Source organism: Methanohalophilus levihalophilus, from assembly GCF_017874375.1.
Lineage (GTDB): Archaea > Halobacteriota > Methanosarcinia > Methanosarcinales > Methanosarcinaceae > Methanohalophilus > Methanohalophilus levihalophilus.
The window spans coordinates 1-57,671 of sequence record NZ_JAGGLK010000002.1 but is presented as its reverse complement, the minus strand read 5'-3'; the positions used below and the strand labels follow the sequence as shown (position 1 = coordinate 57,671).

Sequence of the window (57,671 nt, the reverse complement as noted above, 5' to 3'; positions counted from 1 at the left end):
AGTTGACTTTCGTCAATGGACGTATTGTCCTTTGATGAAGGATGATTGGACATCTATTGGTTATGTTCACTCTAATAATCGCTTATTACCTTGACCTACTATAAATTAGAACGGAGGAAAATAATGAAGAAATTACTGACATTCGCAGTAGCCGCTTTAATGGTTTTGGCAAGTGTTGGCGCAGTAAGCGCAACAGATTCTGTCGAAATCCGCGGTGAAGTTGTCGAAATTACTGCAGGTACCATGACCTGGGATGCAACTAATTTTGCCGGCTTCTGGCTTGACCTTGACACTGGTGATGCATCAGAAAACCTGACTGTAATATTTGACACAGATGGTGCAATTGATGGTAACAACCTTACCTACAATGCTACCATGATAACCGGCCAGACTACTGAGTTCGGATTCACAGCAAACACAACTACCACTGCAGATTATGAATTCGCTAAGATTGGATTCATGGCAGAGGAATATTTCGTAGTTGACGATGATGTTGCACAGCTTTCCAAGATTCTCATGGATGATGATGAGAGTTACACCCTGAGAACTGGTGAGACACTGGAACTCGGTGAGGGCTACGCAATCACTCCACAGCAGATTGATGTTGATGGTAACAAGGTATGGCTTGAGCTTACCAAAGATGGTGATTTCCTTGATGACAAGATTATCTCCACCGCTGATGCAACTCAGGCAAACAAGACTTGGTTCTACGAGCAGGATATTCTTGACTCTGAAGATATTGTTACTCTGATGGTACACGTTGATGAAGTGTTCCAGGGTCAGGTTGACAGTCTTTGTGTTGTCGAAGGTATCTTCCAGATTTCTGACGATGGTCTGATTATCGAAACAGACGATGAATACGGAGAGCTCGTTGTCGACTCCCTTACTGGTGGCGTCATTGAAATGTCCACAGACGAAGACAATGACCTTGATGTACCCGATGATGACACTCTCGAAATCATGGACGGAATCTTCTTCAAAGGTTCAGAAGGTCCTGACAGGTTCTATTTGATGCAGTTAATCACTGAGCCAGGTACCCATGAAATCCGCGGTGAAGTTGTCGAAATTACTGCAGGTACCATGACCTGGGATGCAACTAGTTTTGCCGGCTTCTGGCTTGACCTTGACACTGGTGATGCATCAGAAAACCTGACAGCTATATTTGACACAGATGGTGCTATTGATGGTAACAACCTTACCTACAATGCTACCATGATAACCGGCCAGACTACTGAGTTCGGATTCACAGCAAACACAACTACCACTGCAGATTATGAATTCGCTAAGATTGGATTCATGGCAGAGGAATATTTCGTAGTTGACGATGATGTTGCACAGCTTTCCAAGATTCTCATGGATGATGATGAGAGTTACACCCTGAGAACTGGTGAGACACTGGAACTCGGTGAGGGCTACGCAATCACTCCACAGCAGATTGATGTTGATGGTAACAAGGTATGGCTTGAGCTTACCAAAGATGGTGATTTCCTTGATGACAAGATTATCTCCACCGCTGATGCAACTCAGGCAAACAAGACTTGGTTCTACGAGCAGGATATTCTTGACTCTGAAGATATTGTTACTCTGATGGTACACGTTGATGAAGTGTTCCAGGGTCAGGTTGACAGTCTTTGTGTTGTCGAAGGTATCTTCCAGATTTCTGACGATGGTCTGATTATCGAAACAGACGATGAATACGGAGAGCTCGTTGTCGACTCCCTTACTGGTGGCGTCATTGAAATGTCCACAGACGAAGACAATGATATCGATGTACCAGATGACGATACACTCGAAATCATGGACGGAATCTTCTTCAAAGGTTCAGAAGGTCCTGACAGGTTCTACTTGATGCAGGAAGTAACCATCGAAGGCGACGAAGCTGACGAAGAAGACGACGAAGAAGACATGCCTGAAGAAGACATGCCTGAAGAAGACATGCCTGAAGACAACGTAACTGAGGACATGCCTGAAGAAGACATGCCTGAAGAAGACATGCCTGAAGAAGAAGAACCAGTTGACGAGCCAGATGCTGACACACCAGGCTTTGAAGCAGTTCTTGCAATCGGTGGACTTCTCGCAGTTGCATACCTCGTGAGGAGAAACTAAGCGTAACTTAATTAGAAGGGAATAATCCCTTCTAACTCTTTTCTTTTTTGGCTTGCTTTTCTGATTAAATTTAAATACGATTTTGAATACTTCCTTTCTTGAGGCAATTCCATGAAATCAAAAATTATTGCACTATTGTTATCGTTTACACTTGTGATGCTGGCAATATCCGGATGTACTGATCCGAATGCTGGTGAAGATGAAACTGGTGAGATGACCGTTTCGGACATGGTTGTACTTGAAGAAATTCCTGCAGGATTTGAATACCTTGGTGCAAGGGAACTTTCAGCAGACAAAGTCCTTGATGGTTGCTGCAATGAATCTCATTTCGTTGAAGCCCATCAGGGGATTTATGAAAGTGAAGAATTTGATGTGCTGATAACTGTGATTGAAGCTTCTTCAGAAAATGAAGCTGAAAACCTTGTAAACACTTACAAGGCGACTTTTCCACCTATGACAATGGGGAACAGGTTCATTGAACAATCAATAAATAATCACTTTGTAACTCGTATTGTCTGGTATGTAACAGAAAATGGAGCAGATGCGGAACGTTACGCCTACGTGTGGAACAGTGACAATTTTGTTTTCCACATAAGAGGGGCAACTTCAGATCCTTCCACGCTCAAAGAATTTGCAGAAGCTACCGGATACTGACCGAAGCTTCTCCCCATTCTTTTTTTAACCGATATGCTTTAATAGGAAAATGTACTTTCTAGATGCTACCTGCCCGGGTAGCCTAGTTGGTTGGGGCGCCAGACTCATAGGGTAATAACTGAATGGGTGCTCCCATGTCTCCTGAGACATCTGGAGGTCGCGTGTTCGAGTCACGCTCCGGGCATTTTCCTATTCCTTTTTCCATTTAAGGTATTCTTTGCACAATTATGAGCTTTGCCACTTTTTTGGGAAATGGACATATATACAAGTAAAAACATAGGAAAGGTGGCCTTACTGAGCGGTGGTTTCAGATAAAAGTGGGTTGTGCTATGTCCAGGACATCAATTGAAGACAGACGTTTCCAGTTAATAGATGCAGATTATTTCCGGCAGGATTCCGGTCCTGTAATCAGGCTTTTTGGGAGAACAGAAGAAGGGAAGAGTATCTGTTGTCATGTCCCCGGAATTGAACCTTATTTCTACGTTAATACTGAAAATGATCTGGAGCTTTTTTCACATGAATTGCAGGACAGTTTTTCCCAGGTGAAAAGAGTAGAAGTAGTGCAACGATTTGAACCGGTTGGCTACCAGAAAACGATGAAACCAATGCTCAAGGTGTTCACCCATGAGCCGGGAAATGTTCCTGAAATCAGGGATGATATTGCCAATATGAACGGTGTAAAGGCGGTTTATGAAGCGGATATTCTGTTCAGGACAAGATACCTTATCGATAATGATTTTCACGGAATGCGCTGGCTTCAGGGAAAGGGAAAGAAAATTAACTTATCAGGTTATGCATGTGATGAGATTCTGGAACTCTCGGAAGTGGAGGAAACCGACCGCAAGGCACCATCGGATCTAAGGTATTTTGCTTTTGACATCGAATGTCTCCCCGAAGATGGTAATATGCCGACTCCGGACAGATCTCCGGTCATCATGGTAAGCATGTCTTTTAATCCGGTTTTTAAGGGAAAAGAAACAATTGTTCTGATGGCAAAACCTGCGGATGGGATGGACGATGATGTGGAGGCATGTGCTGATGAGCCAACTCTTCTCAAACGTTTTTTTGAAATATTAAGGGAATATGATCCCGACATCGTTACCGGATACAACTGTAATGGATTTGATGTACCCTATATAGTTGACAGAGTGAAGGTTCTGAACAACAGTGGACACAACATCGACTCTGCAGTAGGCAGGGATCGCAGATATCTTTCCTATCGCAAAATCGGGACACAAACCATGGTTTCCATCCCAGGTCGTGTGGTTGTGGACGCATTGCCCATCATAAGACAGCAATTCAGCCTAAAACGCTACACATTGCGTAATGTTTCGCAGGAATTGCTCGGAAGGGAAAAACTGGATGTTTCTGCAGGTGAGATGGAAGAACACTGGAACGACGACGGGGAAAAGTTAAGGAAATTTGTGGATTATGCAAGACGTGATTCAGAGCTGGCACTCGAACTCGTTCTTGAATTGAAGCTTCTTGACAAATATATTGCATTGTCACAGGTTAGTGGTACCATTATACAGGATGTTGTCAGTGGCGGCCAGACCAATATGGTTGAGCAGTTGCTACTCACGGAATTCGGTAAACAGGGAAGGGTGATGTCTTCCAAGCCCGATGACAGGACTTCAGCGGATCGGCGCCGTTTGAATGAAAACCTGAAAGGTGGGGCTGTACTGGAACCCAAAAAAGGTCTCCATGAAAATGTCCTTGTTCTTGATTACAAGTCCCTTTATCCAACTATCATCATGGCGCACAATTTGTGCTATACTACTGTACTTGAGGATGGAGAATACAATGATGGGGATGTAATTTCTTCTCCCACAGGTGCACGCTTTGTAAAACCGAATATTTACAAGGGAATCGTACCTGCAGTTCTGGAAAATCTGCTGGATCAGAGAAGTGAGACTAAAAGGCAGATGAAAAAAGCCACGGATGATAATGAATACCGTGTGCTGGATGCTACCCAGCTTGCTCTGAAGATCTTACTTAACAGTTTTTACGGTTATTCAGGATATGCAAGGGCAAGGCTCTATAGTCTGGAAATGGCAGGTTCAGTTACTGCAATAGGCAGGGAAAATATTTCCAGAACTGAGAAAATCGTATGCGATAAAATAGGGACAGTAATTTTGAGGGATGGACAAGCTTTTCTGAAAGATGAAGTTTCAATCACTCCTACCGACAGACTTGTTGATCTATCCGTAGTTTATGGTGATACAGATAGTGTATTTGTCCATTGTATGTCTTCTGAAGGTAGGGAATTCACCGAAGAGGAATTCAGCCGGGAGGATTCCGAGCTTGTGGGTAAAAAAGTGGCAGCAATAGTGACTGATTCACTCCCTGATCCTATGGAGCTTGAGTTTGAAGCCCTTGCCAGACGTGTGCTCCTTGTTGCCAAGAAACGCTATGCACAATGGCTTTTTGAGCCCGCTCCACAAGGTTGGAAAGATAAAATCAAAGTAAAGGGACTTGAGACTGTCAGGAGGGATTGGTGTGAGCTTACTTCACATATGCTCAATCAGGTCTTGGAATATGTGCTTAAGGAAGGTGACATACAGAAAGCGGTGGAACACGTCCGGAAAACTGTTGACAGGGTTAGGAATGTTGATGTTCAGCATGATGCGGAAATCATGGACGAACTGGTTTTAACGAAAACATTTTCCAAGAGTCCTTCCAGTTACAAGAACAGGCAGCCACATCTTACTGTTGTTGAAAAGCTTGAGCGTCGCACGGGCATACGGCCCACAATTGGAGAAAGAATTCCTTTTGTAATTATTGCAGGAAAAGGTCTCTTTGTGGAGCGGGCTGAAGATCCTGAATACGTTAAAGAAAATAATATCCCACTGGATGTTGATTACTACATCCAGAAGCAGATGCTTCCTCCTGTGGAGCGTATTCTGGGAGTATTCGGAGTGGATATTGCAACCCTTGATCACGATTCAAAACAGAAAGGTCTCTTTGATTTTACAAATACTCCGGAAGCAAGTGACAATTTCATAACTAAAAACCATGAGCGTGAGGATAAATCCCAACCCGATGCATCCAGGAACCAGAGTTCCCTTTTTGACTTCTAATTAAATTCCCTCGATTGCTTCTACGGGATCAAGATTTGATGCTTTCCGTGCAGGATATATGCCTGCAAGAAGATTGATGACAAATGCAAATGATGTAGCGTAAACAAAGTTACGCAAATCAACTTTTAACGGCAAAGTTTCCAGACCAAAATAGAATTCCGATTCCGGCAAAACAATTTCGTATGATCCGATTAGAAGTATGGACAGGTATCCCAGAAGTATTCCTAGGATTAGGCCAACTCCCCCAAGGATAGAAGATTCGATAACAAATATCAAGGTAATACTTCTTTTTGAAGCTCCCATTGCCATTAGCATTCCAATTTCACTTTTCTTTTCCATGACAATGTTGATGAGTGCATTGGCAATACCGAAACCGGCTGTCATGTAAATCAGCAAATAGTATATCCATGTAACAGCAAGTTGTGTGTTGAGAAGCTCAAGCAATTCACTGTTGTTTTCAATCCAGCTTGTTGCTTCAAGACCAATCTCGTTTTCAATATTTTTTGCAACATCATCGGCGATATATGGATCAGACACTCGCACGGAAATTCCACTTACAACACCGTCTGCATCAGCTAGATCCTGAAGTAGGGGTAGTTTCGTATACGCCAGACTTTCATCCAGAGCAGTTCCTGTGTTGATTATACCAATAACCTGCAGAGATGCATCAATATATCCGGGAACAGTAATATCCACTCGATCTCCTGTGGAAGCTCCAAGTTTTGCTGCCAGATTGTCCCCCAGCACTACGCCGGAATTTGTTCTGGATAGCGCAAGAAAGCTCCCTTCGACCATGTCCTCTTCAAGATTCAGGACTTCGTTTTCAGCTTCCGGAATCACTCCATAAATATTCGCCCCGGCTGAATCATCCCTGTATGTAATGGCAACCTGTCCTGAAAGAAAAGGGGATGCTACAACCACTTTGGGAAAATCCTCTATGGTTTTTGTATAGTGATTGTATAAGTGGACAAAATCCTCGTCTTCTTCAGGAGAAATAGTAATGTGGGGAGAATTTTCAACGGTTTTGTCAATAAGATCTGCCTGAAACCCGGACATAAGTGACATCAGGACTACTATTACTGTTATTGCAAGTGCTACTGCAATAACCGAAAAGGCAGCATTTCTCCTTTTAGAGAAAATATGCCGCCTAGCTATCCTGAATTCATACATTAGTTTTCTCTTTTTCAGAGGTGTACGTATCTTGCAGCGTCGCCGAGATCTTCCTCTATTCTGAGCAGTTGGTTGTACTTAGCAGTTCTTTCTCCTCTTGCAGGAGCTCCGGTCTTGATAAGATCGGCGCCAAGCGCAACTGAAATGTCGGCAATGGTGTCGTCTTCGGTCTCTGCCGACCTGTGACTTACTACTACACTGTAACCACTTCGACTTGCAAGGTTTGCAGCATCGAAAGCCTCCGAAAGCGTTCCGATCTGGTTGACTTTCAGGAGAAGGGCATTTGCAGCTTCCATTTCGATTCCCTTTGCAAGACGTGAGACGTTGGTTACGAAAAGGTCATCTCCCACAATAATGGTGTCCCATGCCTCATTTGTGAGGTTAGCAAAATCCTCAAAAGATTCCTCATGGAAAGGATCCTCGATTGAAAGAATAGGATAGGTTTCAATAAGTTCGACATAGAAATCGGTAAGCTCTTCTGGCGTCAGGAGATTCCCGTCGATTGCATAGTTTTCACCATCAAAGAACTCTGATGCAGCAGCGTCAAGTCCGATGGTAATTTCCGACTCTGTGTAACCGGCTTCCTCAATTGCACTAACAAGTGCATCAAGTGCATCAGTTGTCTGATCAATAGGTGGTGCATAGCCGCCTTCATACCCAACATTTGTAGCGGAAGCGCCGTATTTATCTTCAAGAATTTTTCCCAGAGCCTGATATGTTTCGCTTCCCATACGAACCGCATTGGAGTAGGTATCTGCTTCTTTTGGCTGGATCATAAATTCCTGAATTGCAAGTTCATTGCCAGCATGCTTTCCACCATTGAGGACATTCATTGTGGGAACAGGGAGCGTAAATGCATTTGTTCCACCAAGATATCGGTATAAAGGCACATTCAGTGAATCAGCTGCTGCCCTCGCAACGGCCATGGATACTCCGAGAATTGCATTTGCTCCAAATGTCATCTTGTTTTCCGTACCATCAAGAGCTATCATCAAACCATCAATTTCTCGCTGGTTTCTGATGTCCATGCCCATCAGTTCGCTGGCAATGGTGGTATTGACATTATCAACAGCATCAAGAACACCTTTTCCGTTGTAACGATCATCTTCCTTGTCCCTTAATTCAAGGGCTTCGTTACTTCCGGTAGACGCACCGGATGGCACACTTGCTCTCCCAAAACCTGAGTTTGTGTACACATCTACTTCCACAGTCGGATTACCCCGAGAATCCAGGATTTCCCTGGCGTGGATTTTCTCGATCCTGAATCTGCTTTCCTCTCCGATGTAGCTCATGTTATTCACCCTATGGGATATATGAGAATGAATAGGATTTCTCTGTATAATATATTTCCCTTTAGCAAAGGAATCGGAAGCAAATACTATCAAAAGAACAATATAATAATAAATTATATAAAGCACAAAGTATAATGATTGGATTATGGCAAGTGCTTCAACCACCTTTACCTGCGGCAACACGGATGAAATTGCCTCACTTCTTCAGACATTAGGAATCTCGAGGATTGAATCACTTTCTATTGTTAGTTTACTTGACGGTGAACCTCGTACTTCACGGGAGATTGAAAAAGTGGCTGGCCTCCACCAACCTGAAGTGAGTGTAGCAATGCGTCCTTTGAATGAGTAGGGAATAATTGACAGCTGGGATGAGAAGAGTACGCGTGAGCGCGGCCGCCCGGCTAAATTTTATCGTCTTTCTGTCCCACTGAGGAAATACATAGAGTGCCATGAAAATAAACTAACAAATGATTTCCGTGAGAAAAAAAGGACAATAAAAAGACTAAAGGAAATGCAGTAACCTTGTGTCTTTTCTTATTTTCTAAAGCAAATTGGTGAGAATCCGCGCTCTTCATCATGGACACGTTCAGCTTCCAATCCATCAACTTCAAGAACCAGGATTTCAGTAACCATGAACGCTTCGTTCTTCTCTCGTATGCAGCCGGTATTGGTATTTCCGTCTCTTCCAAGAGCAGCATGAAGATGAATTCTTGGTTTCCCATTTTCTTTGAAAATATTTCCCACTCCGATTATTTCATGCGCGTCGCTAAATCGGAACCACATGGGAGTTGGAGGCATCTGGTTTTTCTCGGGCCCAACAACAACATTTCCTTCTGAAAGGGCACCCAGCATGAATATAAAAGCAGAAGTGATGCTTTCCGCATTGGCAAAAGTTTCGATTTCATCAAGTATGTTATCGCCATGATCCATTTTCAATACAAAAACCCGTCCAATATTTCCGCCTTGATAATCCATAATCCACCTCAGGAATCAACAATTTTTCCATCAACAATCCTTATTATACGATCTGTCTTTTTTGCCATATTTTCGTCATGTGTAACCAGAATAAACGTTTGGCCCATTTCCCGATTAAGTTTTCGGAGCAACTCATAGACCATATCGCTTGAATGACTATCCAGATTTCCTGTGGGTTCGTCCCCAATAATAATTCTGGGTCTGTTTGCCAGCGCCCTTGCCACTGCAACTCGCTGGTTCTGGCCACCAGAAAGCTGGTTTGGATAATGGTGGAGACGATCGCTAAGATTTACCTGGCCCAGGAGGGAGATAGCTTCTTTTTCAGCTTCATCTCTCCTTTTGCCTGCAATCAGAATGGGCATCATCACATTCTCAAGAGCAGTAAAATCAGGAAGCAGATGGTGGTACTGAAAAATAAATCCAAGGAGACGATTTCTCGCCTGTGACCTTTGCATTTCAGTCATCTGTGTGACGTCCTGGCCATCTATAACAACGGTTCCGCTGGTGGGGGTGTCCAGAATACCAATCATATGCAGCAACGTGCTTTTCCCGGATCCGGATGGTCCTACAATAGCGAGGAATTCCCCACTGGCAACATTCATGTCGAGGCCATCAAGTGCACGTACTTCTACACCGTCACTGTAGATCTTTGTAAGTCCGCGTATTGTTATTATCTGGTCAGTATCCATGTACTTTCAACTTTTAATAATGAGGTTCAAGTCCATCGATCTGTGAAAATGCACGGTCGAGTTCCTTCTCTTCAGCAACACGCTCTTTTTTAGCTTTTTCTTCCTGGATGGCATCCACAGCTATTGCATAAAGATTCTCAAGCTCTGCCGCGGATTCAAGGGTGAGTACGGCAAGTACACGTGGATGTTCTCCCTTGCGCACAACAATGCCCTTAAAGACATGGCCAACCGCAGAAGAGAGCTTTTCGACTTCCGCTGAAATTTCCTCGATGCTCAAAGAGGTCTTATCTCCCCGAATTATCACCATGGAACGACTGGCTTCGTTGTACACATCGGTATTAAACAGCAATCCTGATGGAGCAATGGCTTTCTGGATAACTGACTTTATGGGCATTTCGTGATCTGCTTCATAGTAACCAATTGTTGCAATGCCTGCCCCACCGCTCATTACGGTCTTGAAGTCACCAAGATCGGTAACCATCATCATTTCACTGTCCAGTGAATCAAGAAGGAACAATAATCTTCTTGCAATCATGGTGTTAATAGCGTCGTAAGCGGATTGTACATCCCCTCCAAGCTGTTTCAGGTACTGATTATCTGCAAGGATTATCCCGTCAACCCCGCTTTCCCTGATGTCACGGAGACAAAAAGCAGCGTTTTGGAGATAAAGGGTTCCTTCTTCACGGAATGGTAATACAACAACAGCATAGATAGGGAAATCATGCTCTTTTTTGAGCTCTTTTACCAATGAAGGGGTGAAAGAAGATCCTGTTCCGCCGGATGCTGATGTTACAACAAATCCAACGTCAAAACTACCTCTTTCATCGACATTGCGCATAATCTGGGCTTTGTTTTCCTCGAAAACTTTTTTCCCAACATTTCGGTTGGCTCCAACACCATGCAAGTGAGGAATATGGATACGATCTTTTGCTTTTGTGTATTTCATCTCTTTGAGATCATTGACAGCTGTGTTAATTGCAAGTGTTTGCACATTACTTTTGTAATTCTGTTTTGAGTAGAATTTTGCGAGTTTGCCGCTGCCACCAAATGCCTCTTTATTGACAGCATCCAGAATACGATTGCCACACTGGCCATTTCCGATGATGAGTATATTAAGCAAACCATTCCTCCAAATTTATTATCAGAAGCGATATTGACGGTGCCTGTATGCAACCCAGGCGCCGATTCCTATTATTACAAGAACAGGTATGACATAAACGTAGATAGGCAATTCGAGAATTGCGTCAAACCTGCCTTTATCAACAGTGATTGTACCGGATGTGAAATCGCCAGTTACTTCTTCATCCTCCAACCCGTTATCATAAAGGTATGAATAGTCTCCGGTAATTGTATAACTTCCGATACTTTCAGCTTTTGCGGTAAATGTAATCTCTTTTTCCTGCTGGACTCCAAAAGATTGTAGGTAGATGGTTGGGACTCCTGATATTACTTCGATTTCGGAATCTCCATCTTCATATTTCAGTCCGTCCGGAAGCAATAATTCGACAGAAACAGCATCTGCAGACCCTTCCCCGATATTCTCAATGTTGATTGTGAATTCAATGTTTTCATTTCTGGGAACAACATTTTGTCCTGCAGTAGCTGAAAATTGTAGTTCCGGGGTTTTCACAGCTTCTCCTTCAACTGTGACTGTTACAACATTAGATGATGCCTGTGGGAAATCCTGCCCGGCTTCATTTGAAAAAGTCGCAGTTGTTGGTTTAATAACATATTCTCCAGCGGCAGTAGCTTTAATCCGATATACGAAGATTTGCTGGGACTGTCCTACATCAAGGGTTAATTCCCCTGTCTGGCTTACAAATGTCTCCTCAATAATAAATTTCTCAGGCGGTATATCTGAAAAGCGTATTTCTGTGGCAGTGTCATCTCCCCGGTTTTCTACAGAAACCGTCACCGTGATTATGTCTCCGACACTAATAGTCTCACTGCTGATAGATTTGGTTATGTCCAGCTCAGGTGTACCGGAGAATTCAGCATCTTCGTGTCCGCCTTCTACAACACCGTCAACATAGACAACATCATCATCATCTATCGTAATTGCAATTTTTGCTTTGTTCAGAACCCCGGACGCTGTATTCAGTAATTTTACTTCCACATCTTCTCCGTCGACTTCAAATGTGAAAGTGTCATTAATATCCAGTCCCTTGTCCAGAACTTCTTCATCTTTTTCATAGACATAAAATGCAGCATATTCGGATGAAGGGAATACATCAGTAACATCAATAACGAAATTGTTGATCTGGTATCCGTCGCCTTCATTAATATAGTCCTCATAAAGAACTGTTTTTGCAGCAGCCATTCCGGTGAATGCTGTGAACAGTATCATCGTAAGAAGAAAAATCGTTGTAATCCGTTTTGGGCTGTACATAGTTCCCTCATCTAATCCTTCAAGGATTCCTTTTCGTTAGCCTATAGCCTAAATACAAGATTGGAATTTAATATAAAGCTTATGACATCACTCTTTTACTTCCAGGCTGATATCTATCCAGCGGGACTTGTGAATCAGGGATCCCATTGAAATAATATCGGCACCGGTATCAGCGAAAATGTTTAGGTTTGCAGGTGATATCCCACCTGATATCTCAATTATTACATGTTCACGTAATCCTTCAGCCTGAAGTGCTGAAATTGTGTCACTGATTTCTGAGGGCTCCATATTGTCAAGCATGATTATGTCAACATTCATTTTTGCAGCAATAAGGGCATCAGAAACAGATTCAACTTCCACTTCTATTTTCTGAGTAAAGCTGGCTCTTTTTTGTGCTTCAAGGATGGCATTTTCAAGCCCCATCATATTTCGGTGATTATCCTTGATCATAATAGAGTCTGAAAGATTGAAGCGGTGGGGGTCCCCTCCTCCTGCTATTACTGCAAGTTTTTCATATCTGCGAAGTCCGGGAGTTGTTTTCCTTGTAGCGGCAATCCTTGTTTTGGATTGTCTTGATACAAGATCCACACATTTGCGTGTGAGGGTTGCAATTCCACTCAAATGCCCAAGGAAGTTTAATGTGAGGCGTTCAGCTCTCAGTATGGATATGGCACTTCCTTCAAGTTCAAAAATGGTGTTTCCTGCAACCAGGAAGTCCCCGTCGTCAAAAAGCTGCTCATATTTAATTCCAAAATAATCCAGTATTTCTTTTGCAACCCCGGTTCCTGCGAGGATGCAGTTTTCCTTTGCAAAAATAACTGCCTTTTGGGTTTTGTCAGGCACAATTGTACAGGAAATGTCATTGTAACCAAGATCTTCTTCAATAAATTCTTCCAGATGCGACGTGAACATCATTTTACCACAGAAATGATTTATGTTTCAAGAGATTTATATGCTTTCAACAGAGAATCAATAAACAGTAGATTAATGCCAGAAATCCAGTAAAAGGCCAAAAAGGAAGTTGCTGATGATAAGGATTGGAGTAGTTGGTTGCGGTGCCATTGGTACCGAGATTTGCAAAGCAGTGGATACCTCAATTCCGGGAATGAAGCTTTATGCGATATATGACAAGCACGAAGATTCAGTAAAACAGGCATTAGCATCCCTTGTTAATTCTCATCCGAGGGTTTTAGATGTGCCGGAAATGGTCCTGGAGGTTGATCTGGTTGTAGAATGCGCATCACAAAAGGCAGTTCCCGAGGTTGTTCCCACAGCCCTGAAGGCAAAGTGCGACGTCCTTGTTGCAAGCATTGGCGCATTTGTGGATTCCGAACTTTTTGATGAAGTCCTGTCTATTGCAAAGGAAAACGGTTGTAATATCTATCTCCCATCAGGCGCTATATGTGGAATAGATGGACTCAGATCGGCGTCAATTGCAGGAATTGATTCAGTGTCAATAACTACCGAAAAAGCACCAAAAGGCCTTGAAGGAGCTCCTTACATTCTTGAAAATGATATTGATCTTGATTCCATCACAGATAAAACACTAATTTTTGAAGGAACGGCAGCAGAAGCTGTTAAGGCTTTCCCGGCAAACGTTAATGTTGCAGCAACGCTCAGTATCGCAGGGATAGGGTTTGAAAAGACACAGGTCAGGGTTATTGCCAATCCGGAGATTACCCGCAATATCCACGAGATAACAGTAAAGGGGGATTTCGGGTCTTTCACCAACCGTATTGAGAATGTACCGTCCCCGATAAATCCGAAGACAAGTTACCTGGCTCCTCTTTCCCTGATAGCCACATTGAAAAAGATATCAAACCCCCTGCAACTGGGAACCTGATTGGGGATATTTTGTTACTTTTCGGAAGGAGTTGACAGAGCAATGTATCCTTACCTACAACTAATGCGCATAGGCAATTGCGGGATGGGAGCATTTGCTTCTGCGATTGCTGTTTTTATTGCTTTTGGAATCCTCACTAATGGAGAAGCTAGCTTGTTTCCAGTTCTGGATTCATTACTTGTGATGGCGACAGTTGTGCTTGTAACAGGTGCAGGCAACACCATAAATGATTATTTTGATATTCATATTGACTCCATAAACCGGCCCAACAGGCCAATTCCTTCGGGAAATGTTTCTGCAAGAAGCGCTCTTAATTTTGCTATCTTGCTTTTTGCAGTCGGAATTTTCCTTGCCCTTTGGATTAACTACGTCTGTGCAGCAATTGCAATTTTCAACTCTTTCCTGCTGATTCTGTATGCAAGAAACCTGAAAGGTATGCCCTTGATAGGCAATTTTTCAGTTGGATATCTCACGGGCTCCACATTCCTTTTCGGAGGAGCGGTCTTTGGTATCCCGGGACTTAGCGCTCTGGCAATTTTGTTCCTTCTGGCTACATTTGCAACCATCTCCCGGGAAATTGTAAAGGACATAGAGGATATGGAGGGCGATCTTCGGGATGGCGCCAGGACACTTCCAATAGTCGCAGGAGAAAAAGCTTCAGTGATGCTGGCTTCATCGCTGGGGGTCATTGGAATTATTGCAAGCCCTTATCCATATATCACCGGTCTTCTCGGGGAAGGTTACCTGTACCTTGTAATTCTTGCAGATGCAGTTTTTGCTTTTGCAATTCTTACGATCCTTCGCGGGAACCCGGCAAAATCGTCAAAACTGTTTAAGTACGCCATGTTCCTGGCGCTATTTGCATTTGTAGCAGGTTCACTGTAAGTTACTTTTTGTTTCCTTATGACTGAGGTATTCTTTGAGCATCATGGGAAATGTATCTGCAGGTACAAAACGTACACCAAGCTGCTCAGCCCATTTCTGGATTCCGTAATCCTTGGCAACTACAGCTGCATCAAGTTCCTTGGCAAGAAGTAATACATCGATGTCGGGAGCACTGTCTAGAATACCATAACGCAATGCAGATCTGTACTTATTTCGGAATTTCCCGACTATGGAGCCAATGACTTCCCTTTCTATTTCGGTCTCGACCTGCTTTCGATTCTCGGCTTCAGATGTTAGGAACAGGCATTCGTAGGATGCTTCTCGGATTGCTTCCTCGGCGACGTTCATGCCCTTGTCAATCCTCTCCCTCATGTAGGCCACATACTCATGGAAAATGCGGGAAGGAATCTTGACTTCATACCTGTCAGGTGTTTTTTTCACAAGCCAGGTATCTATTTTGGCAAAAACTTCGCTATCACAATTGTTGTTTGATGCAAATTCCCGTAATTCGTTGTAAACGGAAGGAAAAGGTACATAGCAACTGATCTGAAGATCAAGTCTTGCCTGCGCTATCAATTCAAGAATCTCTTTCATACCGTCGCAGACATTGTCTGCCCCCACACTATCCCTTGCCTGCAGGTCCGTAAGTCCGGTAGTATCCAGCACAAATCTTTGTCTTAGCATTGAGTAACCCCTACACTTTTTATTTAGGGTACTTCAGCTAAAGTATTTTTGCATCATTCCATCTTCTTCGTTGGAAGAATCCTTTGAAGGTTTTACTTTTTTAATTGCTTCCAGAAAATGGCTTTCATGAATTTGTATTGAGCTGGCAGATGCACGTATTTCCTCACGGGACTTTCCCTGTTCAACGGTCTCTCGAATTGCAAGCATTGAAGCTTCCCTGCAAATTGCATCTATATCCGCGCCGCCATACCCTTCGGTCATCTCAGCAAGGCTTTTCAGGTCCACGTCTTCTGCAAGGGGTTTACCCTTCGAGTGTATCCGGAAAATTTGCTCCCTTCCAGCTTTGTCAGGAATGTTTATGTGAATAAGCCTGTCCAGTCTTCCGGGGCGTAATAGTGCCGGATCTACCCTGTCAGGGCGGTTTGTAGCTGCGATAATCACGATATCTTTCAAATCTTCAATACCATCAATTTCAGTTAGGATCTGGCTTACAACCCTTTCGCTGCCACCCGAATCGTCCGTATTTCCTCTTAAGGGTGCTATGGAATCGATTTCATCAAAAAAGATAATCGTAGGTGCAGCTTGCTTGGCTTTCCTGAATGTTTCACGGACTGCTTTTTCTGAGTCACCCACATAGCGACTTAAAAGTTCAGGTCCCTTAATGCTAATAATATTCACACCACTTTCACAGGCAGCAGCTTTTGCAAGAAGTGTTTTCCCGGTTCCGGGAGGACCAAAAAGCAAGATTCCCTTCGGAGGTCGTGTCGCAGTAGCTTCAAACAGCTCCGGGTATTGCAAGGGCCATTCTACAGCTTCCTTGAGTTCCTGTTTCTCAGCTTCAAGTCCGCCGATATCATCCCAGTGGACAGTAGCCATTTCAATGAATACTTCCCTGAGTGCGGATGGTTCCACATTTTTCAGGGCTTCATCAAAGTCCTCTTCAGCTACGATTAATTCGTCAAGCAGTTCCGGAGGAATTTCTTCATCAATAGCCATTTTTGGAAGAATGCGCCTCAGGGCATGCATTGCGGCTTCCTTGCAAAGAGAAGAGAGATCCGCTCCTACAAAACCGTAGGTAACATCCGCAATCCTCTCAAGATTAACGTTTTCAGCTAAAGGCATACCTCTTGTATGAACGTATAAAACCTGCAGCCTCCCTTCCCTATCAGGGATCCCTATTTCCATTTCCCTGTCAAAACGCCCTCCTCTGCGAAGTGCCGGATCGATTGAATTCGGACGGTTGGTGGCGGCAATTACAATTACTCTACCTCTTTCACGCAGACCGTCCAGAAGGGAGAGAAGCTGGGCAACTACTCTTTGTTCCACTTCCCCAAACACCTCATCTCTCTTTGGGGCAATGGAATCCACTTCGTCAATGAAAATTATTGAAGGAGCTTCCTTTTGAGCTTGTTCGAAAATTTCCCTGAGTTTTTGCTCGCTTTCGCCGTAATACTTTGAGACTATCTCAGGGCCGCTGATTGAAAAGAAACTTGCTTCGGTTTCACTGGCTACCGCTTTAGCAATCATGGTTTTCCCGGTGCCAGGGGGGCCGAAAAGAAGAACTCCTGCAGGGGGTTCGATTCCCAGTTTCTGGAAAAGCTCGGGATGCCTCAACGGAAGTTCAATCATCTCCCGCATAAGACTGATTTCACGCTTCAGCCCACCAATGTCCTCATATGAAATCTGCTCGGAAGAAGATCCTGCATCTTCAGGTTTTTCTTTCACCTCTATCTTTGTGCTTCGCCCGACAATAACCGGGCCGGTGGGCTGGGTAGAAGTAACCACAAAAGACATCGGGTTGTTGACAGCTGCAACCTTGATACGCTGTCCGCGATCCAGAGGCCTCCCCTCAAGAACACGATGCAAAAAACGAGAGTAATTTCCAAGATGAATAGGTTGTGTAGTGGTTAGCAGGATACGTTGGGCTTCACGGGGATTGGATTTTTTTATGGAGACATTGTCATCGATTCCGATTCCTGCATTCCCACGAATGTTTCCGTCAATTCTGATGATATCTTTACCGGAATCGTCAGGATAACCGGGCCAGACAATTGCATATGTATTTTTTTTACCCTTTATTTCGACAATGTCGCCGCTTACAGCTCCTATCTTCTGCATCAGCAACTTGTCGAGTCTCGCAATACCTCTCCCTGCATCACGATGTAAGGCTTCCGCAACACATACTTCAATTGTCTCGCTCATTGTACTCCCGCTAAGGGGATCCGGAATTACTTCTCCGAATCAGGACATCTTTGCCTTGAGTTCTTCCACAAGCTCTTTCTTAATTGTGGAGGTTCTGTCTCCACCGCAAACCATTCCCCTGACGCCAATAATGTCAGGATCGATCCGCTGGAGCATAGGTATGTCTTCAAATTTCAGACTGCCTGCAATAGCTGTTTCAAGTCCCACTTCACGTGCTTTGTTTACAAAATCTGTGAGCTCTTCCTCTGACATAAATTCAAAAGTTGAAGCACCATCTTTTACACCTGTATCCACCATCACAAGGTCAACCCCTGCACGAGCACCGACTGCAGGCAGCAGTTCCGGAGCAATTGAGTTAATTCTTTTGTAGTCGGAGTATGCACAGGCGACGACTTTTGGTGGTTTATCCATCATTGCGGCTGTTTTTGCAATTCCGGAAAGAACTTCAAAAGCCTGTTCTTCAGTCTGAATGTCATAAAGGCCGATTTTTACATAACTTGCTCCTGAGGTTGCAGCACCACAGGCAGCAAGGGCAGCGGTTCCCGGTTTAAAATTAAAGTCACCAAGGGTTGCACTGACAGGTTTTTTGGATTGGATTGCATCCTTGACTTCTTTAATGACCCAGGGGAAATTTGCGCCAAGAGATCCCTCTTTTGGGTTCTTGACATCGATAATGTCAGCACCGCCGTGTAAAGCAGCGATTGCTTCTTCAGTGTTGATGGGGCTTATGAGCAATTTCATGTACTTGCCTCTTTTTATATGATAAGATTAAGTAGTCCGTTTGAATATGTTTCGAATTGTCTTTGTATTAGACATATATAATGCTACCGTTGTCCATGCCCAAGGAGGCGAACGTCGAAATTACATGCCTGTGCATATCAACAGCAAGGTATGTGACACTTCCGGGGTTATGGATGTCGTCCGGACACTAAATCCTCAGGAGATCTACGTCGCTGATCTTAATGTTCTCCAGGGCGAAATGCAACCCGAAGCAAACAGGGAAGCAATAGAAAAAATCGCTTCAATGGCTCCCACAATGCTTGATACAGGCATTCGGGAACTTGAGGACATGGATCCGTGGAAAGACTTTGCAGGAAACTTAATACTGGGTACGGAGACATGTTCCATGGAAACAATAAGTCGGATTTGTGAAACATATCCGGGCAAATCCATTGTGAGCATTGACAGGAAGGGAGGAAAAGTGCTTTCCTCTTCTGACGATATCCCTGAAGACACGTTGGCAGTGCTGGAGGTTCTCAACACACTTGATTTGAAGGATATTGTTTATCTGGATCTGGATCGTGTTGGTACCGGGAAAGGTGTAGATGCACACCTGCTCGGAAAAATGAACTCCCTTTCAACCCATAATCTATTGTTGGGTGGGGGAGTGAAAAATATGGAAGATATAAGAATTCTGGATGATATCGGGCTTGCCGGGGCACTTGTTGCAACAGCAGTCCATAACGGGAATATTCCCTTAAACATAGTACAGGAAGGTATTTTTAATGGCAGATGAAAAGCTTGAAATCGACCCTGAAAATGCATTTACCGAAATTAAAATGGGAGGCGGCTGGTATCTCACCATCTCCATTGAGACAAGCGAGCGTTTTGAAAAGGAGTATGTTGAGATTGCCAAGGAACGTGCCGGGCAAAAAAGAGGCAGGTTCAACCTAAATCCCAAATATGTCAGGGAATTAGGTGAGGCTCTGGTAGAGTTTGCAGACAAGAACAAACTGAGTTCAGAATAATCCTGTAAGGGCTTCTGTGATCTGTTTTTTGACGTCTTCAACATCTTGCGAGGCGTCAATTACACAGAACCTTTCAGGCTGTTTTTCAGCCAAATCAAGGAAATTTCTCCTGACTTTATTCAGGAAATCTATTTTTTCAAATTTAGTCTGGACTTCACGGGTATTGCATCTGGATACGGCCACAGCAGGGTCAAGATCAAGCAGCAGCGTAAGATCAGGTTCAATTGTCCATCCCTGATGAAGCTTTTGAATCCACTCTGCCGGGTCATCCAGAACTCCCTGAAGCGTGACAGTCTGGTATGCTATCCTGCTGTCATAATACCTATCGGAGATTACATTTTTTCCTTCCAGTATTGATGGACGGATGACTCGTGCAATGTGATCAGCATGGTCTGCTGTAAAAAGAAGTAATTCAGCCATTGGATCGGTATCCGAGTTAATAGCACGTTCCACCGCCTCACCGGTCCAGTTAGTTGTTGGCTCCCGCGTGAAAACAGCTTTCCCGAAAACGGGATGATTTTTGAGGAAATCCAGTACGGTACTTTTGCCGGCTCCGTCAATCCCTTCCAGCGTAATGAGTTTTCCCTTCATCAATCATTTCCTCAGGTACGTTCGGTTTCTTCGCTTCCGCACTGGGGACAGATTATGGGAAAGAAGTTAGGGTCATCCTGAAAAACAAAGTCACAGACTGTACACCTGTAATATACCTTGGATTGATCAATTTCTTCCATAGAATATCTCCCTCTCTTGCCTATATGTGGGAAATAATATATTAAATAGTTCCATCCAAAACATTACCTATGGCAAGTATTGGTGTTATAATGAGGGGAAAATACGGGGAAAGACTTGTGGAGACTATTCGACAATACTCTTCGCTGGACATTGTTGTAACGGAAATTCCTTCAAACTTGCCGGACTTCATAGATGAGCCGGATGAATATTTTTCAACCCTGGAGATTGATCCGGAGGTATTCAATACTGATATTCTTATTACATACTCCCTTCACCCGGATCTCACGCCGGAGATTGTGCGTGAAGCCGCAAAACATGGTGTAAAATCCGTGATCGTACCCGGTGGCGTGCAAAAAGCCCCGTTATCGGAATTGAAACAAATTGCATCCGAGTACGGTATTCATGTTGAAGTGGATGAAATCTGCTGTACCATAGGAGAAAGCCCGGACAATCTGGCATTTACTTCAAGATTTGGAATTCCTGAATTTGAAGTATCAGTTTCAGACGGGAAAATCTCAGATGTAAAAGTTACTAAGGGAGCTCCCTGTGGAAGCACATGGCAGATGGCAAATAACATAATCGGGACTGCTGTGGAGGATGCTCCTGCAAAAGCAGGTTTGCTAATCCAGCAGTATCCCTGCAGGGCTGTGCGGGGTCAGGAAGGTGGCATCCACAAGTCTGCGGAAATCCACAAAAAAGCAATGGAAGATGCCCTTAAAAAATTGAAAAAGGACTAAATCACTTATTCTGGAGTTTAATCCTCTGGCCCAGTATACACTTGCCTCCGGTATGTCCTCCAAGAGGGTTGAACGTTGTCCCGAGGGAGTTCATGCAACGTGCCATTACGGCCGCTCCCCTTGCAAGACCATCATCGATAAATGCAACTCTTTCATCGATGTTGCCTGGAATAAGAGGATCAAGCTTTTCAAGGATCAAATTTGGTTTGTTTCCTGTAATTCCTGCTCTTCCCGTAACCCCAAAAGTCGTATCCGGGAAGACAAGTCCTTCGTCATTTGCAACTTTAACGAGCCTGTAAACGACATCAGACATCACTTCATCGATAACTGCGAAAAGGATTTTCAGTCCGTCCTGATTGTAAATTTCCCTGCCGATTTCTGACAGTTTATCCATATCGGAACCATTCCTCCCGACATCACAGCCTATCAAAACGACCCCAATTTCCTTTGCAGCCTTTGGGTTTACAGGGACACTGCCATATCTTTCAACATCTTCGGGAACCGGCTCGATTATTATGTAATCCTGTATCCGCTTTGCGTATTCCTTCACTTTGTTGCCTTTAAAGAGCATTGTAAGCTTTCCGGCAGGCTTTTCGTCAAAAACGTCAAGGGCAGTTCCCAGTTCGACATCCACAAGCCCGGTTCCCCGTATAATAGTGTCAGGAATGGCTCCTGCATAGCCGCAGAAGTTACCTATTGTACGGGCATAAGGCTGATCTTCGCTGATTATCCTGCCATCAAGGGTTGTCCCGAAATCCATTGAAGCGCAGGGGTTACGGAAGTCCACATCGACCCATTTGGACCCTTCCTTGATGCCGGCGGTTGCGAGTTCTCCTTCCATTTCGTTTGCAACAATTTCAACACCGCTTGAGCCGGTTGGGGGCAAAACACTTGCAACTGCTCCGTCAAAAATGACACTCTGGAGCTTGGTAAATTTCTGGAATTTAGGAGGCATGTTGTCAATAGACAGGGGTGGGGTCATGTTTTTAGGAGGCACTCCCGCAAGCAGGCAGCCATCTGCAAGAGCCTTGATAAACTCCCCTACCTCTTCGGGTTTATCAAAGCCGGCTACTACACCGGTGGAGCGGACTACAAAATGAATGTCATTTTTAATGTCGAGGTTGGCTTTTTTGACTGCTGCAAGCAAAGTGTCCCGAACAAGTTCGGCAACGGATTCCCTTGTAAGCTCGACTTTCGTGAGTGTTCTTCCGAAAACTGTCTCATTTGGTTTTGGTTTTCGGACATCACGAGTCATTTTAACCATTTTTACAACATGGTATGTTTTTCCCTCTTCAAGGTTTGTTGCAGTGAGAATGCACTTTGTAGTGGTATTTCCGACTTCAACAGATGCCACGATAAAGTATGGTTTCGACTTGAGATCAAGCAGCCTTACAGATGGAGTGTGTGCAATTCGGGGTTTATGTGACATGTTTTAACCTTGGATTAGTGGAGTGATTTTTTCGACGATTTGCTCTTTTGGAAGGGCACCAACGATGCGTTCAGAGAGTTTTCCGTTCTGGAAAACAAGGAGTGTAGGGATCGCTGAGATCTGGTATTCCATGGAGGTTACCCGATTGAGATCCGTGTTGAGCTTACCGAAGACAACCTTTCCCTGCATGGATGCAGCAAGCTCTTCAATAACCGGTGCTATTCGGCGGCATGGGCCGCACCACGGAGCCCAGCAATCAATCACCGCCACAGGATATTTTTCTATAAAATAGCCGAATTCCGCATCGGTTATTTCTACAGGTGTAGAAGGAAAATTGCTTCGTTCGACATCTTTCTTAAGCTCTTCAATTCGCTTTTTCCTGATCTCTTCGAGTTCATCCATTCCAATACACCAATCCTGTAAATAATTCACAAGTTATATCTGTTAATATTGAGTTATCCCTTCATATCTACGAAATAAAAGCATTTAAACATTTGCATGGTTGTCCGCAAATTACACACAACCCACATTTGGATGCGTAAAAGGGAGCTTAATTGGAGGAAATGCCTTGGAAGGTCAGGATGAAAAAACTGTTCCAAACCGTACGGTATTTGATCAGAAATGTGTTACATGCGGCACATGGATGCAAAGATCAGCAACTGCTACAAAAAAAGGGGTAAAGCTGGTAACCTATTCCTGTCCGGAGTGTGGACTTTCTTACACAGCTGAAGAATGATTTCATGTGGGATCTTAGTTATCTGCGTCAGCTTAATCCAACAGATTTTGAAAATCTGGTATCCCATCTCTTTCAGGCTATGGGTTACAGAACCCGATTAACTCCTGTTTCAAAAGATGGCGGGGTGGACATTGAAGCTTCCATTGATCACGTGGGTCTATCCCATGTGTGGCTGATCCAGGCAAAACGCTACAGTGGAAACGTGGGTGTAAAGGAAGTCCGGGAATATTGCAGCCTCAAATACCGCGAACATGTTGACGGGGTTATTATCGTAACAACTTCCGGCTTTACAAGGGAAGCCCATGAGGAAGCAGCAAAACACAATGTAAAACTCATAGAAGGCTCCTTGCTGGTTACAATGCTTGATCATTACTGTCCTGAGCAATATCCCGATTCAAAGCAGTCTGCGCCAGAAACTGAAATCTCTGTTAATGGCGAAACGGTTATTGGACGACATCATGTGATGTTTGAAGGGTCAAAGGTAAACCTGACTCTTACTCCTGAACACATTTTTCTTGAAAAACAATCCACTTCTCTCTTCTCCCGAAAACCTGAGCTTTTAAAGAGGCTTAAGGTGAAGGATATTGTAGGATTCCATCAGGAAGCAAACGATATTATCCTGGTTTTTGGAGGCAGCAGTTTTGAAATTATGAAATTTACTCCGCTTAAGCTTCAGGCCTTCATATCCATGCTAGAGAGCCTTCGTCCCTCGTACCTTCGGGGCGAGACTCTCATGAAGCTGGAGAGTTCCGGCAGAGAATTCGTTATCCTTACCTCCCGCAGGTTTGAAGTTATCGGGAAAAAGAATGAATTATTGCTTTCTATTAACCTGAAAGATATCGCCGGGTGTGAGGGAGGAAGCGCGGGAGCTTTCCGGCGGAAAAAGCTTGTGATTCTTGAATCTAAAGATGGAATAATTCGCCATGAAGTTGAAGTAAAGGATGCTGGCGACTGGCTAAATTCAGTAAGGAATGCTATTCAGGGATATTGAATTACATATCCTTGAATTGTTTGTAATAGCGCTGGTATGCGATAACCTTGGTAATGAGAATGGCTACTATACCAATTGATATACCAAGCAACAGAACAAGGACAAAATTTCCTTCATCCGCATACCTGAGAAGGAAAGAAAAAAGAGTTGCGCTGATGATAATACCGATTGCAATGACATATCCAATATGGATTTCATATAATTTTTCAATCATGTCTGCCTTTCATAGGGAAGTAGATTATTAATACTTTTCCAGAATTTTGAGCATTATTTTTCATATCCCCTTTCTATTGAACCACGGTACAATTTGCCATCCTTCATCTTTATTATCCTTATATTTTCCACTTGCATGAACAGGATTATTTCCTCGATATCAGGATGATAAGATGAATTATCGTAAAGAGGTGTCATTGGTTCATTGTCTTCCTGCATCACGTAAAAATGTCGCATTCCAAAGTCAATGATAGCAATAATCTCGTTTTTGCTGAAAATCCCCTTTATGAATTCAAGGGATAATGGAGGTTTCGTAAAATCAAAATCAGATTCCTGCATTTCAGTGGATGCATCCAGGACTTCTTCCATGGTATTCTTGGATTCCAGTAGCTTTTATTCCAGATCGTAGTAGGGACTCAGATCACAACCTGTACAGGGAAGACACATTGTCTTAAAGGCTCCGGGATCAAGATCAGCTTTCTCTAGCTCCTCCCGGAGGAATTTTGTCAGTCGAAGCAATCGATCACCGGTTGGACGATCGATAAACACTTCACCTTCACGCAGGGGATGCATACTTGCAGGACGGAGAATGGGCACAACTCCCATGGTAATCAGTTCCTTGATGCCCTTTTCAACGGTCTCATCGGACTCTCCCAGTCCAATTATGAAGTTTGAACAAACGTGATTCCTTCCGAAGATCTCCACGGCTTCATGCAGCGCATTAAGAGTTTCTTCAAGAGGCTGTTCCGGGCATAATTTATCATGGAGTTCCCTATCCATGGTTTCCACGTTGTACTTGATTTCCTCGGCACCTGCATCCCTGAGTCTTTTTGTGGATCCTTCTGTTGGATAAATGCCGACACCTATAGGGACTCCGTATTTCTTTGTTCCCTCAATGACATTGATTGCCCTCTCAACTTCTTTTTCGGCTGTCGTGTCCACTCCTGAAGTTATGGAAATGCCTTTCAGCTTGCCGCTGGCATTTGCTTCTTCAATCATCTGAAGCACTTCTTCCACGGATTTCACTTTCCCGGAAAGCTTTGGGACAGGGCAGAATTTGCAATCAAAAGTGCACTTTTCCGTGAGGTTGACGTAAGCCTGATCCGGACAATGGATAAGCTCTTCTTCAATCTCTCCCCGCACGATTTCCTGTCCATTTTCTCGGATTACAATTTTCCCGTCTTCTTCTGTCGCGAGAAACGGAGAGTTTTCATTGATTCCCAGCCTTACCCGCTGGTCGCCTGAACGGAAGAAAAATGCCAGTTTCCCGGCACCAGGTCCGGCTGTGGGGATTGTAACTTTCTTCAAAAGGGCCGGGTCCATTCGGACTTTTCCAATTTCCAGAAGCCTGGCTTTTGTTTTGGCATCCATCAATTCACGAATGTGAACTTTTGCTTTTATAGCTTTTGCCCGGTAAGATTGGTGTATGCCTGAGATTTAAAAATAAGGATATCTTGAATTTCCAATAGGAAAGGAATAGACACATGTATCTGGGTAATGCCATTCAAAAAAGTTGATATTCAGGGAAGGACATAATTTAATAGGATGAAAAGTGGAAACAATGCCACGTTCAGATCTATTTTCAATAAAGCTCCATTTGTTATGGTTATTGTCAACGAGGAAGGGAGAGTTGAAGACATTAACCATACCGGAACCATTGCTGTTGGTAAGGATTGGGAACATTCATTAAATCTTCTTGGCGGGGATTTATTCAATTGTGTTAATGCGTTCAAGGGCGAAGGGTGCGGAAAAAACAGGGAGTGTTCTTCTTGTTCGGTTCGCAATTGTGTAACGCACACTTTTCAGACAGGCGATGACATTTATAAGAAAAACGGGCAATTGACAGTGATAGCTGAAGGTGAAAAGTCTACAAGAGAACTTGTAATCTCAACTTCTTTGCTAAGCAGCTCTGGTGCCCCTAAAGTTTTACTCACGGTTGACGATATAACAAAACTCAAAGAGACGGAACAAGCATTGATTCAGAGCAAAGAAATGCTTTTAAAAGCCAAACTGGAGGCTGAACACGCCAATCGTTCCAAATCGTCTTTCTTGGCCACCATGAGCCATGAGCTGCGCACTCCATTGAATTCAATAATAGGTTTCTCCCAGTTGCTTGGTGACAAAAAAAGAGGAGAACTCACCGAGAAGCAGCAAGGATATGTGGAAAACGTTTTGAAAAGCGGTACGCATCTCCTGCATCTGATCAACGATATTCTTGATCTTTCAAAAATAGACGCAAACAAGCATGAGCTTTGCCCTGAAGAGTTTGATTTTGCAGAGCTAGCTGAAGATACATTGCAGATGATTCATCCCCTTGCTATGAAAAAGGCCATCTCCATTTCTTCGAATTTGGACGGCGAACAATTCCCTGTCTATGCAGACAAATCCAACATGAGGCAGATCCTGTATAATCTTCTGGGAAACGCTGTAAAGTTTACCCCGCCTAATGGAAAGATTTCACTGGATCTCAGGAAAACAGATGATTGTATCCAAGTCTCAGTATCTGACACAGGAATAGGAATTCCAAAAGAAGATCTTGAGAATATATTCGAGCCTTTTAAGCAAGTACAGGATTCCAGCAGCCGGGAATATGAGGGGACAGGCCTCGGACTCTCAATTGTAAAACCATTTGTTGAGATTCATGGAGGTAAGATCTGGGTTGAAAGTGAAGTTGGAGAAGGAAGCATATTTACTTTTACTATACCTGAAGGTATCGAAGTTTCCGCTTCATAATCGTTATCGTTTTTCCTGACATAGTAGCACAAGTAGTATATAGTTAACAAATAGTATTAGGAAGGGGTAGGGGAGCAAAACGATGGAGGAAACTTCCGCACTGACATCCTTTTTTGATGATGTTCCGTTTGTTATGATAGTTGTAAATCCCGAGGGCAAAGTTGATGCTATTAATCACTTCGCTTCCGAAGTTCTCGGGAAAAGTCCTGAGCAGTCGTTGGGCCTCCTTGGCGGAGAGCTGTTTGATTGTGTAAATTCGTTTGATAGGGAAGGATGTGGAAGAAGTGCGGATTGTTCAGAATGTCCGGTCAGGAATGCTGTAATGCACACTTTCCAGACAGGTGAAAGTGTCTACAAGAAAAGCGGGGAGCTAACAATCAGAACTGACAGGGGTCCTTCCACGAGAGATCTGATTATTTCAACCACTCTAATCCGACTGGATAGCAACCAAAGGGTATTGCTTACAGTCGACGATGTCACAAGCCAGAAAGAAACGGAAAAAGCACTTATCAAGGGCAGAGAATCCCTATTTGAGGCCAAACTCGCGGCTGAAAAAGCGAATCATTCCAAGTCGGCATTCCTTGCGAACATGAGCCACGAATTGCGGACACCGCTGAATTCCATAATTGGTTTTTCCCAGCTACTTGAATCTGAAAAAGGGGATGATTTTACTGCAAAGCAGCAGGGTTACATCCAAAACATAGTGAAGAGCAGCAATCATCTGTTAAGCGTCATTAATGATATTCTCGACGTCACAAAAGTTGATGCAGGAAAGTATGAGCTTTATCTGGAAGTTTTTAACCTTATAGAAGTACTCAATGATGAAGTGGAAGTTTTCAGGCCTCTTGCTATGGAAAAACACATAAGCCTTGTCGCAGATTTTAATTCTGAATATTTTCCGGTTATTGCAGACAGATCCAAGCTAAAGCAAATTCTTCACAACCTGCTGGAGAATGCGGTTAAGTTTACTCCAACTTATGGCCGGATTTCACTTGTTTTTGAAGAAACCCGGGATGGGGTGCAAATATCAGTTTCAGACACTGGTATAGGAATTCCCGAAGAATATCTCAACAAAATATTCGAGCCTTTCAGGCAGATCCCGAACTCCATTGGCCGGGAAGATGAAGGCACAGGTCTTGGGCTCTCGATTGTTGATGCATTTGTAGAGATGCATGACGGGGAGATCCGGGTCGAAAGCGAATTGGGGACCGGGAGTACGTTTACTTTCACTATTCCTGCAAGTCCTAAAAATACTAAACAATGATTGTTATTGTTTTTCATGATAAATTATGGCGATGAAGCACGAAAAATTGCTTCGGAGCGAGAACTTCTTAAGCTAGTGAGTTAACCTCTTTTCTGGAGGCCAGTTTCTGCCTTCTCTGCGAAAGTGATCTTGTCACTATAAAAGGAGAAAATAGCAAAATGAAATATGATCCGGTGTGTGATCAGGAAGTTCCGGAATGCACACCTTACAAGTTTGAGTATGGGGATCAGGAGTACTTTTTTTGTTCATCGGAGTGTATGCGCTCGTTCAGGGATATGAAGAAAAGTGTTGCCCGGCTTAAGCATAGCATCGATGAGGAAACAAGGCTTTCGTTTGGGAAGCTGAACAGGGATATCATAAAACCGGGTATATGTACCATGTGTGGTGCCTGTGCCGCATCCTGCGAATTTATTGAGATGAGGGATGATAAACCGCGCATTGTTGGTCCATGCAATGGTTGTGGGGTTTGCTATAACCAATGTCCCCGAACTATCACCACTGAAGAGGATTTGATCGGGAAAATCCGCTTTGCCTATGCTGCCCAAAGCAAGCTCAAAGATGTCAGGGGGCAGGATGGAGGTGTTGTAACTGCACTACTCGCCTATGCTCTGGAGGAAGGTCTCATCGACTGTGCGGTAGTGACCACAAAATCAGAGGCAGAACCCTGGAAACCTGTTGCAATTGTAGCCAAATCATATGGTGATTTGCTGAATTCCTCCGGAAGCATTTATTCCCACAGCATGACAATAGGCCAGTTGATGGATTCCATAGAGAAAGGTATGCGAAGCATTGCATTTGTGGGTCCGAGCTGCAACATAGATGCAGTTTACAAGATGCAAAAAAGCCCTTCAGGATTTCTGCGCCTGTTCATGAGGGCAAATGTCCTGCGTCTTGGTCTTTTTTGCATGGATACTTTTTCCTACGAAGGAATTAAGGAATTTGCGGAAAATCACGGTTTTTCCCTTAAGGATATTGATGCGATGAAAATCCGGAAAGGAATGTTTGAATTTGAAACAAAAGAAGGGGTGGAAAAGTTTCCACTTTCAGATTTTGATGAATATAGGAGCAGTTCCTGCAAGTATTGTACTGATATGGCTGCTGAGAATTCGGATATAAGCTTCGGAGGTATCGGGAGTCCAAAGGGATACACGACTGTTCTTGCACGTTCATCCATTGGATATGAAATATTCAAAGAAGCTATAGATAGTGGTTTTATCGAAGCTAGGCCTCTGGAAGATGTTGAGATGGAGCATGTCATGCATCTGGCGAAACTCAAGAAAGTACAGATGTATGGTATTAACCGCAGGGACAAGAAGAAGTGCTGAACCTGCAATGACAAGAATATTTTAATATCATTACCTTTTGTGTAACTGACATATATAATCATTAATTCATTCCAGAGGAACTCACGATGATCACAAAGGATGAAGTGGAACATGTCGGATGGCTTTCCCGTATCAGTCTCTCAGAGGAAGAGGCCGAAAAGTACGCCTCCGAACTGAACACTGTACTCGATTACTTTAACCAGCTGGATGAGGTGGATACGTCCGGCGTAGATCCCACGTACCACGTCGCAGATTTGATGAACGTTTTCAGGGAAGATGAGCGTACACCTTCACTTCCACAGGAAGACGTGCTTAGCAATGCGGATGAAAGCAAGGAAGGCTACATCAAAGGGCCAAAAATCATGTGAGGTTGCAATATGCTGGAAACTATTACACAGGTCAAAGAGAGAATTGCAAGCTCATCCGCAGAAGAGGTTGTTTCTTCCTATCTTGAAAAAATACAGAGGAGCAATATTAACGGCTTCACTTACGTCGCAGAAAATGCGATTGAAGAGGCAAAATCCATCGGTGGCGAAGGTAAAGGAGCACTTGCCGGAGTTCCGATTGCTATCAAAGACAATATTTCTACAATAGGGATGGCCACAACCTGCGGTTCAAAAATCCTGCAGGGTTACATCCCACCCTACGATGCCCATGTAGTCGAGAGGCTCAAAGCCGAAGGCGCAATCATACTCGGCAAGGTCAACATGGATGAATTCGCAATGGGCACTTCAACTGAGACAAGTCACTACGGACCAACCCTGAATCCATGGGATACAGAACGTGTTCCGGGAGGTTCTTCAGGTGGTAGCGCTGCTGTTGTTGCAGCAGGTGAGGCCCCGATATCACTTGGATCTGATACAGGTGGTTCAGTACGTTGTCCTGCAGCATTTTGTGGTGTTGTGGGATTAAAACCAACATATGGTGGAGTATCACGTTACGGGCTTGTTTCCTATGCAAATTCCCTCGAGCAGATCGGTCCCCTTGCAAACAGTGTTGAAGACATCGCAACTTTGATGGACGTTATCGGTACTTATGATAACAGGGACAGTACCTGCGTGAACAGGGAAATCAATTACAGAGGTAGTCTGGAAGATGACGTTTCAGGCATGAAAATCGGTATTCCAAAGGAATATTTCGGTGAAGGTGTCGACGAGAACATTGAGAAAAAAGTGTGGGATGCAATTGCAAAGTTCGAGGAACTTGGTGCAACTTATACTGAAATATCCCTTCCAAATACAAAATACGCATTAGCTGCTTACTACATTATTGCCATGAGTGAAGCTTCTTCTAACCTTGCAAGGTTTGACGGAACAAGGTATGGCCCAAGGTCAGAGGGAGAAAACTGGCACATGATGGCGTCAAAAACCCGGCATGAATGCTTCGGATCGGAAGTCCAGAGGCGTATCCTGCTTGGAACCTATGCTCTTTCTGCAGGCTACCATGACAAGTATTACCTGAAAGCTCTCAAGGTACGTACTCTTGTGAAAGAAGACTTTGACAGGGCTTTCTCCGATGTTGATGTAATGATGGCACCAACGATGCCGGCTCCCGCATTCAAACTTGGTGAAAAGGTGAAAGATCCGCTTTCATTGTATCTTTCTGACGTAAACACTGTACCTATGAACCTCTCGGGAGTGCCATCAATATCAGTTCCATGCGGACTTGCAGACGGTTTGCCAGTTGGTTTGCAGATAATTGGAAAGCACTTTGACGAGGCAAGTATTCTCAAGGCTGCATACACCTTTGAGAAGAATACTGATCATCATTTGAACACCGCAGGGGAGGTGGCATAATGGTTTACGAGAATCCTGATGGTGTGATGATTGGGCTTGAAATTCACGTCCAGCTAAACAAACTCAACACCAAGTTATTCTGTGGATGTTCCACTGATTATCACAACGATGAACCCAATACCCATGTTTGTCCTGTATGTATGGGACTTCCCGGGTCATTGCCAGTACTCAACAAAAAGGCGGTTGAATACGCGATAAAAATAGGTCTTGCTATGAACTGTGAGATTGTGGAGCAGACCCAATTCCATCGTAAGAATTACTACTATCCTGATCTTCCAAAAGGCTTCCAGACCACCCAATACGATTTCCCGATTGTTGGAAACGGAACAATTGTGATTGACGGTGAAGATGGGGAGCACGAAGTAGGTATAACACGTGCCCACATGGAAGAAGATCCAGGAAAGCTTATGCACATGGGTTCCATTGAGAAATCAAAGGGAACACTTATCGATTACAACCGATCAGGTATGGCTCTGGTTGAAATTGTCACAGAGCCTGACATGAGAAGTCCCAAGGAAGCAAGACGTTTCCTTGATAAGCTACGTAATATCCTTGAGTATCTCGATGTCTTTAATGGTGACCTTGAAGGTTCCATGAGAGTTGACGCCAATGTATCAATTGGAGGCGGAGACCGAGCTGAAGTCAAGAACATTTCCTCCCACAAAGGAGCGGAAAGGGCACTTCTGTACGAAATAATGAGGCAGAAAAACCTTGTTCGCAGAGGAGGAACTGTTGTTATGGAAACCCGCCACTTCGATGAAGCAAGAGGTGTCACCATTTCCATGAGGACAAAGGAAGAGGAACACGACTACAGGTATTTCCCTGAACCTGATCTTGTACCAATGCGGGTAACTGATTGGGTTGATGGAATCCGTGCTGTTCTGCCGGAACTTCCTGATGCCAGAAGGGCGCGCTTCATTTCCGATTACAACGTCGCAGACACCCACGCAAAAGCACTTACATCCGATATCCGTGTAGCTGATTTCTATGAATCAGTCGCGAAAGAAGTGGATCCGGTAGTAGCAGCTGCATGGGTTGCTGACATCCTTAAAGGTGAACTGAATTACCGTGATCTTGGTATTAATTCATTTAAGGTTGAAGATCTGGTGAAAATCATCAATCTTGTGACTTCCGATAAGATTACTGAAAAGAGCGGTGTCGATGTCATCAGGACTATTCTTGATGACGGTGGCAACCCTGAGGAAATCGTGGAGAAGAAAGGTCTGGTAAAGGTTGAAGGTGACATTGTTTCACAGGCAATTTCCGAAAGCCTTGACGAAAACCCGGAAGCTTTGCAGGACTTCCTTGCGGGGAAAGAAAAGTCACTCAATTTCCTTGTGGGACAGGTAATGAAGAAGACTCGTGGAAGAGCAGATGCACAAAGTGCAAGAGAGCTACTGATACGTGAAATCGATGAGAAGCACAGGTGATTCCTTTCCAAAACAATTATATGTTTTGAAGGACATGTAGCCAGCCCGATATTAATCTATATATTATATTTACCATGCTAAGGTGAAAAAATGGCAAGATTCCCAGAAGCAGAGGAACGTATACTCAACAAGAAAATCTGTATGAATTGCAATGCCCGTAACGCTGTAAGGGCAACACGCTGCAGGAAATGCGGCTACAAGAACCTCCGTGTGAAAAACAAAGAGGTGAAGAGAGGCTGATTGACCTGTCTCAGGTTGAGCAACATCTCAATAGTGTCATTGAAAGGGACGGCTGTGCCCACATGACACTAATTGATCCTGCATCCCAGTCGCCTGAAAAGGCCGGGGAAATAGCTGCGGCGGCAGTAGCCGGTGGCACTGATGCAATCATGGTTGGCGGTTCTACAGGAGCTGCCGGCAATGTGCTCGACCAGACGGTTTTGGCTATTAAAGAAAAGACCGATGTACCGGTCATTCTTTTCCCCGGAAATGCCGGGGGAGTCAGCGCTCATGCAGACGCTGTCTTTTTTATGAGTCTTCTCAATTCGAGAGACGTCAATTATATTACTACCAATCAGGCAATGGGTGCACCCTTGGTTTACCAGTATGGGATTGAACCCATTTCCATGGCATACCTAATTGTGGAGCCTGGAGGAACTGTGGGATGGGTGGGAGATGCACGATTAATCCCGCGCAAGAAACCCGAACTCGCAGTTGCCTATGCTTTGGCCGGCAAATACCTTGGTATGCATTTTGTGTACCTTGAAGCTGGTTCAGGTGCGGACTCACCAATTCCACCGGAGATGATTGGAGCTGTTAAGAAGACAATTGGTGACACAAAGCTGATTGTCGGTGGCGGTATTCGTGATGGTGAAGCCGCTTCGATTTGTGCCGCTGCAGGTGCCGATATAATTGTTACAGGTACGGCAGTGGAAGACGCTTCTGATGTAAAGGGCAAAATTGAAGAATTTGTTTCCGGCATCAAAAAGTGAGCGTATCCTCAACCACCAAAGAGGTGCGTAAATGTTAAAAATCCAGGATATTTCCAAATCTTACGACACATCATCCGGTAAAAAGAAGGTTCTGGATGGCATCAATTTTACTGTTAATGATGGGGAAATCCTCGGTATCACCGGCAAAAGTGGGTGTGGTAAATCTACTCTTCTTCGTATTCTACGTGGTGTTGAGTCTTTTGACAACGGTTCAATCGAACTTGACGGGCAGGAAGTAAACCCTGCTTCAGGTATTGAGGGTGCAAAATTCCTGCAACACAATTCTGCTATCCATTTCCAGCGCAATTTCAGTCTCTGGGCAGGTCCTGCAATTGAAAATATCTTGAGGAAATTAAATTACCACAGGCGCGGGTACGACGGCTTACCTGAACCTGATTCACCTTACTATGATGAAATGTATGAAGAAGCCCTCGTATTTCTGAGACTTGTGGGTCTTGAGGAGAAAGCCCTCCATTTCTCACAGGCACTAAGCGGTGGGGAAAAACAACGCCTTATTCTTGCAAGACAACTTGCAGCCCGACCAAGGCTCCTGCTTCTTGATGAACCTGTAACCATGACAGGTCCCGATACAAAGCAGGAAATCATGGATGTTATCAAACAATTGAAAGATCATCTTTCCATCCCGATTATTGTAGTTTCACATTTGCCGGAAGTTCACCGGTATCTTGCTGACAGGCTCATTTATATTGATGAAGGCAAGGTTGCAGAAGAAGGAGATCCTGATGCAGTTGTCAGGCATTTCCTTACAGGTTTGCCTCCCAAAGTTGATCTTTCAACACCGGATGATACTAAACCTTGCATCACTGCAAAGGATATATCAAAACGCTATTATCTTCTGAGAGTTGGGGAAGTACTCAATCTGGAAAATATTTCATTTTCCATTAACGAAGGTGAAATTGTTTCCTTAATAGGTCCTTCAGGAGGTGGAAAAACCACTATTTTACGAATTCTTGAAGGTTTGATTCCTCCTAAAGAAGGACAGGTACTCTATTCCCATGAAGACGATTGGGTCGATCTTACCGTGTACAGCCAGAAAAGAATGGATATACTTCGCAAAATAAGCATAATGCATCAGGAATTTACTTTGTCTCCTCATTCCACCATTGGGCAGCAAATCGGCTTCAGGTTAGCACTCAAACGCAGGGGTGCCATAGAGGAAGCCCGGCAGAAGGCTATTGATCTTGGAATCTCGGATGAGATGCTGGACACAATTTACCGCCTCCCTGACATGGGTGAGGATGAGAAGCAGGATTCACTTTCCAAAATGGGACTGGGTGTGGATATCTATGGAAAACTGTTCCCCTATCCTGTGGATATGAACATGCATGAATACGCAGAACCTGTTTTTGAAGCCCTTGATTTACCGCTTGAAATCCTAGACAAGAGACCGGATGAAATAAGCGGCGGGGAACATGTTCGCGCCTACATTGCAGTATCTCTTGCCACTTCTCCTGAAATCCTGATGATGGACGAACCCTTTGGCGACCTTGATCCGGTAACTCTCAGGGATGTTACCAATTCCCTGAAAAACATTAACAAGAAGTTAGGCACAACCATTGTCCTTGTCAGCCATCACATGGATTTTGTAAGGGAAGTAGCCCACAGGGCTATCCTTGTCCGCAATAATCACATTGAAGCGGATGGAGATGCCAGAGAAGTCTGTGATACATTCATCAAATCTTCCAACGCCACGTATCTTGATGAGGGTCTGGAAGAAATCCTTTCTGAGTAAATGCTTCTATTCGTGTTTGCTTATATAGTTTGAAAGTCATAATTGCATATGGAGGTTAAACCATGGGAGACCCTGTGGATTACATGAAGAAATTAGGACTTTTTGGTATCGGTATTTATGCAATGACTGAAGAGAAGATTGACGAATATGTCAAGGAATTGATTGAAAGCGGGGAAATAAACCGGGAAGAGGGGAAGAAGTACGTACAAGAGCTCATCGATAGAAAGAATGAGCAGCAGGAAGATCTCGAAGAAAAGATCTCTTCCAAAGTAAAGGAGACTTTCGGAAAGACCGAAATTGCTTCTAAGGAAGAAATCAAGGCCCTTGAAGACAAGATCGCCAAACTCGAAGAGATGCTTGCAGAAGCATTAAAGAAAGACGAATAATTTCCTAAAATCGGAAAGTTTTGTTTTTGAAGATGGTAATCCATCTTCATCGCTTTCCCCCGGGTATTATGGTTGGAGGCATGTTGCGACGATACTCCATGGTCAAGCGCTATGGAATGATCGTAGATGTACTCGTAAAGCACGGGTTCGGCTATTTTGTAGACCAGATGGGACTCCGATCCAGGAGCCGCTTCAAATCACGTTTTGGAAAACCGGGGTTCGGTGAAAACAGTCAAAGGGGTAGTAGTCCAGAGCGGGCGAGAAAAGCCCTTGAAGAACTTGGACCTACTTATGTAAAATTCGGACAGCTTTTGAGCATGCGTCAGGATCTTGTTCCTGAGGAATATGCAAAGGAGTTAACAAAATTACAGAATCGTGTTTCTCCGTTTCCCTTTAAAGACGTTGAAGCGATGATCCGGAGTGAATTGGGCTCTCCAATTTCGGAATTATTTGCAGAATTTGACCGGGATCCAATTGCAGCAGCTTCCATCGGACAGGTTCATCGTGCAAAATTGCACAGTGGGGAGGACGTTGCGGTAAAGATACAGAGACCTGCAATAAAGAAAATAGTTGATGCTGATCTGGATATAATGTACAGTCTGGCTGGGTTTGCAGAGCAGCATCTTGAGGAAATCAGGCTTTATGATCCCGTTGGGGTAATCGATGAAATATCCCGCTCCATTCATTCTGAACTGGATTTTACTCAGGAAGCCCGCAATACCGAGCGTTTTAGGGAGAACATGAAAGACAACAAGAATGTTGTCATTCCCCGTGTTTACTGGGATTTCAGTAGTGAACGGGTCCTCACGCTGGAATTCATTGACGGTGTCAAGTGTGATGATTTTGAAAAACTTGAAGAGATGGGTGTCGATGTAAACCAGGTCGCAACGTATGGCACGGAAGCGTTCATGAGACAGGTTTTTGAGGATGGGTTTTTCCATGCCGATATGCATTCTGGGAATGTTTTTGTTCTTCCTGACGGGAGGATTGCGCTACTTGATATGGGAATGTCCGGGCACATATCTACAGAGATGCAGGGATTGCTGCTTGATGCCCTGATTGCCATTACCCAGGGTGATTTGCAGCGCTACATCGAGGTGCTCAAGGATCTCGGGATGATTGATGAAGAGGCCCGTACTGAGGCTTTGAAGAATGATTACGAACATTTGCTGAACAAATACTACGGTCGCTCCCTTAAGCAGATTAACACCGCGGAGATGCTCGGGGAAATGGTCAAGACCCTGCGGAAATACCATATCCGTATTCCGTCAAATATTGCTCTCCTTTTCAAAGGCATGATGACAATAAACGGTTTTGCGATGCAGCTTTCACCGGATTTGAACATTGCGAAAATTGCGGAACCTTATGCTCGCAGGGTAATGTTTGAAAGAACAAAACCTCTCAATATGGCAAAAGGGGTTTACAATGATCTCTGGTATACAAAGAGACTCCTGAAGAAAGCGCCTTTGCAGTTGTCTCATGTTCTTTCAGTTGCAGAAAGGGGTTATCTGAACCTGCGTTTTGAGCACCATGGGCTGGACAGGATTGTTGCGGAAATCAATGCTTCCAGCAACCGCGTGGCATTCAGCCTTATCATTTCCGCAATAATTGTTGGTTCCTCGTTGATTATCCAGACTGGCATGGAACCGTTTCTCTGGGGTGTACCGCTGATTGGTGCGGTTGGATTTTTAACCGCCGGCTTCCTTGGTCTGGCTTTAGTGCTTTACATCCTGCGTACGGGGAATATTTGATCTTCCGATACCTTTTTAAGCATTTAACCGGCAATAGGTTGGTACACGGAAGGACTTTGCCGGTGATCCACCTATGACAGACCCCCAGATTGAGCGCAAATTGATTGAAATCATGCGCATTATCAGTGAAAGTGACAGGCCGATAGGGGCTCGTGCCATTGCAGATGAGCTTCACAACAGGGGCTACAATCTGGGAGAGAGGGCTGTCAGGTATCATTTAAGGATACTTGATGAGCGAGGTTTTACTCACAAGCACGGTTACAACGGGAGAACAATTACTTCCCGGGGTGCCGAGGAGTTGGAAGAAGCCCTTATCGGGGACAGGCTTGATTTCGTCATTACGCATATTGAAGATCTTATTTACAAGGTTGATTACAATCCAGAAACAGGGAAAGGCAATGTAATTGTCAACATTTCCTATGTCGACAAAAATGATTTTGATGATGCAATTGATATAATCGAGAAAGCATCGAAGGTTTCAATCAGCCCAAAAATAGCTCTTTTTGATGAAGACTCCCCTTTAATCCATGTTCCGGCCGGGAAGGTCGGGATAGCTACGGTTTGTAGTATCACCTTTGATGGTGTTTTGCTAAGGAACAGGATTCCGGTAAAACCCGCATTTGGTGGCATTCTGGAAATGAATGACTGGAAACCTGACAGATTTTCGGATTTGATATCCTATTCAGGTACATCCATCGATCCGATTAAGATTTTCCTTATCAGACAACCAACGTCAGTGCTTGATGTGCTTGAGAAAGGGTCCGGGAGGATTCTTGCAAACATGCGAACTATTCCGGTATCCGCTGCTGAGCGGGCGCAGGGTGTATTAGAATCCCTTGCAAAATCCGAAGTTGGAGGAATGTTTGAAATCGGCGGGGAAAATGGAAATGTTTATGGTGCTCCGGTTGATACGGACATGTCGGGGGTTGTAGTCGCGGTTGGCGTCAATTCAATAGCTGCGGTAGGAGAGGCCGGTATTCCTGTGAACACCGATCCCGTATCAACAATAATGAAATATGAAGATCTGTTTCTGCCTTAACCTTAGCTGTTAAATTCACTGTATGCCAATTGCTCGAGTTCATCGGGATCTTCAACGTCCTTATGAACAAAAAGGCCACACCAGCATCGTTTCATGGCATCAAAATGTTCCCGGTTGAACGGAATGCAAGGGCATACGATTTTCATGTCTTCTTCACGATTGCCTTTAAGTCCCTGACAGGGGCAAAAAGGATTTCCGTGTTTTTTCTCCAAAGTGACTTCCTGCTCAAGTATGAAATCCACGATTTCCTCATCCGGGCTGAATTTGTACCCAAGAGCATCGGCCACCCGGCCGAACATCTCGCGATATTGGGCTTTTCGCTTTTCTGTGTCCATACTCAGCGCCCCAGAATTTCGGCATATTTTTTCGGATTGTATCCGCAGATACACTGATCTCCCTTTTTCAGGAAAGGAAATGCAAGTTTTTCGCCCGATTCCTCGATTACATTGCGGATCATTTCCTTTGTTTCCTCATCCGCAAGATCGTATTCGATGTTATCAAAAGGAATGTTGCGTTCATTGAGGTATGCCTTACTCTTCCGACACCATGGACATGTGCTGAGTGTATACAAAATAACGTCTTCGGTCATCATTAATCCCCCATTTCAATGTAAATTGTTCCGCTGTCAATCTTTGCAGGATATACTGCTAATTTAAGCTCGGATGCCACTGTCATTTCTCCACTTCGGATGTCAAATTCCCAGTCATGGCAGGGACATTTCAGGTTATAGCCATTAAGTTCACCTCTTGTGAACTTGCAGTTCATATGAATGCATCTGTTTTCTACTGCAAAAATCTCATCATCTTTCCTGATGAGAAGAATATTCTGTCCATTCAGGGAAATGGCTTTACGGTCATCTTTCAATTCACTTTCTTGGGCTGCTAGGGTCCAGTTTTCTTCTTCCAATGGATATCCCCCGGTAATAAAAGTGGATTTGCAATCTATAAATAACTACTCAGGATTCTATGGCAGTCGGTTTGCTTTCATAAGGGCGCAGGAATTTTGATTCCACAGCGTCCCGGTGCAAGGTGTTGTAGGTGCAGAATGGTATCACCCTTCCATCGGGGGTTGCATAATGGACTCCGCAACTTTCAACCCTGTGAGCATCGAAATTATACGGGTCCTGGAAATGCATACATCCCAGAAACATGGCGTTCCTGTGGAATTGCCGTGTGACTTCTTTTCCACCGTCCTTGATTACGTTGACAAGCAGTTTTGTAACGTTGATGTCTTTTGGTCCCTTTTCGGAATCTACAACCTGAGGGATCATTTTCAGGACTTTTGCGAGGACTAGCATGTCTTTGGGTCGTTTTCCATTGAGTTCTTCTGATGCATCATCAAGGATTCCCATGAATCCTTCCACGTCTATGAAATCTGTGATTGGTATCAGCTTTCCATTTTCAACAAATGCATAGGTAGCCGCCCCGCAATGCGGATGCACTGTAAACTCGGGAAGGTTTCTTCTCTGGACTTTTTCCAGGAATCTTGAGACGGGAACTACAAAGGGAACAGGATACCAGGCATCTGCCGGAACCTGGCCTTCGGTTTGTTCTTCCACACTCTTTATCAGATCCGGAATTGTGAAGCGTTTCTGGTTGCGGCTTTCCTGATCAATCCTTCCTGTAAAAGCAATTGGCTGGAAATTAACTCCCTTGACAACATCCCGATTGTCGGCCGCAAACCTGATAATATCCCCGATTTCGTGATCATTGATGCCCCTGGCGATTGTGGGTACAAGATCAACGCTCCTGATATCTGCAGCCCTGCAATTTTTAATGGCCTGGACTTTCATTGGAAATGCATTGAATCCGCGCATATCCCGATATATTTCCTCGCTGATGCCATCAAAGGAGAGATAAACAGTTCGCAATCCGGCCTTCATCATCCTTTTGGCATAATCAAGGTCCTTTGCGATCCGAATTCCATTGGTTGCTATCTGGATCTGCACAAACCCCATCTCTTCCGCGACTCTAATTATTTCAGGGAGATCATCACGAACCGTCGGTTCTCCGCCGGAAAACTGGACTGAGAAACATCGGGTTGGTTTTTCATCCCTTAGCATCTTGAGCATATCGACTATTTGCTCAAAGGTAGGTTCATAGATCAGACCTCTGGTTTTTGCATTTGCAAAGCAGATAGGGCAACTCATGTTACAACGGTTGGTAACATCGATGTTTGCAAGAAGTGTTGTAGTTTTGTGTTTCTCACAAATACCACAATCTTTTGGGCATCCCTGGCTTGTTTTTGTCATGGGATTGGAGATTCCATCTCCCATTTTTTCAAACTTTTTGAATTTTTGATAGAGTTTGGCGTCAGACCAATATACTTCCCGGAAATCCCCATGTTCCGGGCATGTTTTTTCCATCATTATCATATCGTTTTCTTCGAATATTTTAGCTTCAATAACGTCCAGACATTCTGGACAAATTGATTTGGTATACTCCACTTATTCACCCCATTAATACCAGTGGGTATCAATGAATTTCCCCAAATATCTGTATATCATAAGTTCATATAAAATTTATTCCTGAACTCGTGGGTAATGCATGTTCAGATCATGCTTCCTATGAAATTCCCAATGGTTGCACCGATGGCTACATAGAGTGCGAACTTCCATCTGATTTCTCCTGTCAGCCAATATATTACAGGCAAGCTTATGAGAAATGCTAGTGCACCGTAGATGAGCGGGTGGTATGGCATAGGAGATAAATTGCTTTATTTTATGAAAAGAATGTTGCCATTTTGTCAGGAAAATAAAAACAGGAAAAAGCCTTCACGTCCAAAAAGACGTGAAGGTAAAAAGGATAAGTAAACTTACATCTCGAGCACGATTCTTGCGATATCATCGCCGATATCGGAAGTTCCGTGTGAGCCGCCCATGTCGTAGGTCTGGACCTTTGCTTCCTTGATGTTCTGCTCGATAGCTTTGACGATGGAATCAGCTGCTTCTTTCTCGCCGAGCTGTTCGATAAGCATTGCACCTGCCCAGATGGTTGCGATTGGATTGACCTTGTTCTGACCCTTGTATTTTGGTGCTGAACCGTGGATTGGCTCAAACATACTGGTACCTTCAGGGTTGATGTTTCCTCCTGGGGCAAGTCCGAGACCGCCCTGAACCATTGCTCCAAGGTCAGTAATGATGTCACCGAACATGTTAGGTGTGACAACTACGTCGAACCATTCAGGGTTCTTGACAAACCACATGGTTATTGCGTCAACGAAGTTGAAATCGGTCTTTACATCAGGGTGCTTGTCAGCGATTGTGTTGAATTCTTCTCTCCAGAATCCGTAGATGTCGGAAAGGACATTTGCCTTATCAACGGAGGAAACGTGTTTGTTTCTGCCTTCAGCAAGGTCGAAGGAGTAGTTGATTACTCTCTGTGTGCCTTCCTTGGAGATCATACCTATCTGGTAAGCAATTTCCTCACTGTCTGTCTCGATATCAAGGCCGAACTTTGCATTGTAGAGTGTCCTGTTTACCTCGAGGAGATCTTTGCTCATGCCTTTGTTTGCCCTTCCACCGATTCCGATGTAGAAGTCTTCGGTGTTTTCCCTGACAACAACGAAGTCGATGTCTGCAGGGGTTTTGTCCTTGAGCGGGCACCATGCACCTTCAAGAAGCTTGATTGGGCGCAGGTTGATGTACTGGTCAAAGTAGAACCTTGCTGCAAGCAGGATTCCTTTCTCAAGTACACCTGGTGCAATCCTGTCGTCTCCGATTGAACCAAGGTAGATAGTCTTGTAATTTGAAAGTTCTTTAAGCGTGTCTTCTGAGATCAGTTCACCTGTCTCAAGGTAGTGGTCAGCTCCCTGTGGGAACTCAATCCAGTCAACGTCAAATCCGAATTTCTCTCCGGCTGCGTCGATGACTTTCATACCTTCTGCTACGATTTCCGGACCGATGCCGTCACCTGGCAGAACCGGAACTTTATATTGTGCCATCTAAATCTCTCCTATTAATTTCAGGCAATAAGTTTGCGTGTGTATTCGATAAGTCCGCCTGCATCAACAATTTCGCGGACAAAGTCAGGCAGAGGAGTTGCCTGATACTGTTCATTTTTAGTAAGGTTTTTAATAACGCCGCTTGCAAGATCGATGTCCAGTTCATCTCCCTCATCAATGCGATCTGTATCAGGGCACTCAAGGAGTGCGACACCAATATTGATTGCATTGCGGAAGAAAATCCTTGCAAACGACTTTGCAATAACGCAACTGACTTTTGTTCCCTTCAGGGCAATTGGTGCATGCTCCCTTGAAGAGCCGCATCCAAAGTTGTTTCCGGAAACAATAACATCGTTTTCATGGACATTCTTTGCAAAATCAGGTCTTACTCCTTCGAAGGCGTGGACTGCCAGCTCTTCAGGAGTATTCATTACCAGGTATCTTCCCGGGATGACTGCGTCAGTGTCGACGTCATCGCCGAATTTCCATGCTTTGCCCTTCATATTATCACCGAAATTATCCTAATTTATATTAGTGTTAGTTACAGCTATTGTGAATTGGCACAGTTAATAATCTAATATTACATAAGTTAGATGGGAGGTTTTACCCGGAATCCTACTTTCTTATGGAATAAGTGTTTCACGTCGTAACCCTGGATTTGCATGCCCAGTACTTAAATAGGTATTAGTTCCATGTAAAAAAGATCTATTATGCCTTCTAATGACTATGTTCATGGTTATTCTGAAAGGGAATCGATTCGCCTCTGCGATCAGGCAAACACACTTGAAGAGCTTTTGCATAGCGATACAATGTATCCTTCAGGCAGTAAGGTACTTGAAGCAGGATGCGGGATTGGTGCACAAACCGCTATACTCGCACGGAACAGTCCGGAAGCTCATATCACTTCTGTTGACATTTCCGAAGATTCTCTCAATTCGGCAAAAGAACGTATTTTGAAAGAAGGGATAACTAATGTAGATTTTTTTGTGGAAAATCTCTTTGATCTACCGTTTGAAGATGAAAGTTTTGATCATGTTTTTGTTTGTTTTGTTTTGGAACATCTTAAGGAACCAGTTAAAGCCTTAGAAAGTTTGCGCAGGGTTCTCAAAAAAGGCGGAACTATCACGGTAATTGAAGGAGATCATGGCTCATGCTTTTTCCATCCGGAGACTGAGAATGCACTGAAAGCATGGAATAGTTTGATAGAAGTGCAAGCGAAAATTCAAGGCGATTCACTCATTGGAAGGCAGGTTTATCCACTTCTCAAAAAAGCAGGCTTCAATGACATTACGGTATCTCCCCGCATGGTCTATAGTGACTCCAGCCGTCCTCATATGGAAGAAGGATTTGTGAGAAAAACCATTATTCCTATGGTAGAAGGTGTAAGGGAAAATGCCGTTGAAATGGGACTAATCGATTCTGAAGCGTTTGACAGTGGAATAGAAGACCTTCACAAGACCGCGGCAGACTACGGGACATTTATGTATACTTTCTTTAAGGGCGTGGGGAAGAAATAAGAATTGAGCTTTCAGCTCCCTGAAATGGAAGAAAGGATAAGTCTTCAATAGCGATGTCTTGCTTTAAAGTTAGCAATGCATTATATTCCTGCCAAACTTATATCCATCTGTATCAACTTATTCTGTTTTAATGGCCCGAGAGTCCAGTTGCAAATCAGCGAATTCGCAAAACACATACCAGCCTTTGCGGAAAATAATACACATCGGTGGTGTAGCGCTACCTTTTATTGCACATTTTTATGGGCAGTTTCCTGCAATTATGCTGTTGGTTTTGAGTCTTGTCGGTTTCTTGCTACTTGAACTCCTTAAATCACGAATCAAGCATACGCCATTTGCAAAGTCAATCTGGAAATCCAGTGAACTGAATAATTTTGCACTGGATCCGTTCCTTTATGCGATATCGGTACTTTTGTTACTCCTGCTTTCATATCGGATTGAACCAGCTCTCTGCTATGTTGCAATAGTGGTACTGTCTGTGGGTGATTCCATGGCAGCACTGGTGGGGTTTTTCGGAAGAATCTACATTAAGGGCTGCTCCAAGACCCTTGAAGGTACAATTGCCGGATTTGTAACTTCATCCTTCATAGGATATTGGTTTGCAGGTGAAATTGCCGTTGTGGGTTGTGCAGCGGGAATGATCACAGAACTTTTCTGCTGTAAATATGATAATCTTGCAATACCATTTGCTGCATTATTTGCAATGATATTTCTAAAAACATCGGGGTTGACGTAAGTAATTTTTCTCCTGGAAGCAACATTTTTGGCGAATGCCAAATCTTTCTTCTGTTACTGGTTATTATGGTTGGAAGTGTATTGTTACTGGCAACTAATAAATAGCAAAAAGTATATCTTCCACATAGGATAAAGCTTTCTGCAATATTTGGTTTGGTAAATAGATCAATAAACAATTCGCAGAGTAAATGCTTTAGATAAGTATCGATATGGATGTTACTCCATGCACAAAGATGAATTGATCCAGCTGCACACTTTAATGGCGCAGATAAAGAAGTACCTGGAAAGTCAGGGAATAGACCATGACTTCGATGAGTACAATTCACTTGCTATCAGCCCGGTTCATATTCATCGCAGCAAGGCGGAGCATAAGCACGCAATCTTTGTTCTCGGAAATCATCTAGCATCCATTATTGCAGAGGATGAATTTTCTTCCCCCGGACGCACCTCTGTCAGGATGCAGGAACTTGCGGATAAATCCGGCAGAAGGATGCCGGATGATGATCAGTAAAAATTGTCAACGGTTCTGACTTCTGGTTTTTGAAGATGTTTAGGCAACAAGCGTTTTTTCATAACAACCGCATCTTCTCCGTCAGAATAATACCCTGCCTCGCACCAGCATTCTAAAAACCCCATTCTCTTGTATAGATCAATTGCCTTGAGGTTACTTTCCCTGACTTCCAGTTTAGCAGATTGTAAATTAAGACGTCTAAATTCCTTCAATATCCTCCTCAGAAGCCTGGTTCCGATTCCTTTTCCCCGGATGTCACTGCGGACGGCAAGAGAGAATATGCGGCCTTCCAGTTCGTCGCTTAGATACCCCATAACGAATCCGTATATGATTCCGTTTTCCTCAGCTACAAAAAAACCTTCCGGATTCAGCTCGTAGAAATTCATATAGATATAGGGATTATGCTCTGTAAATGCTTCCATTTCAATCTGGATGATCTGTTCAAAATCAGATCCCATGAAATTTCGGATTTGCACTGGCATCCTCCAATCCGCTTAAAATCACAGCTTTTTAACGTGTCGCAAGTCCACTGCAATTCCACGGGCGGATTCTTTCATTTCTTTCCCGCTCATAAAAGCACGTCCAACTCCCATTGCTTTTTCCCCGACAACGATAACTTCATCCAGTGGCCGGATGTCGGGGTCAGCATCCGTGACTCCGGGTGCAAGAATTGAACCCCTGGGAACAAAATCATCGATGTGCACGATATAATTGCCCATTTCAATTATTCGTTTAACTCCTTCAAGTCCAAGCGCCATCAAACCATATTGGGGAACAAGGGTTGCAACCTGTGTCTTGCCTGCAAAAACCTGATGCTTTGGATAGGGAGCTTTGATTTTGTCACTTTCCTGCACCAATAGATTTCCAGCACCAGATCCAAACTGGTAGTCTGCAATTGCTCTTAGTGTATCCTTTCGCCAGTCTCCTTTTCTTAAGAGTTCGGTATCAATGCCATTGAGTGTAGCTTCCAGTTTCTTAAGCGAAGCAGAGGTTGTGCAACTTCCTTCGGCTGTGTAAACAAATTCAATTCCGGTTTTCCGGGTAACTTCCTCACAGATTTCCCTGTACTCTCCGTCGACATGGGCAATTATGTGCTTGTAGTGATGTTTCTCCAGGAATTTCTCCAGACAACTTTCCACCCATTTTTGCTCTTCGGCATCCCAGTACCCGGTCACGGTTGTATCATAATGTGCAGCAGGATAGACAATCTCGAGTTCCCGTGGTACAATTCCCATTGGGGATGTCAGGATAAGTTCCTGTACATACTTGCGATTCTTTCCAAGGGCACGGATGAATTTGGAATGTGATAGGGATATGGAATACGGCTTTTTTGCCGAGCAGGGAAGCAGGAGAAGGATGTCTTTTTCAGGTGGAACATAGCGTTCCTGGACACGTTTTGCAAAACGTACGACCTCCGGGCGGGTCAGGCTTTCGGAAGTTGTGGCCAGTAGCGGTGCCCGACGTGAAATAGGGGTTTGGGATTCGATGTAATCATATTCTGAATCGGCATGTCTGAGTAAAGCGGTAAGCCATGGCTGGCTGCGACATTTGCCCTCAACGTACTCCCGGAGGCTTCCTTTCCGGATCATCTCCCTGCAGATTGCAATTTCCGATTCAAGAATTGTATTGTTATGATTTTCAAGTAGCGTTTTTCTTTCTTCAGCTTCAAGTTCCAAAAGGCTTGAAGGAGTATGGTCCTTGCATGCAGGACATCCGCATGGGAGTTCCGTAAGGCTGTCCAGATGGAATGCACCTGCAGGTGTGAAATAGATGTTATTTCCTGCGGCTACCAGAGCCCGAGTATTATCCACTGCGTCAATCCCGAGAAATATGAGCATTGAAAGATTTTCCGGGGTTGCAATATTTGGGGCATACAGAACAGAATCCTCAGGGATCTTGTTTCTGATGTCAACAATTTTCTGAAACAATTTCCGGGATTTATTATCAAAAGTGCCGGCGCCATCCAGTATATAGAGATCCTTTGGGAATGTGCAGTCATCTTCACTGAATGCAATTCCTACAGGTCCCTCTATTTTCTCATTGGATGGCTTTGACAGATCACATTTTTCAGCTATTTCGGGTGGGTAGCTTCTTGATGGGTAAATTATAAGCGCATTGTCATCTGCCTTTTCCCTTATTTCTTCCATTAGAGCAGTTGTGTTTTTTACTCCGTGCATTCCCCAGAGATTTCCCGGATAGATTATGGAGCTGTTTTCCAGATCCCCAAACTGGCGAACATCAAGAATTGTGGGTGTAGTAATTTTACTTTTAAGCATCAGGGTGCCGATTCTTCCGGCTCCTTCCCTCTGGTGCACTTCAAAAAACCTGCTCATGGTTCATAGAATAGAGCTATATAGATGTAAATGTTTTCTACTCCCACTCGAAATATTACCATGGAATAACCGCAGGTAAAAACATATGCTTCTTCAAAATCTTAGAGATATAGTCGGAAATGAGAATGTCAGCGATTCCACATCGGACAAACTTTGCTATTCCTGTGATGCTTCTCAGGAAAAGGGAATGCCTGATTACATTGTCAGGCCAGAAACAGCCGATGAAATCAGCGAAATAGTGAAACTTGCTGCAAATGAAAACATGCCCATTGTCACAAGGGGTGCAGGTAGCGGTCTTGCAGGTGGGGCAGTGCCGCTTAGGGGTGGCATTGTGCTTGACATGAGTAGGATGAACAATATTCTTGATATTGACATTGATAATCTTCAGGTTACTTTGCAACCGGGTGTTGTGCACACAAAGCTAAACGAAGCACTCAAGCCTTACGGTTTTTTCTTTCCCCCTGACCCGGGAAGCACCAAGATGTGTACAATCGGGGGACTAATTGCAAATAACGGCAGTGGAATGCGTTCTGTGAAATACGGGACGACTTCACGCTACGTGCTTGATCTCGAAGTTGTGCTCGCTGATGGGAGCATAATACGGACAGGTTCCAGGACACTAAAAACAGCGTCCGGATATGATTTGACATCACTCATGGTAGGTTCGGAAGGAACTCTCGGCGTAATGACAGAAGTTGTTCTTCGCATTCACCCTCTTCCACGAACACGTCTGGTGATATTACTCACCTTTGAAAGTGCAAGCAAAGCCGGAGAGGCGGTTGTAAGAACCCTTTCTTCGGGTGTAATTCCCTCTGCATGTGAAATTCTTGATAATACCACAATTAATGCTCTGAAAGCCTATGACCCGTCACTTGATCTTCCTGAATCGGGGGACATGTTGATGATGGAAGTAGACGGCAACGAGGGCGCCGTCAAGGATGCTGCCCATACCGTTGAAGAGGTCTGTAAAGATATTGCAGTTGATATTCGTGCAGCTTCCACGGAGGAAGAAAGCGAGAAGCTCTGGGCTGCAAGAAGAGTTGTAGGTGCTGCAATTACCCGTCTGGACCCAAAAAGGAATCGTGTGTACGTTGGCGAGGATGTAGGCGTTCCAATCAAACACATTCCGGAAATGATTGAACACGTGCATTCGATTTCCAGGGAAGTCGGAATGCCAATTATGATTTACGGACATATCGGGGACGGAAATCTCCATACCGGAATGAGCATTGACATGCTCAATGACGATGAATGGGAGAAACTCTTCCGAATTGCTGATATGATTTATCAAAAAACGATTGAATTAGGGGGGACCGTTTCTGCAGAACACGGAATCGGCTCTGCCCGCGGGAAATACATGAAAGCTGAACATTCAACCTCAATGCCCGTTATGGCTGCTATCAAGAAAGCTCTTGATCCGCAGGGAATTATGAATCCCGGAAAACTCGGACTGGAGGATTTCTGATGGCCGAAGATCTGCGTACCGTTCTGAAATGTGTACACTGCGGAACTTGCAGGGCATACTGTCCGGTCTTTGAAGAGCTTGGCTGGGAATCCACAAATGCCAGAGGTCGTGTTTTGATATCTCATGCTATTCTTGAAGGTCAGGAAATAGATGAGAGTATCATCAAAACAATTGCTACCTGTACGACATGCGGATTGTGTGAAGAAATGTGTCCTGCAGGTGCAACTCCTCCTTCGGTTGTTGAAAGTGCACGCAAGCAGCTTACAGGGAAAGGTCTACAGACAGAAGCCCAGAAGGGCTTGGCTGAGACCACAATTGAAAAAGGAAATCCTCTAGGTGAGGAAAAATCCCGTCTGCACTGGATGGAAGAACAGGAACTTCCTGAAAAGGCTGAGTACGTTTATTTCGTAGGATGCATGAATTCATATCGCTATCCAGAGGTTGCGAAGAAAACATTTGAACTTTTAAAACCATATGGTGTATCCCCCCTCAGCGATGAAGTGTGCTGCGGATCACCTCTTGAAAGGACTGGCTCCGATGCATCCGAACTTATCGAGCATAACATCAGGCAGATCAGGGAGATGGGTGCTCATACAATTATCACCGGTTGTGCAGGCTGCTATGCAGCTCTCAGGAAATACTATCCTGACGACCTCAAAATAATTCATGTGGCTGAATTCCTGGCTGACAAGATTGAAGCACTTGATATCAAGAAGCAGGATCTCGTTGTTTCTTACCACGACCCTTGTCACCTCGGAAGGAGCGGTGGCGTTTATGATGCTCCAAGGAAATTAATCGAGGAAGCAACAACACTGGTTGAAATGGCATCTCATCACGAAACATCCCACTGCTGTGGCGGCGGTGGTGGAGTCAGGCGTGGATATCCTGATCTCTCCCTGAAAATAGCTGAAAGAAGAATAAGTGAAATGCCCGAAGAAGCCGAGTTGCTTGTGACTTCGTGTCCTCTGTGCCGCTCCAATCTTGAGCAGGCATGTAAAAAGAAGATAATAGATATTGTAGAATTATTATAAAGCGCCAGAATTTTGCTGATATGGGAGAGCTACAGTTATCTGACAAAATCCATTTTCCTCATTGACGCTAAGTTCTCCGTTATGAGCTTCAATTATTCCTTTGCAGATGCTGATTCCAGCCATATCCTTTTGCCTAAGAGGTACCAGCATGTACATTGGTTCCATCTGATTCTCCATCCGGATTATTATGTTGCCTTGCTGCCTGGAAGCCGAAATTGAGATGCTAGTGTCATGTGGACTTGCGTCAATAATATCGTCCAAGAGGTGCATCAAAACACGTTCCAGGTAAGGGCGATTTCCACGTACCGGGGGCAGGCCATCAGGCATTTCAAAAACAGGAGTAAGCTGTTTTTTCTCAAAATGAACTGAGATATCATCGATTGTATTCCGAACTATCTTCTTGATATCAAGCGGGCTTGAAGAATACTTTATCGTCTTACGAATATCATTTGTGATATAGAATAGGGATTCTATTAACTTTTGGAGGATATATGTATTCCTGGCTATTGATCCGGCGATGCTTTTTTGTTTTTCGTTTAAGTCACCTAATCTTTCCTGATACAATAGTTCACTGAATCCTTTTATGGGGATTAATGGTGTTCTTAACTCATGGCTCATGTTCGCAATGAAATCATTTTTAATCTGGTCGATGGTTTCAAGTTCACGATTCGCTTCTAAAAGGCGCTTTTCGGTATCTTTCTGGGCAGTGATATCTTCTGCAGAAAGCACTATCTCCTTTATCTCGCCTGTGTTCTCATGAAGAGTTGCCATTCTCCATCGGAGCAGCTTCTTTTCCCCATCTTTGCTTGTTATGAACGTTTCAATGAACTCAGATTTCATTTTTCCGGAAAAATCAGACATCCATGCCCGAATCTTATCCTTCTCATTTTCAGGAATAAATGTATCGACGAGGTTCAATCCATTTAGTTTGCCGGGATCAGATCCAAAAACCCGGTTAGATTTCTGGTTTGCAAGCTGGATATTGAGATCTTTATCCAGAATCAGCATGACTGATCCGATTACGTCAATATACTTTCTTGCAAGGTTTCGCTCCTGGTAAATATCTTCCTGAAGCTTTTTTACTTTCAAGAGTGTGCGTATTCTTGCTCTTAATGCAACGGCATTAACTGGCTTTGTAAGAAAATCATCAGCGCCATTTTCAAGGCCTTTTATTTTCTCATTTTTGTCCTGCAAAGCGGTTATCATAACCACAGGAATTATTTTCGTATCTTCTTCCTGTCTCAATCTGGCACAAACTTCGTGACCGCTGATGTCAGGCATCATGATGTCAAGCAAAATAAGATCGGGTTTTTCCGATTCGATGGCTTGAAAAGCGTCGGTGCCGGAATATGCTTTCTGGATATTGTAATCCTCACCAAGGATGGCTTCCATTAGCTCCACATTGACAGGTTCGTCATCTACAACCAAAATGGATGCCTGTTTTTGGGTGGTCATATTTTCTCCGGAAAGGGCATTCTAGCTATTTTTTCAGTTATTCACAATTCTATATAACAGTAACCGTTACTGTTTTTGAAGGAAGAAAAATCATTTCCTTTTTGACTGAGGTTTTTTCTTTTGTATTAAACAATCCCGGCTATTTCCCACAAGGTCCAATCTTCCGGCCTTTTCGAGCCCTTCATAAACCAGATTGCGGTTTCTTGGTTCCCGGTAGTGGAGCATTGAGCGCATTATTTTCTTGTCCCTTCTTCCCTTCACAACTTTCACTTTTTTTCCGGTAAAAGGATCAATGCCTGTGTGATACATGCATGTGGAAGCGGTCATTGGCGTGGGTGTGAAATCCTGCACCTGTTCTGTATAAAGGCCTGTGTCCCGGATATATTCGGCAGTGTCTGCCATATCACTAAAGTCACATCCGGGGTGTCCGGACATAAGATATGTCAACAGATATTGTTTCTTGTTGAGTTTTTTATTGGTTTTAGTGAACAATTCGTTGAACTCCTCAAAGACTTCCTTTGCGGGTTTTCTCATAAGCTGAGTGGTTTCCGGGCTGTAGCTTTCAGGCGCTACAGTCAATCTTCCGCTGATGTGATGCCTGCACAATAGTTCCATATACTCCGGGCTTTCAAGGGCAAGATCATGTCGGATTCCATATCCTACGAAGACCTTGCGTACATCGGGCATTTTGCGAAGCTGTGTCAGGAGCTTCATGGTTGCACTATGATCGGTATCAAGTGACGGGCAAATGTCAGGGTAAAGGCAGTTTTTAGCGGAACATGCCCCTTGTTTATCCCACTTCTTGCACTTCATTCCATACATGTTAGCAGTGGGCCCGCCGACTCCTGTAATGATTCCCTTGAACTCTTTCATTTTCGTCAGGATTTCTGCTTCCCTCAGGATTGAACCAATGCTTCGCGAACTGATCATCCGGCCCTGATGATATGTTATTGCACAGAAGGAGCAGGAACCAAAACATCCTCTGTGGGTGGTAAGGGAAAATCTCACGGTTTCCATGGCCGGTATTGGTTCTTTGTAAGATGGATGCGGTTTTCTGGTGAACGGGAGCTCATAAACGTGATCGAGCTCTTCCTGTGTCAGGGATCTGGCAGGCGGGTTCTGGACTACGACAGTCTTCGGGTGTGGCTGTGCCAGTGCACTTCCACGGATTGGATCCTGTTCTCTGTGGATGGTTGCAAAGGCTTTTGCAAATGCGTTGTCTTCATCAACAACCTCTTTGTAGGAAGGCAAGGCCACAATATTTTCATGGGGTATATCTCGCCATTGTTTTGGAGGAATTTTCCACATTGTCCCTGGAACATCACGGATCTGGTGGATGTCTCCCCCTTCCCTCATCCTCTCCGCCAGTTCAGTTGTCTGCAATTCACCCATGCCGAAAATCAGGATGTCGGCCGGAGCATCGGCCAGTAAGGACTGTCGAACTTTATCCGATTGGAAATCATAGTGGGAAAACCGCCTTAGTGATGCTTCAATTCCCCCTATAACAATAGGAACACCCGGATATGCTTCATGAATGCGATTGGAATAGACAATTGTAGTTCTGTCAGGGCGCCTTCCCGGCTTTCCTCCCGGGGAATACATGTCCTTTTTCCGGGGCTTCAGGGACGGTGTATAATTCGACACCATTGAATCGACGTTTCCTGCTGTTACTGCAAAGAACAGTTCTGGTTCACCCAGTTTCCGGAAATCCTCGGTATTTTCCCAGGTCGGCTGGGCGATTATTCCCACACGTAAGCCTTTGTCTTCAAGAACCCTGCCAATAATTGCAGCGCCGAAGGAAGGATGATCGATATATGCATCCCCCGTGACAATAATGATGTCTAGCTTGTCCCAGCCTCTGGCGGAAGCTTCCTTCAGGCTCATCGGGAGAGGACGGGAATTATCGTCTTTTTGTTTCATTTTTTCACTTTACCACATGCTTCTGGAAGCACGATGTGATAGTTGAATATGGTGATTTGCATTTTCAGATGTGACAGGTCCATGTCCCGGGTAAAGGGTTTCAACATCCAATTCTGCAATTTTACCAATGGATTCGGTTATTTTTTCCCGGGAACCCCCTTCGAAATCAGTTCTACCAAAACCACCAGATGAAAAAACCGTGTCCCCGGAAAAGAGGCTTTTCGAGTTTCTTTCATAAAGGCAGATGCCTCCTCTTGTATGGCCCGGGGTATGGATTATTTTCAGTTTTTCTCCACTTCCAATGTCGATTGTATCGCCATCCTCATAAAGCTCATTGGCCACAATTTCGGGAGCTTCTTTGCCGAAAAGGTATGAAACACTTTTTTCAGTATCCATGACACAATCCCCGTCAAGTTTGTGGATTCCGACCTTTGCACCACTTTTTTTGACGATTTCAGGCACAGAGGCTGTATGATCATAATGACAATGTGTAAGGATTATTAGCTCGATTTGTTCAATTGGGATTTTTTCCTCGATTAACTTGATAAGCCGTTCTGTATCGATGCTTGTGTCAATCAGGATTTTACCGTTAACGAGGTATGAATTGGCATTATATTGTGATGTGGTGAATTTGGTTACTTCCATTTTTCCCCTCCTTCATATTTTGAAAGCTTTCCTGGTGTTTTTTGTTGTAATGGTTGCGACCTCTTCTGCTGTAATGCCGCGAAGCTTGGCAATTACTTCAAGGGAATCCGCAAGGTATGCAGGTTCATTTCGTCCTTTCCTTGGGGAAAGGTAAGGGCTGTCGGTTTCAATGATCATTAATTCCTGCGGGACACTCTTTGCGATTTCCTGATGGTGTTCTGAGAAACAGACAAGGGTCGGGATCGAAATGTAATGTCCGGCATCGGCAATTTTTTCCATTGTTTCAAGGCTTCCTCCATAGCAATGAAAAACAACAGTTTCCAGATTCTTCGACATCTCAAAACATTCGTCTTCCGCATCTCGTCCGTGGATAATGAGAGGTTTCCCGAACCCATCGGCAATTTCAATGACTTTTTCAAACGTTTCCTTCTGTTTTTGGCGCTGCCCCAATTCCTTGTAGTGATAGTAATCCAACCCTGCTTCCCCGATTCCTATTACTTTTTCTCCTAGCTCAGAAAGCTGTTTCAGGACTTCTCCGATTCTTTCATCGTCCTTTGTGGATGCAACAGAAGGACTAAGTCCGGCGGTCGCATAAATAAAATCGTATTGTTCTGCAAGACGCAAGCTGGACAGGTTTGTCTTGAAATCTATTCCGGAGTTAATCATCGCTTCCACTCCGGCTTCCCTTGCCCGGGAAATTGCTTCATCCCGGTCTTTGCTGAATTTAGGGAAATCGAGGTGGCAATGAGAATCAATAATAGAAGAAAACATGCTTCTCTTAGGTTTGGAGAAGCATGTTAATAGATGTTACGAGGGCTTCCACGGAAGCGAGGACGATGTCTGCGTTTGCCGCTCTTGCGGTAACCATGCGTCCCCTTTCATCCTGCACTCCAATTATGACTTCTGCAACTGCATCAGAACCGCCGGTTACGGCTTCAATCCTGAAATCGTGGATTTTGATGCCCGTATGCTTGCCAGAAATCTCATAAACGGCATTAAGCGCTGCATCAACTGGTCCGATTCCAACATCGGAGGCAACTCTTTCCTCTCCGTCCACAATGGCTTTCACCACTGCGGTAGGAGTTGTTATGTTGCCTGTCATCACGGAGACTTCCTTAAGATCGATGACTGGTTTACCCTGTGGCTTACCCATCACAGCAAAAGCAATCGCATAAAGATCTGCATCGGTCATCTTCTTGCCTTTGTCTGCAATTTCCTTTACCCTTTCAATAATGAGGTTAAGTTGCTCATCTGTAGGTTCAAGGTTTGCAGATTCAAGAGACTTCCTTATGGCATGCTTTCCTGCGTGTTTGCCCAGTACAATCCTTCGGGTATGACCTACCATTTCTGGCGTCATGATACCCGGTTCGAATGTATCGCTCTTCTCAAGAACTCCATGTGTATGGATTCCTGATTCATGGGCAAAGGCATTTTCGCCAACAACAGGCGTATGTGCAGGAATAGCGATTCCTGTGTATCTTTCAACCAACCGGGCAGTTTCCACAATATACTCGGTATTGATATTGGTTCTTGCTCCGTATATTGATTGCAAACTCATTACAGTCTCAGCGAGGTCTGCATTTCCTGCTCTTTCCCCGAGGCCATTAATGGTAACCTGTGCCTGGCTTGCACCAGCCTCGACTGCCATGAGGCTGTTGGCAACTGCCAGTCCGAAGTCATTGTGGCAATGTGTATCAATTGGAATATTGATTTCGTCATTGATGTTCTTGATAAGGTTGTACATGCCGGATGGTGCCATTACGCCAACAGTATCAGGTACATTGATTATGTCACACTTGGCATCTTCAACCGCTTTGAATATTTGTATAAGGTAATCAAGATCAGTCCTTGTTGCATCCATGGCAGAAAACATGCATTTGATGCCACTATCCTTGATTTGATCCACGGCATTTACTGCCATGTCCAGTACTTCCTCGCGACTTTTCTTAATGGTGTGTATTCTCTGGATATCCGAGGTGGATACAAAGGTGTGCACCATGTCGACACCTACATCTATGCAGGTATCTATGTCTTTTGAAAGTACGCGAGCCAAACCGCAGACCATTGTTGAAGGCAGCCCCGCAGCGGCGATGGAACGTACCGATTCCCTGTCTCCTTCGGAAGCAATAGGAAAACCAGCTTCTATGATATCGACACCAAGCTTGTCGAGTTGGTAGGCAATATCAATTTTTTGCTGAGGAGTAAGGGATACACCGGGAGTTTGTTCCCCGTCGCGAAGAGTTGTGTCAAAAATGGTTATCTGTCGGTCCCGAAGCAAATCAGCGCTGTAAAAAGCGATCCCTCAGTTCAATCTTCGCATTCATGATAATCGATGCCTACTTTCTTATTTCTGATATAAATAGGTATGCGCATTAATCGTCCGATATCTGAAGAGTTATTCGCCGCTTTTGTTATGAGTAATTGACTCATGTGGTGCCATCATTGAATTTAATCTTCCCGCTCTTGATTGTTATTGTGGAATGTAAAACACATTTTATGATTCCTTTTGTGGTCACCCTGGCAATAGCATGTTTTTGGAAGTGGGTTCCTAATTTTCTTCTTATTTTGAATCTCAGTAGCCCTACATCTGATATTTTCTGCATCAAAAATCCGTAAATTGATGTCATGTTGATTCAATATTTCCGGATAATGGGTGAATATTGGGTATGTGGGATTGAAATGCAGACAATTGCACGCAAGGTTTATATACGATTATGCAATTGTAGGGCTGCTTCTGATGGGATGATCATATGTGGCACTGCGTCACGATTTTCTGCTCCGGTTTTTCGGAACGGAAACTCTTATATATGATCTTTACTATCCATCATCTCTCGCATATCATTGCGGGAATATCACCTTCTGATATCAAATTTATGGAGACAGGAGTTATATTCTGTCTGACTAGTGATATGGCAGTTCGATTAATTCTGACTCGGTATTGAAACAGAATTAATGGAATAACATTGTGCAGGGCTGCAATACCATTGTGTATTGCTCCCTGACAATTCCTTAATTGACCAAATATCTTAATGTGTGTAATAGTAAATTCTGGTTGATCCTGCCAGAGGTTACTGCTATCGGTGTTCGATTAAGCCA

The 57,671-nt window shown here is 44.0% G+C and carries 59 protein-coding genes and 1 tRNA gene; 29 read left to right on the top strand and 31 right to left on the bottom strand.

Annotated features, from left to right (window positions below; all coding sequences use genetic code 11):
* Positions 1–123: 123 nt before the first annotated feature.
* The 4 genes from J2755_RS03930 (at position 124) to J2755_RS03915 (ending at position 5,840) form a co-directional block, all read left to right on the top strand.
* Complete coding sequence (locus J2755_RS03930) at positions 124–2,106, top strand: S-layer protein domain-containing protein (protein ID WP_209680122.1); 1,983 nt, start codon at positions 124–126, stop codon at positions 2,104–2,106.
* A gap of 111 nt (positions 2,107–2,217) precedes the next feature.
* Entirely contained in the window at positions 2,218–2,760 is a 543-nt protein-coding gene (locus J2755_RS03925; RefSeq protein WP_209680108.1) for a hypothetical protein, read from the top strand.
* Positions 2,761–2,831: 71 nt separating this feature from the next.
* Positions 2,832–2,944, top strand: a tRNA-Met gene (locus tag J2755_RS03920).
* 145 nt (positions 2,945–3,089) lie between these two features.
* Positions 3,090–5,840 carry a DNA-directed DNA polymerase gene (locus tag J2755_RS03915; RefSeq protein WP_209680105.1) on the top strand — a complete coding sequence of 917 codons (2,751 nt, stop codon included), beginning with the start codon at positions 3,090–3,092 and terminating at the stop codon, positions 5,838–5,840.
* Here the strand turns inward: J2755_RS03915 and J2755_RS03910 are convergent, their stop codons facing one another.
* Positions 5,841–7,010 carry an ABC transporter permease gene (locus tag J2755_RS03910; RefSeq protein WP_209680102.1) on the bottom strand — a complete coding sequence of 390 codons (1,170 nt, stop codon included), beginning with the start codon at positions 7,008–7,010 and terminating at the stop codon, positions 5,841–5,843.
* 14 nt (positions 7,011–7,024) lie between these two features.
* Positions 7,025–8,302 carry a phosphopyruvate hydratase gene (gene eno / locus J2755_RS03905; RefSeq protein ID WP_209680099.1) on the bottom strand — a complete coding sequence of 426 codons (1,278 nt, stop codon included), beginning with the start codon at positions 8,300–8,302 and terminating at the stop codon, positions 7,025–7,027.
* Positions 8,303–8,447: 145 nt separating this feature from the next.
* Between eno and J2755_RS03900 the strand changes: the two genes are divergently transcribed.
* Positions 8,448–8,651 carry a hypothetical protein gene (locus J2755_RS03900; protein ID WP_209680096.1) on the top strand — a complete coding sequence of 68 codons (204 nt, stop codon included), beginning with the start codon at positions 8,448–8,450 and terminating at the stop codon, positions 8,649–8,651.
* Between the two features lie 185 nt (positions 8,652–8,836).
* On the opposite strand, the gene J2755_RS03895 is transcribed toward J2755_RS03900, so the two are convergent.
* The 5 genes from J2755_RS03895 to nadC form a co-directional block, all read right to left on the bottom strand.
* On the bottom strand, positions 8,837–9,277 hold the full coding sequence (locus J2755_RS03895; protein ID WP_209680093.1) for a PPC domain-containing DNA-binding protein: 441 nt from the start codon (positions 9,275–9,277) through the stop codon (positions 8,837–8,839).
* 8 nt (positions 9,278–9,285) lie between these two features.
* The gene (locus J2755_RS03890) at positions 9,286–9,966 is read right to left on the bottom strand and encodes an ABC transporter ATP-binding protein (RefSeq protein WP_209680091.1); all 681 of its coding nucleotides are present in this window, start codon (positions 9,964–9,966) and stop codon (positions 9,286–9,288) included.
* 13 nt (positions 9,967–9,979) lie between these two features.
* On the bottom strand, positions 9,980–11,086 hold the full coding sequence (locus J2755_RS03885; protein ID WP_209680088.1) for a cell division protein FtsZ: 1,107 nt from the start codon (positions 11,084–11,086) through the stop codon (positions 9,980–9,982).
* Between the two features lie 21 nt (positions 11,087–11,107).
* Entirely contained in the window at positions 11,108–12,355 is a 1,248-nt protein-coding gene (locus tag J2755_RS03880; protein WP_209680083.1) for a BatD family protein, read from the bottom strand.
* Positions 12,356–12,442: 87 nt separating this feature from the next.
* Complete coding sequence (nadC, locus tag J2755_RS03875) at positions 12,443–13,267, bottom strand: carboxylating nicotinate-nucleotide diphosphorylase (RefSeq protein WP_209681382.1); 825 nt, start codon at positions 13,265–13,267, stop codon at positions 12,443–12,445.
* A gap of 115 nt (positions 13,268–13,382) precedes the next feature.
* Here nadC and J2755_RS03870 point away from each other — a divergent pair, with 115 nt between their 5' ends.
* Both J2755_RS03870 and J2755_RS03865 read left to right on the top strand, forming a co-directional pair.
* Positions 13,383–14,198 carry an aspartate dehydrogenase gene (locus J2755_RS03870; protein ID WP_209680080.1) on the top strand — a complete coding sequence of 272 codons (816 nt, stop codon included), beginning with the start codon at positions 13,383–13,385 and terminating at the stop codon, positions 14,196–14,198.
* Between the two features lie 42 nt (positions 14,199–14,240).
* Positions 14,241–15,083, top strand: a complete 843-nt coding sequence (locus J2755_RS03865; RefSeq protein WP_209680077.1) for a geranylgeranylglycerol-phosphate geranylgeranyltransferase — start codon at positions 14,241–14,243, stop codon at positions 15,081–15,083.
* Here the strand turns inward: J2755_RS03865 and J2755_RS03860 are convergent.
* The 3 genes from J2755_RS03860 to J2755_RS03850 are packed head-to-tail and all read right to left on the bottom strand — an operon-like array spanning position 15,075 to position 18,710.
* Positions 15,075–15,767: an RNA ligase partner protein gene (locus tag J2755_RS03860; protein ID WP_209680074.1), complete on the bottom strand. Its 693-nt coding sequence runs from the start codon at positions 15,765–15,767 to the stop codon at positions 15,075–15,077. The genes J2755_RS03865 and J2755_RS03860 overlap by 9 nt on opposite strands.
* A 33-nt stretch (positions 15,768–15,800) precedes the next feature.
* Positions 15,801–17,969, bottom strand: coding sequence for a CDC48 family AAA ATPase (locus tag J2755_RS03855; RefSeq protein ID WP_209680071.1), 2,169 nt, complete (start codon positions 17,967–17,969; stop codon positions 15,801–15,803).
* Positions 17,970–18,008: 39 nt separating this feature from the next.
* Positions 18,009–18,710, bottom strand: a complete 702-nt coding sequence (locus J2755_RS03850) for a (5-formylfuran-3-yl)methyl phosphate synthase (RefSeq protein ID WP_209680068.1) — start codon at positions 18,708–18,710, stop codon at positions 18,009–18,011.
* A 46-nt stretch (positions 18,711–18,756) separates the two neighbouring features.
* Here J2755_RS03850 and J2755_RS03845 point away from each other — a divergent pair, with 46 nt between their 5' ends.
* Both J2755_RS03845 and J2755_RS03840 read left to right on the top strand, forming a co-directional pair.
* A complete protein-coding gene (locus J2755_RS03845; RefSeq protein WP_209680065.1) occupies positions 18,757–19,485 on the top strand; it encodes a HisA/HisF-related TIM barrel protein in 729 nt (242 codons plus the stop codon).
* On the top strand, positions 19,475–19,717 hold the full coding sequence (locus J2755_RS03840) for a hypothetical protein (protein WP_209680063.1): 243 nt from the start codon (positions 19,475–19,477) through the stop codon (positions 19,715–19,717). Before J2755_RS03845 ends, J2755_RS03840 begins: the two co-directional genes overlap by 11 nt.
* Here J2755_RS03840 and tmk read toward each other — a convergent pair.
* Positions 19,709–20,308, bottom strand: a complete 600-nt coding sequence (gene tmk, locus J2755_RS03835) for a dTMP kinase (protein ID WP_209680060.1) — start codon at positions 20,306–20,308, stop codon at positions 19,709–19,711. The genes J2755_RS03840 and tmk overlap by 9 nt on opposite strands.
* Before the next feature lie 11 nt (positions 20,309–20,319).
* Complete coding sequence (locus tag J2755_RS11435; protein WP_280954373.1) at positions 20,320–20,448, bottom strand: hypothetical protein; 129 nt, start codon at positions 20,446–20,448, stop codon at positions 20,320–20,322.
* A 69-nt stretch (positions 20,449–20,517) separates the two neighbouring features.
* Here J2755_RS11435 and J2755_RS03830 point away from each other — a divergent pair, with 69 nt between their 5' ends.
* On the top strand, positions 20,518–21,186 hold the full coding sequence (locus tag J2755_RS03830; RefSeq protein ID WP_209680056.1) for a DUF166 domain-containing protein: 669 nt from the start codon (positions 20,518–20,520) through the stop codon (positions 21,184–21,186).
* Between the two features lies 1 nt (position 21,187).
* Here J2755_RS03830 and J2755_RS03825 read toward each other — a convergent pair whose 3' ends face one another.
* Together J2755_RS03825 and trxA are read right to left on the bottom strand one after the other, a co-directional pair.
* Positions 21,188–22,615: a methanogenesis marker 14 protein gene (locus J2755_RS03825; protein ID WP_209680052.1), complete on the bottom strand. Its 1,428-nt coding sequence runs from the start codon at positions 22,613–22,615 to the stop codon at positions 21,188–21,190.
* Positions 22,616–22,618: 3 nt separating this feature from the next.
* The gene (gene trxA, locus J2755_RS03820; RefSeq protein ID WP_209680049.1) at positions 22,619–23,017 is read right to left on the bottom strand and encodes a thioredoxin; all 399 of its coding nucleotides are present in this window, start codon (positions 23,015–23,017) and stop codon (positions 22,619–22,621) included.
* A gap of 166 nt (positions 23,018–23,183) precedes the next feature.
* On the opposite strand from trxA, the gene J2755_RS03815 reads away from it, so the two are divergent.
* Both J2755_RS03815 and J2755_RS03810 read left to right on the top strand, forming a co-directional pair.
* On the top strand, positions 23,184–23,351 hold the full coding sequence (locus J2755_RS03815) for a hypothetical protein (RefSeq protein ID WP_209680046.1): 168 nt from the start codon (positions 23,184–23,186) through the stop codon (positions 23,349–23,351).
* Positions 23,323–24,342: a restriction endonuclease gene (locus J2755_RS03810; protein ID WP_209680043.1), complete on the top strand. Its 1,020-nt coding sequence runs from the start codon at positions 23,323–23,325 to the stop codon at positions 24,340–24,342. The genes J2755_RS03815 and J2755_RS03810 overlap by 29 nt, the downstream gene beginning before the upstream one ends.
* Position 24,343: 1 nt before the next feature.
* On the opposite strand, the gene J2755_RS03805 is transcribed toward J2755_RS03810, so the two are convergent.
* Genes J2755_RS03805 through J2755_RS03795 form a run of 3 tightly spaced genes read right to left on the bottom strand, consistent with a single transcriptional unit; the run spans position 24,344 to position 25,926 of the window.
* Positions 24,344–24,556, bottom strand: a complete 213-nt coding sequence (locus J2755_RS03805) for a hypothetical protein (RefSeq protein WP_209680039.1) — start codon at positions 24,554–24,556, stop codon at positions 24,344–24,346.
* Positions 24,557–24,609: 53 nt separating this feature from the next.
* Positions 24,610–24,924, bottom strand: coding sequence for a hypothetical protein (locus J2755_RS03800; protein ID WP_209680036.1), 315 nt, complete (start codon positions 24,922–24,924; stop codon positions 24,610–24,612).
* Between the two features lie 24 nt (positions 24,925–24,948).
* Entirely contained in the window at positions 24,949–25,926 is a 978-nt protein-coding gene (locus J2755_RS03795; RefSeq protein WP_209680033.1) for a radical SAM protein, read from the bottom strand.
* Positions 25,927–26,100: 174 nt separating this feature from the next.
* On the opposite strand from J2755_RS03795, the gene J2755_RS03790 reads away from it, so the two are divergent.
* From J2755_RS03790 to J2755_RS03735, 12 genes are all read left to right on the top strand, one after another.
* Entirely contained in the window at positions 26,101–27,288 is a 1,188-nt protein-coding gene (locus J2755_RS03790; protein WP_209680029.1) for a sensor histidine kinase, read from the top strand.
* 82 nt (positions 27,289–27,370) lie between these two features.
* The gene (locus tag J2755_RS03785) at positions 27,371–28,552 is read left to right on the top strand and encodes a PAS domain-containing sensor histidine kinase (RefSeq protein WP_209680026.1); all 1,182 of its coding nucleotides are present in this window, start codon (positions 27,371–27,373) and stop codon (positions 28,550–28,552) included.
* Between the two features lie 158 nt (positions 28,553–28,710).
* The gene (locus J2755_RS03780; RefSeq protein ID WP_209680023.1) at positions 28,711–29,877 is read left to right on the top strand and encodes a Coenzyme F420 hydrogenase/dehydrogenase, beta subunit C-terminal domain; all 1,167 of its coding nucleotides are present in this window, start codon (positions 28,711–28,713) and stop codon (positions 29,875–29,877) included.
* Between the two features lie 86 nt (positions 29,878–29,963).
* Positions 29,964–30,245, top strand: coding sequence for an Asp-tRNA(Asn)/Glu-tRNA(Gln) amidotransferase subunit GatC (gene gatC / locus J2755_RS03775; RefSeq protein WP_209680020.1), 282 nt, complete (start codon positions 29,964–29,966; stop codon positions 30,243–30,245).
* A gap of 9 nt (positions 30,246–30,254) precedes the next feature.
* The gene (gene gatA / locus J2755_RS03770) at positions 30,255–31,673 is read left to right on the top strand and encodes an Asp-tRNA(Asn)/Glu-tRNA(Gln) amidotransferase subunit GatA (RefSeq protein WP_209680018.1); all 1,419 of its coding nucleotides are present in this window, start codon (positions 30,255–30,257) and stop codon (positions 31,671–31,673) included.
* Positions 31,673–33,103, top strand: a complete 1,431-nt coding sequence (gene gatB / locus J2755_RS03765) for an Asp-tRNA(Asn)/Glu-tRNA(Gln) amidotransferase subunit GatB (RefSeq protein ID WP_209680004.1) — start codon at positions 31,673–31,675, stop codon at positions 33,101–33,103. The genes gatA and gatB overlap by 1 nt, the downstream gene beginning before the upstream one ends.
* Positions 33,104–33,193: 90 nt before the next feature.
* Positions 33,194–33,343, top strand: a complete 150-nt coding sequence (locus tag J2755_RS03760; protein ID WP_209680001.1) for a 50S ribosomal protein L40e — start codon at positions 33,194–33,196, stop codon at positions 33,341–33,343.
* A complete protein-coding gene (locus J2755_RS03755; RefSeq protein ID WP_209679998.1) occupies positions 33,292–34,095 on the top strand; it encodes a geranylgeranylglyceryl/heptaprenylglyceryl phosphate synthase in 804 nt (267 codons plus the stop codon). The genes J2755_RS03760 and J2755_RS03755 overlap by 52 nt, the downstream gene beginning before the upstream one ends.
* 31 nt (positions 34,096–34,126) lie before the next feature.
* The gene (locus J2755_RS03750; protein WP_209679995.1) at positions 34,127–35,848 is read left to right on the top strand and encodes an ATP-binding cassette domain-containing protein; all 1,722 of its coding nucleotides are present in this window, start codon (positions 34,127–34,129) and stop codon (positions 35,846–35,848) included.
* 62 nt (positions 35,849–35,910) lie between these two features.
* The gene (locus J2755_RS03745; RefSeq protein WP_209679992.1) at positions 35,911–36,234 is read left to right on the top strand and encodes a phasin family protein; all 324 of its coding nucleotides are present in this window, start codon (positions 35,911–35,913) and stop codon (positions 36,232–36,234) included.
* A gap of 32 nt (positions 36,235–36,266) precedes the next feature.
* Complete coding sequence (locus J2755_RS03740) at positions 36,267–37,985, top strand: ABC1 kinase family protein (RefSeq protein WP_245312689.1); 1,719 nt, start codon at positions 36,267–36,269, stop codon at positions 37,983–37,985.
* A 73-nt stretch (positions 37,986–38,058) separates the two neighbouring features.
* The gene (locus tag J2755_RS03735) at positions 38,059–39,024 is read left to right on the top strand and encodes a DUF128 domain-containing protein (RefSeq protein ID WP_209679978.1); all 966 of its coding nucleotides are present in this window, start codon (positions 38,059–38,061) and stop codon (positions 39,022–39,024) included.
* Between the two features lie 2 nt (positions 39,025–39,026).
* On the opposite strand, the gene J2755_RS03730 is transcribed toward J2755_RS03735, so the two are convergent.
* From J2755_RS03730 to J2755_RS03700, 7 genes are all read right to left on the bottom strand, one after another.
* Positions 39,027–39,359, bottom strand: coding sequence for a ferredoxin-thioredoxin reductase catalytic domain-containing protein (locus tag J2755_RS03730; protein WP_209679974.1), 333 nt, complete (start codon positions 39,357–39,359; stop codon positions 39,027–39,029).
* A 2-nt stretch (positions 39,360–39,361) separates the two neighbouring features.
* Complete coding sequence (locus J2755_RS03725; protein WP_245312687.1) at positions 39,362–39,616, bottom strand: glutaredoxin family protein; 255 nt, start codon at positions 39,614–39,616, stop codon at positions 39,362–39,364.
* The gene (locus J2755_RS03720; protein ID WP_209679970.1) at positions 39,616–39,930 is read right to left on the bottom strand and encodes a Rieske (2Fe-2S) protein; all 315 of its coding nucleotides are present in this window, start codon (positions 39,928–39,930) and stop codon (positions 39,616–39,618) included. The genes J2755_RS03725 and J2755_RS03720 overlap by 1 nt, the downstream gene beginning before the upstream one ends.
* A gap of 49 nt (positions 39,931–39,979) precedes the next feature.
* Positions 39,980–41,470 carry a tetraether lipid synthase Tes gene (gene tes / locus J2755_RS03715; protein WP_209679968.1) on the bottom strand — a complete coding sequence of 497 codons (1,491 nt, stop codon included), beginning with the start codon at positions 41,468–41,470 and terminating at the stop codon, positions 39,980–39,982.
* 104 nt (positions 41,471–41,574) lie between these two features.
* The gene (locus tag J2755_RS03710; protein WP_209679966.1) at positions 41,575–41,724 is read right to left on the bottom strand and encodes a hypothetical protein; all 150 of its coding nucleotides are present in this window, start codon (positions 41,722–41,724) and stop codon (positions 41,575–41,577) included.
* Between the two features lie 114 nt (positions 41,725–41,838).
* A complete protein-coding gene (locus tag J2755_RS03705) occupies positions 41,839–42,966 on the bottom strand; it encodes an isocitrate/isopropylmalate dehydrogenase family protein (protein WP_209679963.1) in 1,128 nt (375 codons plus the stop codon).
* A gap of 20 nt (positions 42,967–42,986) precedes the next feature.
* Positions 42,987–43,469: a 3-isopropylmalate dehydratase small subunit gene (locus J2755_RS03700; RefSeq protein WP_209679959.1), complete on the bottom strand. Its 483-nt coding sequence runs from the start codon at positions 43,467–43,469 to the stop codon at positions 42,987–42,989.
* Between the two features lie 207 nt (positions 43,470–43,676).
* Between J2755_RS03700 and J2755_RS03695 the strand changes: the two genes are divergently transcribed.
* The 3 genes from J2755_RS03695 to J2755_RS03685 all read left to right on the top strand — a co-directional run bounded on the left by J2755_RS03695 (position 43,677) and on the right by J2755_RS03685 (position 45,726).
* Positions 43,677–44,483 carry a methyltransferase domain-containing protein gene (locus J2755_RS03695; RefSeq protein ID WP_209679957.1) on the top strand — a complete coding sequence of 269 codons (807 nt, stop codon included), beginning with the start codon at positions 43,677–43,679 and terminating at the stop codon, positions 44,481–44,483.
* Between the two features lie 130 nt (positions 44,484–44,613).
* Complete coding sequence (locus J2755_RS03690) at positions 44,614–45,216, top strand: diacylglycerol/polyprenol kinase family protein (protein WP_209679954.1); 603 nt, start codon at positions 44,614–44,616, stop codon at positions 45,214–45,216.
* A 222-nt stretch (positions 45,217–45,438) separates the two neighbouring features.
* Positions 45,439–45,726 (top strand): UPF0058 family protein, encoded by a 288-nt coding sequence (locus J2755_RS03685; RefSeq protein WP_209679951.1) that lies wholly within the window; start codon positions 45,439–45,441, stop codon positions 45,724–45,726.
* On the opposite strand, the gene rimI is transcribed toward J2755_RS03685, so the two are convergent.
* The gene (gene rimI / locus J2755_RS03680) at positions 45,720–46,202 is read right to left on the bottom strand and encodes a ribosomal protein S18-alanine N-acetyltransferase (RefSeq protein ID WP_209679948.1); all 483 of its coding nucleotides are present in this window, start codon (positions 46,200–46,202) and stop codon (positions 45,720–45,722) included. The two genes, J2755_RS03685 and rimI, sit on opposite strands and share 7 nt — an antisense overlap.
* A 24-nt stretch (positions 46,203–46,226) precedes the next feature.
* Positions 46,227–48,059, bottom strand: coding sequence for an archaeosine synthase subunit alpha (gene arcS, locus J2755_RS03675; protein ID WP_209679945.1), 1,833 nt, complete (start codon positions 48,057–48,059; stop codon positions 46,227–46,229).
* 85 nt (positions 48,060–48,144) lie between these two features.
* On the opposite strand from arcS, the gene J2755_RS03670 reads away from it, so the two are divergent.
* Positions 48,145–49,524, top strand: coding sequence for an FAD-binding oxidoreductase (locus J2755_RS03670; RefSeq protein ID WP_209679930.1), 1,380 nt, complete (start codon positions 48,145–48,147; stop codon positions 49,522–49,524).
* The gene (locus J2755_RS03665) at positions 49,524–50,555 is read left to right on the top strand and encodes a (Fe-S)-binding protein (protein WP_209679928.1); all 1,032 of its coding nucleotides are present in this window, start codon (positions 49,524–49,526) and stop codon (positions 50,553–50,555) included. Before J2755_RS03670 ends, J2755_RS03665 begins: the two co-directional genes overlap by 1 nt.
* Here J2755_RS03665 and J2755_RS03660 read toward each other — a convergent pair.
* From J2755_RS03660 to J2755_RS03640, 5 genes are all read right to left on the bottom strand, one after another.
* Positions 50,550–52,010 carry a hybrid sensor histidine kinase/response regulator gene (locus J2755_RS03660; RefSeq protein ID WP_209679926.1) on the bottom strand — a complete coding sequence of 487 codons (1,461 nt, stop codon included), beginning with the start codon at positions 52,008–52,010 and terminating at the stop codon, positions 50,550–50,552. The two genes, J2755_RS03665 and J2755_RS03660, sit on opposite strands and share 6 nt — an antisense overlap.
* A gap of 90 nt (positions 52,011–52,100) precedes the next feature.
* Positions 52,101–53,930 (bottom strand): YgiQ family radical SAM protein, encoded by a 1,830-nt coding sequence (locus tag J2755_RS03655; protein ID WP_209679924.1) that lies wholly within the window; start codon positions 53,928–53,930, stop codon positions 52,101–52,103.
* A 9-nt stretch (positions 53,931–53,939) separates the two neighbouring features.
* Positions 53,940–54,575 (bottom strand): MBL fold metallo-hydrolase, encoded by a 636-nt coding sequence (locus J2755_RS03650; protein ID WP_209679920.1) that lies wholly within the window; start codon positions 54,573–54,575, stop codon positions 53,940–53,942.
* Between the two features lie 12 nt (positions 54,576–54,587).
* Positions 54,588–55,346, bottom strand: coding sequence for a TatD family hydrolase (locus J2755_RS03645; RefSeq protein ID WP_209679917.1), 759 nt, complete (start codon positions 55,344–55,346; stop codon positions 54,588–54,590).
* 7 nt (positions 55,347–55,353) lie between these two features.
* Positions 55,354–56,853: a 2-isopropylmalate synthase gene (locus tag J2755_RS03640; RefSeq protein WP_209679915.1), complete on the bottom strand. Its 1,500-nt coding sequence runs from the start codon at positions 56,851–56,853 to the stop codon at positions 55,354–55,356.
* Positions 56,854–57,671 lie beyond the last annotated feature (818 nt).

Coding starts and splice junctions, on each gene's coding strand:
- J2755_RS03730 (WP_209679974.1), bottom strand. CDS start 39,359: ATGGACACAGAAAAGCGAAAAGCCCAATATCGCGAGATGTTCGGCCGG.
- J2755_RS03915 (WP_209680105.1), top strand. CDS start 3,090: ATGTCCAGGACATCAATTGAAGACAGACGTTTCCAGTTAATAGATGCA.
- J2755_RS03685 (WP_209679951.1), top strand. CDS start 45,439: ATGCACAAAGATGAATTGATCCAGCTGCACACTTTAATGGCGCAGATA.
- J2755_RS03900 (WP_209680096.1), top strand. CDS start 8,448: ATGGCAAGTGCTTCAACCACCTTTACCTGCGGCAACACGGATGAAATT.
- J2755_RS03695 (WP_209679957.1), top strand. CDS start 43,677: ATGCCTTCTAATGACTATGTTCATGGTTATTCTGAAAGGGAATCGATT.
- J2755_RS03795 (WP_209680033.1), bottom strand. CDS start 25,926: ATGGATGCCAAAACAAAAGCCAGGCTTCTGGAAATTGGAAAAGTCCGA.
- J2755_RS03760 (WP_209680001.1), top strand. CDS start 33,194: ATGGCAAGATTCCCAGAAGCAGAGGAACGTATACTCAACAAGAAAATC.
- J2755_RS03860 (WP_209680074.1), bottom strand. CDS start 15,767: ATGCTAAGACAAAGATTTGTGCTGGATACTACCGGACTTACGGACCTG.
- arcS (WP_209679945.1), bottom strand. CDS start 48,059: ATGAGCAGGTTTTTTGAAGTGCACCAGAGGGAAGGAGCCGGAAGAATC.
- J2755_RS03735 (WP_209679978.1), top strand. CDS start 38,059: ATGACAGACCCCCAGATTGAGCGCAAATTGATTGAAATCATGCGCATT.
- J2755_RS03845 (WP_209680065.1), top strand. CDS start 18,757: ATGTTTCGAATTGTCTTTGTATTAGACATATATAATGCTACCGTTGTC.
- J2755_RS03750 (WP_209679995.1), top strand. CDS start 34,127: ATGTTAAAAATCCAGGATATTTCCAAATCTTACGACACATCATCCGGT.
- J2755_RS03670 (WP_209679930.1), top strand. CDS start 48,145: ATGCTTCTTCAAAATCTTAGAGATATAGTCGGAAATGAGAATGTCAGC.
- J2755_RS11435 (WP_280954373.1), bottom strand. CDS start 20,448: ATGGAAGAAATTGATCAATCCAAGGTATATTACAGGTGTACAGTCTGT.
- J2755_RS03655 (WP_209679924.1), bottom strand. CDS start 53,930: ATGAAACAAAAAGACGATAATTCCCGTCCTCTCCCGATGAGCCTGAAG.
- J2755_RS03690 (WP_209679954.1), top strand. CDS start 44,614: ATGGCCCGAGAGTCCAGTTGCAAATCAGCGAATTCGCAAAACACATAC.
- J2755_RS03880 (WP_209680083.1), bottom strand. CDS start 12,355: ATGTACAGCCCAAAACGGATTACAACGATTTTTCTTCTTACGATGATA.
- J2755_RS03660 (WP_209679926.1), bottom strand. CDS start 52,010: ATGACCACCCAAAAACAGGCATCCATTTTGGTTGTAGATGACGAACCT.
- J2755_RS03645 (WP_209679917.1), bottom strand. CDS start 55,346: ATGTTTTCTTCTATTATTGATTCTCATTGCCACCTCGATTTCCCTAAA.
- J2755_RS03785 (WP_209680026.1), top strand. CDS start 27,371: ATGGAGGAAACTTCCGCACTGACATCCTTTTTTGATGATGTTCCGTTT.
- J2755_RS03725 (WP_245312687.1), bottom strand. CDS start 39,616: ATGATGACCGAAGACGTTATTTTGTATACACTCAGCACATGTCCATGG.
- J2755_RS03705 (WP_209679963.1), bottom strand. CDS start 42,966: ATGGCACAATATAAAGTTCCGGTTCTGCCAGGTGACGGCATCGGTCCG.
- J2755_RS03830 (WP_209680056.1), top strand. CDS start 20,518: ATGGCAAGTATTGGTGTTATAATGAGGGGAAAATACGGGGAAAGACTT.
- J2755_RS03745 (WP_209679992.1), top strand. CDS start 35,911: ATGGGAGACCCTGTGGATTACATGAAGAAATTAGGACTTTTTGGTATC.
- J2755_RS03665 (WP_209679928.1), top strand. CDS start 49,524: ATGGCCGAAGATCTGCGTACCGTTCTGAAATGTGTACACTGCGGAACT.
- J2755_RS03700 (WP_209679959.1), bottom strand. CDS start 43,469: ATGAAGGGCAAAGCATGGAAATTCGGCGATGACGTCGACACTGACGCA.
- J2755_RS03790 (WP_209680029.1), top strand. CDS start 26,101: ATGAAAAGTGGAAACAATGCCACGTTCAGATCTATTTTCAATAAAGCT.
- J2755_RS03870 (WP_209680080.1), top strand. CDS start 13,383: ATGATAAGGATTGGAGTAGTTGGTTGCGGTGCCATTGGTACCGAGATT.
- J2755_RS03840 (WP_209680063.1), top strand. CDS start 19,475: ATGGCAGATGAAAAGCTTGAAATCGACCCTGAAAATGCATTTACCGAA.
- J2755_RS03855 (WP_209680071.1), bottom strand. CDS start 17,969: ATGAGCGAGACAATTGAAGTATGTGTTGCGGAAGCCTTACATCGTGAT.
- eno (WP_209680099.1), bottom strand. CDS start 8,302: ATGAGCTACATCGGAGAGGAAAGCAGATTCAGGATCGAGAAAATCCAC.
- trxA (WP_209680049.1), bottom strand. CDS start 23,017: ATGGATGAACTCGAAGAGATCAGGAAAAAGCGAATTGAAGAGCTTAAG.
- J2755_RS03930 (WP_209680122.1), top strand. CDS start 124: ATGAAGAAATTACTGACATTCGCAGTAGCCGCTTTAATGGTTTTGGCA.
- gatB (WP_209680004.1), top strand. CDS start 31,673: ATGGTTTACGAGAATCCTGATGGTGTGATGATTGGGCTTGAAATTCAC.
- J2755_RS03755 (WP_209679998.1), top strand. CDS start 33,292: ATGCGGCTACAAGAACCTCCGTGTGAAAAACAAAGAGGTGAAGAGAGG.
- J2755_RS03650 (WP_209679920.1), bottom strand. CDS start 54,575: ATGGAAGTAACCAAATTCACCACATCACAATATAATGCCAATTCATAC.
- J2755_RS03865 (WP_209680077.1), top strand. CDS start 14,241: ATGTATCCTTACCTACAACTAATGCGCATAGGCAATTGCGGGATGGGA.
- J2755_RS03740 (WP_245312689.1), top strand. CDS start 36,267: ATGGTAATCCATCTTCATCGCTTTCCCCCGGGTATTATGGTTGGAGGC.
- J2755_RS03890 (WP_209680091.1), bottom strand. CDS start 9,966: ATGGATACTGACCAGATAATAACAATACGCGGACTTACAAAGATCTAC.
- J2755_RS03805 (WP_209680039.1), bottom strand. CDS start 24,556: ATGATTGAAAAATTATATGAAATCCATATTGGATATGTCATTGCAATC.
- gatC (WP_209680020.1), top strand. CDS start 29,964: ATGATCACAAAGGATGAAGTGGAACATGTCGGATGGCTTTCCCGTATC.
- J2755_RS03895 (WP_209680093.1), bottom strand. CDS start 9,277: ATGGATTATCAAGGCGGAAATATTGGACGGGTTTTTGTATTGAAAATG.
- J2755_RS03910 (WP_209680102.1), bottom strand. CDS start 7,010: ATGTATGAATTCAGGATAGCTAGGCGGCATATTTTCTCTAAAAGGAGA.
- J2755_RS03780 (WP_209680023.1), top strand. CDS start 28,711: ATGAAATATGATCCGGTGTGTGATCAGGAAGTTCCGGAATGCACACCT.
- J2755_RS03800 (WP_209680036.1), bottom strand. CDS start 24,924: ATGGAAGAAGTCCTGGATGCATCCACTGAAATGCAGGAATCTGATTTT.
- J2755_RS03710 (WP_209679966.1), bottom strand. CDS start 41,724: ATGCCATACCACCCGCTCATCTACGGTGCACTAGCATTTCTCATAAGC.
- J2755_RS03825 (WP_209680052.1), bottom strand. CDS start 22,615: ATGTCACATAAACCCCGAATTGCACACACTCCATCTGTAAGGCTGCTT.
- nadC (WP_209681382.1), bottom strand. CDS start 13,267: ATGTTCACGTCGCATCTGGAAGAATTTATTGAAGAAGATCTTGGTTAC.
- J2755_RS03850 (WP_209680068.1), bottom strand. CDS start 18,710: ATGAAATTGCTCATAAGCCCCATCAACACTGAAGAAGCAATCGCTGCT.
- tmk (WP_209680060.1), bottom strand. CDS start 20,308: ATGAAGGGAAAACTCATTACGCTGGAAGGGATTGACGGAGCCGGCAAA.
- gatA (WP_209680018.1), top strand. CDS start 30,255: ATGCTGGAAACTATTACACAGGTCAAAGAGAGAATTGCAAGCTCATCC.
- J2755_RS03925 (WP_209680108.1), top strand. CDS start 2,218: ATGAAATCAAAAATTATTGCACTATTGTTATCGTTTACACTTGTGATG.